This window comes from Micromonospora sp. NPDC047074, from assembly GCF_040643815.1.
GTDB lineage: Bacteria > Actinomycetota > Actinomycetes > Mycobacteriales > Micromonosporaceae > Micromonospora.
This window is the reverse complement of record NZ_JBEYVB010000013.1, coordinates 1-57,403: the sequence shown is the minus strand read 5'-3', so window position 1 is coordinate 57,403 and position 57,403 is coordinate 1. Positions and strand designations below refer to the sequence as shown.

Annotated in this window: 44 protein-coding genes, 2 pseudogenes and 2 riboswitches (1 of these 48 cut by a window edge); of the genes and pseudogenes, 31 read left to right on the top strand and 15 right to left on the bottom strand. The window is 73.8% G+C overall.

What is annotated here, in order from left to right; all coding sequences use genetic code 11:
- Positions 1–26, top strand: partial view of a DUF2470 domain-containing protein gene (locus tag ABZ809_RS18245; RefSeq protein ID WP_357563759.1) — the 3' end only. The gene continues 637 nt to the left of window position 1, outside the view; only the last 26 of its 663 coding nucleotides appear in the window; the start codon falls outside the window, past its left edge; it ends in the stop codon at positions 24–26.
- Between the two features lie 34 nt (positions 27–60).
- On the opposite strand, the gene ABZ809_RS18240 is transcribed toward ABZ809_RS18245, so the two are convergent.
- The 5 genes from ABZ809_RS18240 to ABZ809_RS18220 all read right to left on the bottom strand — a co-directional run bounded on the left by ABZ809_RS18240 (position 61) and on the right by ABZ809_RS18220 (position 7,212).
- The gene (locus ABZ809_RS18240; protein ID WP_357563679.1) at positions 61–1,206 is read right to left on the bottom strand and encodes an alanine racemase; all 1,146 of its coding nucleotides are present in this window, start codon (positions 1,204–1,206) and stop codon (positions 61–63) included.
- Positions 1,203–2,801 (bottom strand): IucA/IucC family protein, encoded by a 1,599-nt coding sequence (locus tag ABZ809_RS18235; protein ID WP_357563678.1) that lies wholly within the window; start codon positions 2,799–2,801, stop codon positions 1,203–1,205. Before ABZ809_RS18235 ends, ABZ809_RS18240 begins: the two co-directional genes overlap by 4 nt.
- The gene (locus tag ABZ809_RS18230) at positions 2,798–4,426 is read right to left on the bottom strand and encodes an IucA/IucC family protein (protein WP_357563677.1); all 1,629 of its coding nucleotides are present in this window, start codon (positions 4,424–4,426) and stop codon (positions 2,798–2,800) included. Before ABZ809_RS18230 ends, ABZ809_RS18235 begins: the two co-directional genes overlap by 4 nt.
- Positions 4,423–5,595, bottom strand: coding sequence for a siderophore biosynthesis protein (locus tag ABZ809_RS18225; RefSeq protein WP_357563676.1), 1,173 nt, complete (start codon positions 5,593–5,595; stop codon positions 4,423–4,425). Before ABZ809_RS18225 ends, ABZ809_RS18230 begins: the two co-directional genes overlap by 4 nt.
- A 222-nt stretch (positions 5,596–5,817) precedes the next feature.
- Positions 5,818–7,212: a prenyltransferase/squalene oxidase repeat-containing protein gene (locus tag ABZ809_RS18220; RefSeq protein ID WP_357563675.1), complete on the bottom strand. Its 1,395-nt coding sequence runs from the start codon at positions 7,210–7,212 to the stop codon at positions 5,818–5,820.
- A 140-nt stretch (positions 7,213–7,352) separates the two neighbouring features.
- Positions 7,353–7,419: riboswitch (cobalamin riboswitch) on the bottom strand.
- A 122-nt stretch (positions 7,420–7,541) separates the two neighbouring features.
- A riboswitch (cobalamin riboswitch) is annotated at positions 7,542–7,608 on the top strand.
- A 109-nt stretch (positions 7,609–7,717) separates the two neighbouring features.
- On the opposite strand from ABZ809_RS18220, the gene ABZ809_RS18215 reads away from it, so the two are divergent.
- From ABZ809_RS18215 to ABZ809_RS18195, 5 genes are read left to right on the top strand one after another with little or no spacing between them, the layout of a single operon-like run.
- Positions 7,718–10,411, top strand: a complete 2,694-nt coding sequence (locus ABZ809_RS18215; protein ID WP_357563674.1) for a prenyltransferase/squalene oxidase repeat-containing protein — start codon at positions 7,718–7,720, stop codon at positions 10,409–10,411.
- Positions 10,408–11,340 carry a hypothetical protein gene (locus tag ABZ809_RS18210; protein WP_357563673.1) on the top strand — a complete coding sequence of 311 codons (933 nt, stop codon included), beginning with the start codon at positions 10,408–10,410 and terminating at the stop codon, positions 11,338–11,340. Before ABZ809_RS18215 ends, ABZ809_RS18210 begins: the two co-directional genes overlap by 4 nt.
- Positions 11,337–12,503, top strand: a complete 1,167-nt coding sequence (locus ABZ809_RS18205; protein ID WP_357563672.1) for a CbiQ family ECF transporter T component — start codon at positions 11,337–11,339, stop codon at positions 12,501–12,503. The genes ABZ809_RS18210 and ABZ809_RS18205 overlap by 4 nt, the downstream gene beginning before the upstream one ends.
- Positions 12,500–14,179, top strand: coding sequence for an ATP-binding cassette domain-containing protein (locus ABZ809_RS18200; protein ID WP_357563671.1), 1,680 nt, complete (start codon positions 12,500–12,502; stop codon positions 14,177–14,179). The genes ABZ809_RS18205 and ABZ809_RS18200 overlap by 4 nt, the downstream gene beginning before the upstream one ends.
- A complete protein-coding gene (locus ABZ809_RS18195) occupies positions 14,176–14,997 on the top strand; it encodes an ECF transporter S component (protein ID WP_357563670.1) in 822 nt (273 codons plus the stop codon). The genes ABZ809_RS18200 and ABZ809_RS18195 overlap by 4 nt, the downstream gene beginning before the upstream one ends.
- A 17-nt stretch (positions 14,998–15,014) precedes the next feature.
- On the opposite strand, the gene ABZ809_RS18190 is transcribed toward ABZ809_RS18195, so the two are convergent.
- From ABZ809_RS18190 to ABZ809_RS18175, 4 genes and pseudogenes are all read right to left on the bottom strand, one after another.
- Positions 15,015–15,947 (bottom strand): CU044_5270 family protein, encoded by a 933-nt coding sequence (locus ABZ809_RS18190; protein ID WP_357563669.1) that lies wholly within the window; start codon positions 15,945–15,947, stop codon positions 15,015–15,017.
- Positions 15,944–16,528, bottom strand: coding sequence for an RNA polymerase sigma factor (locus tag ABZ809_RS18185; RefSeq protein WP_357563668.1), 585 nt, complete (start codon positions 16,526–16,528; stop codon positions 15,944–15,946). The genes ABZ809_RS18190 and ABZ809_RS18185 overlap by 4 nt, the downstream gene beginning before the upstream one ends.
- A 205-nt stretch (positions 16,529–16,733) precedes the next feature.
- A pseudogene (locus ABZ809_RS18180) lies at positions 16,734–17,966 on the bottom strand (MFS transporter); the annotation flags it as partial.
- A complete protein-coding gene (locus ABZ809_RS18175) occupies positions 17,963–18,553 on the bottom strand; it encodes a helix-turn-helix domain-containing protein (protein ID WP_357563667.1) in 591 nt (196 codons plus the stop codon). The gene ABZ809_RS18175 and the pseudogene ABZ809_RS18180, both read right to left, overlap by 4 nt.
- A 173-nt stretch (positions 18,554–18,726) precedes the next feature.
- Between ABZ809_RS18175 and ABZ809_RS18170 the strand changes: the two genes are divergently transcribed.
- From ABZ809_RS18170 to ABZ809_RS18160, 3 genes are all read left to right on the top strand, one after another.
- Entirely contained in the window at positions 18,727–19,275 is a 549-nt protein-coding gene (locus ABZ809_RS18170) for a hypothetical protein (RefSeq protein ID WP_357563666.1), read from the top strand.
- A gap of 101 nt (positions 19,276–19,376) precedes the next feature.
- The gene (locus tag ABZ809_RS18165) at positions 19,377–19,949 is read left to right on the top strand and encodes a hypothetical protein (RefSeq protein ID WP_357563665.1); all 573 of its coding nucleotides are present in this window, start codon (positions 19,377–19,379) and stop codon (positions 19,947–19,949) included.
- A 62-nt stretch (positions 19,950–20,011) separates the two neighbouring features.
- Entirely contained in the window at positions 20,012–22,888 is a 2,877-nt protein-coding gene (locus tag ABZ809_RS18160) for a M48 family metalloprotease (protein ID WP_357563664.1), read from the top strand.
- Between the two features lie 124 nt (positions 22,889–23,012).
- Here ABZ809_RS18160 and ABZ809_RS18155 read toward each other — a convergent pair whose 3' ends face one another.
- Positions 23,013–26,468 (bottom strand): discoidin domain-containing protein, encoded by a 3,456-nt coding sequence (locus ABZ809_RS18155; protein WP_357563663.1) that lies wholly within the window; start codon positions 26,466–26,468, stop codon positions 23,013–23,015.
- 276 nt (positions 26,469–26,744) lie between these two features.
- On the opposite strand from ABZ809_RS18155, the gene ABZ809_RS18150 reads away from it, so the two are divergent.
- Both ABZ809_RS18150 and ABZ809_RS18145 read left to right on the top strand, forming a co-directional pair.
- A complete protein-coding gene (locus tag ABZ809_RS18150; RefSeq protein WP_357563662.1) occupies positions 26,745–27,752 on the top strand; it encodes an alpha/beta hydrolase-fold protein in 1,008 nt (335 codons plus the stop codon).
- Between the two features lie 139 nt (positions 27,753–27,891).
- The gene (locus ABZ809_RS18145) at positions 27,892–28,929 is read left to right on the top strand and encodes a carboxypeptidase-like regulatory domain-containing protein (RefSeq protein WP_357563661.1); all 1,038 of its coding nucleotides are present in this window, start codon (positions 27,892–27,894) and stop codon (positions 28,927–28,929) included.
- Between the two features lie 42 nt (positions 28,930–28,971).
- On the opposite strand, the gene ABZ809_RS18140 is transcribed toward ABZ809_RS18145, so the two are convergent.
- Positions 28,972–30,234: a glycoside hydrolase domain-containing protein gene (locus tag ABZ809_RS18140; protein ID WP_357563660.1), complete on the bottom strand. Its 1,263-nt coding sequence runs from the start codon at positions 30,232–30,234 to the stop codon at positions 28,972–28,974.
- 222 nt (positions 30,235–30,456) lie between these two features.
- Between ABZ809_RS18140 and ABZ809_RS18135 the strand changes: the two genes are divergently transcribed.
- The gene (locus ABZ809_RS18135) at positions 30,457–31,263 is read left to right on the top strand and encodes a peptidoglycan-binding domain-containing protein (RefSeq protein WP_357563659.1); all 807 of its coding nucleotides are present in this window, start codon (positions 30,457–30,459) and stop codon (positions 31,261–31,263) included.
- A gap of 52 nt (positions 31,264–31,315) precedes the next feature.
- On the opposite strand, the gene ABZ809_RS18130 is transcribed toward ABZ809_RS18135, so the two are convergent.
- Positions 31,316–33,664 (bottom strand): AbfB domain-containing protein, encoded by a 2,349-nt coding sequence (locus ABZ809_RS18130; RefSeq protein ID WP_357563658.1) that lies wholly within the window; start codon positions 33,662–33,664, stop codon positions 31,316–31,318.
- Between the two features lie 260 nt (positions 33,665–33,924).
- Here ABZ809_RS18130 and ABZ809_RS18125 point away from each other — a divergent pair, with 260 nt between their 5' ends.
- Complete coding sequence (locus tag ABZ809_RS18125) at positions 33,925–34,953, top strand: LacI family DNA-binding transcriptional regulator (RefSeq protein WP_357563657.1); 1,029 nt, start codon at positions 33,925–33,927, stop codon at positions 34,951–34,953.
- On the opposite strand, the gene ABZ809_RS18120 is transcribed toward ABZ809_RS18125, so the two are convergent.
- A complete protein-coding gene (locus ABZ809_RS18120) occupies positions 34,904–36,388 on the bottom strand; it encodes a serine hydrolase domain-containing protein (protein WP_357563656.1) in 1,485 nt (494 codons plus the stop codon). The two genes, ABZ809_RS18125 and ABZ809_RS18120, sit on opposite strands and share 50 nt — an antisense overlap.
- Before the next feature lie 86 nt (positions 36,389–36,474).
- Here ABZ809_RS18120 and ABZ809_RS18115 point away from each other — a divergent pair, with 86 nt between their 5' ends.
- Positions 36,475–37,593, top strand: a complete 1,119-nt coding sequence (locus ABZ809_RS18115) for a sensor histidine kinase (RefSeq protein ID WP_357563655.1) — start codon at positions 36,475–36,477, stop codon at positions 37,591–37,593.
- The gene (locus ABZ809_RS18110; RefSeq protein ID WP_357563654.1) at positions 37,590–38,243 is read left to right on the top strand and encodes a response regulator transcription factor; all 654 of its coding nucleotides are present in this window, start codon (positions 37,590–37,592) and stop codon (positions 38,241–38,243) included. The genes ABZ809_RS18115 and ABZ809_RS18110 overlap by 4 nt, the downstream gene beginning before the upstream one ends.
- Before the next feature lie 30 nt (positions 38,244–38,273).
- On the opposite strand, the gene ABZ809_RS18105 is transcribed toward ABZ809_RS18110, so the two are convergent.
- On the bottom strand, positions 38,274–39,251 hold the full coding sequence (locus ABZ809_RS18105; RefSeq protein WP_357563653.1) for a MaoC/PaaZ C-terminal domain-containing protein: 978 nt from the start codon (positions 39,249–39,251) through the stop codon (positions 38,274–38,276).
- Positions 39,252–39,468: 217 nt separating this feature from the next.
- On the opposite strand from ABZ809_RS18105, the gene ABZ809_RS18100 reads away from it, so the two are divergent.
- Genes ABZ809_RS18100 through ABZ809_RS18065 form a run of 8 tightly spaced genes read left to right on the top strand, consistent with a single transcriptional unit; the run spans position 39,469 to position 49,511 of the window.
- A complete protein-coding gene (locus ABZ809_RS18100) occupies positions 39,469–40,389 on the top strand; it encodes an ABC transporter substrate-binding protein (protein ID WP_357563652.1) in 921 nt (306 codons plus the stop codon).
- The gene (locus ABZ809_RS18095) at positions 40,386–41,309 is read left to right on the top strand and encodes an ABC transporter ATP-binding protein (RefSeq protein ID WP_357563651.1); all 924 of its coding nucleotides are present in this window, start codon (positions 40,386–40,388) and stop codon (positions 41,307–41,309) included. The genes ABZ809_RS18100 and ABZ809_RS18095 overlap by 4 nt, the downstream gene beginning before the upstream one ends.
- Complete coding sequence (locus ABZ809_RS18090) at positions 41,306–42,133, top strand: ABC transporter permease (RefSeq protein ID WP_357563650.1); 828 nt, start codon at positions 41,306–41,308, stop codon at positions 42,131–42,133. The genes ABZ809_RS18095 and ABZ809_RS18090 overlap by 4 nt, the downstream gene beginning before the upstream one ends.
- Before the next feature lie 50 nt (positions 42,134–42,183).
- Positions 42,184–44,193: a hydantoinase/oxoprolinase family protein gene (locus ABZ809_RS18085; RefSeq protein WP_357563649.1), complete on the top strand. Its 2,010-nt coding sequence runs from the start codon at positions 42,184–42,186 to the stop codon at positions 44,191–44,193.
- 5 nt (positions 44,194–44,198) lie between these two features.
- Positions 44,199–45,776, top strand: coding sequence for a class I adenylate-forming enzyme family protein (locus tag ABZ809_RS18080; RefSeq protein ID WP_357563648.1), 1,578 nt, complete (start codon positions 44,199–44,201; stop codon positions 45,774–45,776).
- Complete coding sequence (gene purB / locus ABZ809_RS18075; protein WP_357563647.1) at positions 45,776–47,134, top strand: adenylosuccinate lyase; 1,359 nt, start codon at positions 45,776–45,778, stop codon at positions 47,132–47,134. The genes ABZ809_RS18080 and purB overlap by 1 nt, the downstream gene beginning before the upstream one ends.
- A complete protein-coding gene (locus ABZ809_RS18070; protein WP_357563646.1) occupies positions 47,131–47,892 on the top strand; it encodes an enoyl-CoA hydratase/isomerase family protein in 762 nt (253 codons plus the stop codon). The genes purB and ABZ809_RS18070 overlap by 4 nt, the downstream gene beginning before the upstream one ends.
- Positions 47,889–49,511, top strand: a complete 1,623-nt coding sequence (locus ABZ809_RS18065) for a thiamine pyrophosphate-binding protein (RefSeq protein ID WP_357563645.1) — start codon at positions 47,889–47,891, stop codon at positions 49,509–49,511. Before ABZ809_RS18070 ends, ABZ809_RS18065 begins: the two co-directional genes overlap by 4 nt.
- A 110-nt stretch (positions 49,512–49,621) precedes the next feature.
- Here the strand turns inward: ABZ809_RS18065 and ABZ809_RS18060 are convergent, their stop codons facing one another.
- On the bottom strand, positions 49,622–50,449 hold the full coding sequence (locus tag ABZ809_RS18060) for an IclR family transcriptional regulator (RefSeq protein WP_357563644.1): 828 nt from the start codon (positions 50,447–50,449) through the stop codon (positions 49,622–49,624).
- A gap of 166 nt (positions 50,450–50,615) precedes the next feature.
- Between ABZ809_RS18060 and ABZ809_RS18055 the strand changes: the two genes are divergently transcribed.
- The 8 genes and pseudogenes from ABZ809_RS18055 to ABZ809_RS18020 all read left to right on the top strand — a co-directional run.
- Positions 50,616–52,634: a hydantoinase B/oxoprolinase family protein gene (locus tag ABZ809_RS18055; protein WP_357563643.1), complete on the top strand. Its 2,019-nt coding sequence runs from the start codon at positions 50,616–50,618 to the stop codon at positions 52,632–52,634.
- A complete protein-coding gene (locus ABZ809_RS18050; protein ID WP_357563642.1) occupies positions 52,631–53,629 on the top strand; it encodes a tRNA U-34 5-methylaminomethyl-2-thiouridine biosynthesis protein in 999 nt (332 codons plus the stop codon). Before ABZ809_RS18055 ends, ABZ809_RS18050 begins: the two co-directional genes overlap by 4 nt.
- Positions 53,622–54,461, top strand: coding sequence for a 2-amino-5-chlorophenol 1,6-dioxygenase subunit alpha (locus ABZ809_RS18045; RefSeq protein ID WP_357563641.1), 840 nt, complete (start codon positions 53,622–53,624; stop codon positions 54,459–54,461). The genes ABZ809_RS18050 and ABZ809_RS18045 overlap by 8 nt, the downstream gene beginning before the upstream one ends.
- 35 nt (positions 54,462–54,496) lie before the next feature.
- Positions 54,497–54,787, top strand: a complete 291-nt coding sequence (locus ABZ809_RS18040) for a BMC domain-containing protein (RefSeq protein WP_357563640.1) — start codon at positions 54,497–54,499, stop codon at positions 54,785–54,787.
- Between the two features lie 22 nt (positions 54,788–54,809).
- Complete coding sequence (locus tag ABZ809_RS18035; RefSeq protein WP_357563639.1) at positions 54,810–55,148, top strand: BMC domain-containing protein; 339 nt, start codon at positions 54,810–54,812, stop codon at positions 55,146–55,148.
- On the top strand, positions 55,135–55,398 hold the full coding sequence (locus ABZ809_RS18030) for a EutN/CcmL family microcompartment protein (RefSeq protein ID WP_357563638.1): 264 nt from the start codon (positions 55,135–55,137) through the stop codon (positions 55,396–55,398). The genes ABZ809_RS18035 and ABZ809_RS18030 overlap by 14 nt, the downstream gene beginning before the upstream one ends.
- A gap of 21 nt (positions 55,399–55,419) precedes the next feature.
- Positions 55,420–56,931: a 2-hydroxymuconic semialdehyde dehydrogenase gene (locus ABZ809_RS18025; protein WP_357563637.1), complete on the top strand. Its 1,512-nt coding sequence runs from the start codon at positions 55,420–55,422 to the stop codon at positions 56,929–56,931.
- A pseudogene (locus tag ABZ809_RS18020) lies at positions 56,928–57,403 on the top strand (2-keto-4-pentenoate hydratase); the annotation flags it as partial. The gene ABZ809_RS18025 and the pseudogene ABZ809_RS18020, both read left to right, overlap by 4 nt.

The following is a 57,403-nucleotide window of genomic DNA, read 5'->3' as shown; positions in this document are numbered from 1 at the left end:
CACGGTGCCGCCGCCGCTGGCTCTGAGGTGAACCGGCGCGGCCGGCCCTGTCGCGCCCGCCTACGGTCGGACCGGCCGGGCCGCCCACCCGGCGGCCACCTCGCGCGGATCGCCGGTCCGGAACACCGGCGGGTCGTGCAGCAGGAAGTCGCGGTGGCTGATGTTCCAGGCGTACGCGCCGGACATGGCGAAGACCAGCACGTCCCCGACGCCGACCACCCCCGCCGTCGCCGACCGGGACAGCACGTCCTTCGGCGTGCAGAGCTGCCCCACCACGGTGACCGGCCCGCCGTCGGTACGCGGACCGTCGGCGCCGTGCCGCCGGTGCACCGTGAACGGCTGCGGATGCCCCTTCGCCGCGGGCGTACGCAGGTGGTGCGTGCCGCCCGCGACCACCGCGAACCACTCGCCGTGCGAGCGCTTCACGTCGATCACCTCGGTCACGTACGCCCCGCAGTAGACGGTGACCGAGCGCCCCGGCTCGATCCGCAGCCGCAGCCGCGGGTACGCGTCGAGCAGCTCGGCCAGCGTCCGGCCGTAGCCGGACCAGTCGAATCGCGCCGCCGGGTCCGAGTAGTCCACAGCCATGCCCCCGCCGACGTTGACCTCGGCCGCGCCGAGTTCGGCGACCGCCCAGCGGACCACGGCGGCCGCGACCGAGCCGGCGAGCGGGGCGGCCAGCCCGCTGGCCAGGTGCGCGTGCACGCCACGAACCTCGACGCCGGCCGGTGGGCGGCGGGCGCACTCCAGCGCCTCGGCCGGCGCCATGCCGAACGGGCTCGGCCCACCACCCATGACCAGGCTCGCGCCGGGCGCCGCCACCGGCAGGTTCACCCGCAGCAGCACCCGCGCCGGCGTGCCCGCCGCGACGGCCAGCGCGCCGAGCCGCCGCAACTCGGCCGGCGACTCCACGTGGATCCGGCGTACCCCGGCGGCGAGGGCGGCGGCGAGGTCCTCGTCGGTCTTGCCCGGCCCGACGTACGCGGCGGGCGGCCGGTCGGACAGCACCTCCGCCAGCCGTCGCAGCTCCCCGCGGCTGGCGGTCTCGAACCCGTCGACGACCGGCGCCAACGTCCGCAGCACTACCGGATCCGGGTTCGCCTTCACCGCGTAGAGCAACTCGACCCGCTCCGGCAGCGCGGCCCGGATCCGGCGCGCGTGGGCTGCCAGCCCGGCGAGGTCGTGGACGTAGACGGGGCGGATCATCGTGGACTCCCGAACGGGTTCGGCACCGGCACGAACTGCGCCGCCCGGTCGGCGTCGCGCCGCCACCGGACCAGCAGGTTCGCCTTCGCCACCAGCGGATCCCCGCGCAGCAGCGCGCGCAGCTCGGGCGGGTCGCCGAGCTCGGCGGCCAGCGCGGCGACGACGGCCCGCAGCTCCTGCCACAGGTGCGGCTCGATCGCCGGTCGCGCGTCGGCGAGCGCGCCGGACACCCCGGCCAGGTGGTTGACGAACAGGCAGTAGACGATCCGGCGGGCGGCGTCGCGCGGGCCGTAGCGGGCCTGCGGGGGCACCCCCTCCGGCCAGGTACGCCACCGGGCGGTGTCCAGCTTCAGCCCCTCCAGGTCCCGCAGCAGCATCCGCACCGGGCTGCCCTGGCGGTCGAGCACCACGACCACGTTCTGCAGGTGTGCCTCGTGCACGACGCCGTGGCTGAGCCAACTGCGCAGCACGGCCGGCACGAGCAGCCCCACGTACGCCCGCCACCAGCCCAGCGGGTCGGCGACCGCGAGCGGCGTCGCGGCCAGCGCCGCCGCCAGCAGCGGGGTCTCCCCGGGACGCAGGTGCGGGCGCAGCCCGGTACGCAGGATCGTCCCGTACGCCTCGTCCGCGCCCGGCGCGTCGACCGTCCGGTAGGCGGGCTCGGCGAGTAGTTCGACGCCGGGCGGAAGGGGCACGGTGGACAGCAGCCGCGTCAGGGCCACCGCGCCGGTCAGCTCGTACCGGGCGTTCTTGCGCAGGCAGTTGGTGATCCGCAGGTGCAGGCTGGTCTTGACGAACAGGTCGGCCTCGGGGGCGTAGAGGGTGCGTACGCTCGCCGTCGGCCGCACCGGGACGCCGGCCGCGCCGAGGGGCCGCAGCCGTGGATCCGCCGGCGGGGTCAGCGACAGCTGCCAGGGATGCACCGGCAGCACCCGGTGCCCGGCCGGCGGCCGGGGCGGGTCGAGGGCGTCGGCGAGCGGGTCGAACGGCCCGGCGTCCGCGACCAGGTCGTCCGGGACGGCGAGCCAGTGCAGCCGGAACGCCGGACGCAGCTCGGGGGCGTACGTCCGCCAGCGGTCCGGGTCGCCGCCGTGCCACTTGGGCGCCGGATGGTGCGGATGGCCGAAGACGAGGGACTGCTCGGACTCCAGGTACGCGTCGATGGCCGCCTCGCCGGTGGGGGCGGGATCATGTGCCGGCCGGTCGGTCAGCAGCCGGGCCACCGCGTCGCGGCTGGCCCGGACCTGACCGACGAACTCGTCGTTGGCCAGGCCGGTGAGCGCGGTGAGTTCCGCCGCGACCATGCCGGCCAGCCGCGCCGCGTCCAGGTCCTCCCAGTGGCCGCCGCCGGCCGCGCGCTGCACCGGGCCCTCGTAGCGGTGCGCGCCGACCGGGGACAGCCGCGTGACGGCGCAGCGCAGCGTCGTGCCGAGATGCGGCAGGCGCAGCCGCGCCGCCCCGTCGGCGACGGAGGCGTTCCCCTCGGGCAGGGCCACCTCGCGCAGCAGGCAGCCGAAGACGGCGTGGGCGGCGGCCAGGTCCGCGAGCCGGTCGGTGTGCAGGCCGGGCTGGCAGCGCAACCCGCTGCTCGTCATGATGTCTCCCGCAGGTAGTTCGGGCCGGTGTACCGGTAGTACTTGTTGACGTCGGCACAACCGAGTCGCTGCTTGGGTAACAGGGTGCCGGCGGTGAGCATCGCCTTGATCGGCAGCCGGGGCGCCCGCAGCACCCGCTCGGTGAAGTATCGCGCGGCGGGACCCGTACCCCAGCGGTCGCGGGCCGCGGCGAGCCGGGGTGCCAGCGCGGCAGCCGGTGTGGGCACCCGTACGCCCCGGGCCGCGAGCGCGAGCAGGGGTGCCGCCGCGGCCAGGTGCAGGTTGATGGTGACGAACACGTCGGCCAGCTCCCGCGGATCGTCCACCCACATCCGGTCGTCGCGCAGCTCCGGGCCGCCGGGGCCGCGGTGCCGCCGGTCCAGCCGGGCGCCGTCGTTGTCCTTGTAGAGCAGCCCGAGCGTCCCGTCCGGATGGACCAGCAGGTGGATGTTCTGCGGGTGCGCCTCCAGCGCCACCCCGTGCCGCAGCCAGAGACAGACGTGCCAGTCGAGCAGCAGGTCCAGGTAGGACTCCAGCAGGGCCACCGGCGCTTCCGGGCTGATCCGTTCGAGGACGGTGCCGGCGGCGGGGTCGGGTGCCGCGAGGGCCGCCACCGGCACCACCTGGGCCCCGGCCAGGTCGCGCGGGAACCGGCGCAGCAGGAAGCTCCGTTGCTCGTCGCCGTCGAGGTGCCCGAAGGTGCCCTCGTCGGCGTGCCGGATCCGGCCGGCGAAGGCGGGTTCCGCCGCGGCGATCCGGTCGAGCAGCCCGGCGACGGCCGCGCCGTCGACGAGCGTGTCGGGTCGCAGCGCCCGCCGGTTGCGGGCGCCGAGGGTCGCGGTCGGCAGCGGCAGCTTGAGATGGGTGTACGGGTCGACGTCGAGCGCCACCGTCCGCATGGACAGGGTCGGCCGGGCGGTGATCTCCGGCAGGTCAGTCACCGGCAGCGTGCCGCGGGCCGCGGTGAGCGGGTGCACCGGGATCAGCAACTGGCCGGTCCGGGGTGCCGGCGGCCACCACGGTGGAAGCTCGCCGGTGAGGCGTACCGCCCCGGCGGGTGCGGCGTGCCAGCGCAACGGGAAGCGCGGCGCGTGCTCGGGGGCGTACCGGAGCAGGTCGTCGTCGCCGAGCCCGTGCCGGCACCGGTCGGTGGGATAGACCGGGTGACCGGCGTGCGCGGCGAGCACGTCGTCGAGCGGCGCGGCCGGCATGCCGGCGGGGGAGGCCGCGCGTTCGGCGACGACCGAGGCGAGCACCCGTGGCCGGGTCCGGCTGGCGAGCCGGCGGGCCCGCAGGTCGCCGCGGCACTCCGCGGCGAAGACCCGCCAGCCGGCCTCGGCCTCGGGGTCGTCCCGCGGGGCGAGCGCCGCCAGCAGCCCGTCCAGGGTGTCCACCCGGCGGGCGGTCCCGTCCGCCGCGACGGCGTCGAGCAGGGGCGCGGCGCAGCGCAGGGCCTGCTGGAAACCGTCGGCCCGGACCGGGATCCGGATCAGCCCGCCGTCGAGCGGGGCCTCCCACCGGTCGGGACCGTCCGGGCGGCCCCGGCTGTGCAGGCCGAGGTGGTCCTCGCGGAGCAGGGCGTCCAGGACCCGGGCGAACAGCGCCCGCTCGCTGTCGTCGATCATGCTTCGATCGTCCAGCGGAGGTCGCGCCGGAAGGCGGCCAGCGCGTCGCGGACGGCCTCCTGGTCGGGACCGATGCCGTGCAGCGCCGCGAGGTAGTCGCGGTTGGTGCCGGTCAGGGCGGCGCTCCGGCCCACCTCGCGCAGCGGCCGGCAGCCCAGCCGGACCGCGCCGTGGACGGTGTCCAGCCGGCCCGGGGCCGCCGCGAGCCGGCCGGGCCGGTCCGCGCAGACGTACTCGACCCGGGCGTACCGGTGGCCGTCGGCCGGCGGCAGGTCGAGGGCGGCCAGCGGCTCGCCGAGGTGCAGCCGGATGACGTACGCGAACAGCGGCACGCCGAGCAGCTCGGCGAGGACGAGGTCCATCCGGTCGCCGATGAGGCGGTAGTTCACCTCGATCAACCGGGCCCGGCCGTCCTGGAGGACGTACTCGGTGTGGCAGGCGCCGAAACCGACGCCGAGCGCGTCGAGTTGCGCCCGTAGCTGGGCGGTCTCGGGTTCCGCCGGGGGCGCCCAGTCGAGGCTGACCTCGGTGAAGGTCGGCGGCGGGCCGAGACCCGTACGCCATCCGCCGAGGACGGCCACGGTGCTGCCGTCGCCGAGGGTGTCGTGGGTGCGCAGTTCGCCGGTGAGGTGTTCCTCGACCACCAGCGCGACTTCCGGCCGGCGGTCGCGGATCCCGGCGACCCGGGCGGCGAGTTCGCGCCGGTCGGTCACCAGGTAGGCGTCCTCGCTGGCCACGCCGTCACGCGGTTTGACGACGGCCGGGAACATCCCGCCCGGCACGTCGGGGGCGGCTCCGGGATCGACGGTGACCGTGCGGACCAGGTCGAGCCCGGCGGCGGCCACCGCCCGCCGGGCCGCCGCCTTGTCCTTGCACAGTCGGGCGGCCTCGGGATCCTTTCCGGGAAGACCGAGCTTCCGGGCGGCGACGGCGGTCGTCTCCTGCAGGTGGTCGCTGTTGGACAGCAGCGCCGCCGGTCGGCCGGCTGCCGTCGCCGCGACCACCGCTGCCGGGTCGCGGACCTGGCACCCGGTCACCGGGGCGTCGGACGGCCACTGCTCGGGCCGGTCGGTCAGCACCGTGATCGGCAGCCCGAGCGAGTCCGCCGCCGGCAGGAAACCCTCCAGGACGGCGTCGGTGGGGTTGAGCGCGGTCAGGTACAGCCGCATCTCGCCTCCGTCGATCGGGGTGATTGTCCGCGATTAGGCTAGCCTATCCTTATCGGTGGACCCCGGACCGACCCTCCAGTGTGGCGGGACTCCGTCGCCCGCCCCTGCGGTCGTCGCGCACGAGCGAAGGGCCTGTGACCTCCGCGAACGCGGTCACAGGCCCTTCTCGTCAGCTCGGCCGGCCCGTCCGGACGGGCGAGCGTGGCGTGGCTCGCCGAACCGTCACGTGCCGTACCGCAGATACACCACGTCGCCGACGGTGACCGTCGCCGCGTGGGAGGCCGCCGTGAGGCCGCCGCCGTCGCGGGACACCTTCCAGGTGCTGGTGCCGCTGTTGGCCAGGCCGTTGATCGCGGTGATCGTGCCCGAAGCCGGCGTCACGCCGGTGACGCAACCGGACGGGCTGGCGGCGCTCTGGGCGGCCGTCAGGACGGCGCCGAGGGTCGTGGTCGTGCCGGTCGGCGTGACGGTGACCGCGCAGGGCCGGACCGTGGTCCCGTTGTCGACGACGACGGTGAGCTTCGTCGGGGTGCCGCTGGTGAACCCGCTCGCGGCGACCCAGCGGGGCGCGCCGGCGGTGACCGGGGTGGGTGGCGCGGTGGTGAATCCGCCGCCGCTGAGAGCCCGAACGGCATCCACGGAGGCGTACCCGGAGGGGCTGGTGTCCGACGGCAGGTACTTGAATCCGCCGCCGGAGAGCTGCTGGGCGCGCAGGAAGTCGATGGGGGTCCTGGCCGCGGCGGTGGTGAAGTCGGCGCCCTGGCTGGGGATGCCGCAGGCGTTGAGCCCCGACACGGCCCAGCCGTTGGAGTTCGTGTTGGCGCCGAACATCGCGTTGAAGCCGCCCGTGGTGTTCGCGAGCTTGCTCTTGAGGAAGTTCTTGGCCTGCACCACGTCGGTGTCGGTGTGGGGTACGCCGGCGACGCAGAGGGCGGCCATCGCGGCGCCGGTCATGTCGATGTCGCTGGGGGCGGCGAGCGCGGTGGGATTGCCCTCGGCCTGGCTGAAGTTCCAGCCGCCGTCGTTGTGCTGGTTGTTGCGGATCGTCGTGACGGACAGGTCGAGCAGCCGTTGCGGGACGCGGGTGGCGCCGGCCTGGGTCCTTGCGCCCGCGAGCGCGAGGACGGCGAACACGGTCCCGTTGAAGTTCGCCGGTGGCCCGTAGTAGCCGACCGAGGCGGTCTGCCAGTAGCCGACCACGTCGGCGACGAGATTGCGGGCGGGGGAGACGCGGGCCGGATCGATGCCGGCGGCGTAGGCGTTGAGCAGCCCGCGTTCGTAGTCGGTGACGACCGGTGACCCGCCGGGCCAGGTGGCGGCGGACAACTGGTTGCGGTAGATCGTGCGGGCGTTCTTGCTGGTGTCGCCGCTCGGATAGACGTCGACCGGGTGGGTGCCGGCCCCGGCGAACGCGGTGAAGGCCCACTCCAGGGACAGCCCGCCGCCGGCGTAGCTGCCGTCGGCGGCCTGCAACGTCCTGAGATAGGCGACGCCGTTGTTCTTGGCGGTGGTGATCTGGGCCGGCGTCGACGTGGCTCCGGCCGGCGTGCCGGTCGCCACGACCAGCACGGCGGTGGCCAGTGCTGTCAGGACCGGTCGGGTTGATCTGCGGCGCATCAGGCTCTCCTCCAGTTCGGGGCGCGACTCGGCCTCGAACCGGAACGAGCCCGGGCACGGTGGCAACCGGGGGCGACGGCGCGGGACGGGCCGGCCCCAGGGCGCGTGGGGCGGATTCCGTGTGGTGCGTCGCCGCGCGAGTGTTCGGGCTCGGGCGGTTGGCCGCCCCCACCGTTGCGCGTCAGCCCCGGACTCCGACCGGGTTCCCTCGCGTGTCGACGGTCGGGATGTTATGGCATCGACCGGAACCTCGCTGTTAGCCAGCCGACACCCGGCGGCGATTGACGCTGCCACGGCCGCCGTGTTGCCATAGGCCGTTCCAGCACCAGGGGAAGCCGGTCAGATTCCGGCACTGGCCCGCAACCGTAGGTCCCGTCCGGGACGAGTCGGAGTACCTGGCTGGATGCGTCACAGTCAGCGTCGTCGAGGTCACGGCGCGGGCATCGCGCCGGGGTTGCCGGTTCGGGGTCCGCGTCTGCGCCGCTCACCCCTGGAAGAGCCCGCCATGCCGGTACCCGCCCACCGAAGTTCCCGTCTCCGGGCAGCCCTCCTCGCACTGGTCACGCTCGGCACCGTCGCGGCAGCGCCGCCCGCCGTCGCCGATCCGCTCGACTCCTGCACGCCGACCCGGGGTGCCATCGTCGCGGTCGACTTCCGCCCGTGGGACGGGCCGCTGCTGCGCGGCTGCGACGCCACTCCGACCACGGGCTTCGAGCTGCTGCGCGAGGCGGGGTTCACCACCACCGGCACCGTGCGCGACGGTCCCGGCTTCATCTGTCGCATCGGCAACGACGCCTTCGACGCCGGCACCCAGTACCCGAGGCCCGCGCAGGAACCCTGCGAGGTGACGCCGCCCGCGACCGCGTACTGGTCGTACTGGTTCGCGTCGCCCGGGCAGGACGGGTGGACCTACAGCCCGCTCGGCGCGACGGCGAAGGTGCCCGGCCCGGGGGAGGTGCAGGCCTGGGTCTACGGCGGGACCGACGTGGGCGGCACCACCGGCCGGCCGACCTTCACCCCGGACCAGGTCCGCGCCGCCGGGGGCACCCCCAGCGCGACGCCGACGCCGACCCCGGGCGGCCCCGGCGCGCAGCCGACCCCGGCCCAGGTCGCGGCGGCGGCCTCGTACCTGGTCGGGAAACTGACCGACGGCGACCACGTGTACGACGCCGACTGGGAGACCGTCGACCTCACCCGCACGATCGTGGTGGCCACCGCGCTCGCCGCGGCCGGCGGGCAGGACCCGGTGCTGGGCAGGATGCTCGACTACCTCGCCGCGCACGTCGACGCCGCGGTCTTTCCCGACGGCACGTCCGCGCCACCGCACCAGTACAACGCCGCGAGCCTGCTGCTGCTCGTGCGGATCACCGGTGGTGACCCGCGTACGTTCGGCGGGCGGGACCTGACGGCGGTGCTCACCGAGCGGGTCTGCGCGGCGGTCGACCCGCTGGCCGGCTGCGCGGCCGCCGGAGACTTCGCCGGGTCGTCCGCCCCGTCGACCCACGCGACCGCGCTGCTCGCGCTGCGGCGCGCCGGAATCGACCCGCCGGCCGCCACTGTGGACCGGCTGCTGCGGTGGCAGTGCGCCGGCGGGGGATTCGCCGACTCGATGATCGGCCCCGGCGAACTGTGCACACCGGACCCGGCGAACACGGGCCTGGCGTTGCTCGCCCTGACCGCGCTGGGCGGCCACGACCCGGTGGTCACCGCCGCGGCGACGTACCTCACCTCCGCGCAGCAGCCGCACGGTGGCTTCCTGCCCTACGTCGGTGCGCCGGCGGCGGAGACCCACGTCACCGCTCTCGCGGCGCAGGGGCTGCTCGCGACCGGCCGCACGGAGCAGGCCGAATCGGCGACCGCCTTCCTGGCCGCCCGCGTCACCGGCGACGGCGGGCTGGCCGCCGACCCGACGACAAGCGAATCCGGTCTCGTGCCGACCTCGGGCGCCCTCGCCACCCTGGCCGGGCGGAACCTCGCCACGCTGGACCACCCGCTCGGCGGTGGACCGCCGCCGGGCCCGACGCCGGACCTCGCCAGGGGCGTCGCCTGGCTCGTCGCGCCGCAGCAGCTCGTCGACGGCAGGTACTACGAGTCGTTCCCCGGCTATCCCGACTTCGGGCTGACCATCGACGGCGCGTTCGCCCTCGCCGCGACCGGCCACGACGACGGGAAACTGCGGGCGATCACCGAGTTCGTCCGCGGCGGCGGCAAGGTCGGCGACGACGGCTTCACCGTGGACGGTTGGCTGGGGATCGGCACGCCGTACGCCTCGGGCGGCGCGATCGGCAAGGTGGCCCTCCTCGCGCAGGTGACCGGCCACGATCCGCGCGCCTTCGGTGGTCACGACCTGGTCGCCGCGCTCAGGGACGTCACCTGCGACGGCGTCGACGCCGCCACGGGGTGCGCCGGCGCCGGAAACTACCGGTACGCCACCTCGGTGTTCTCGCAGGCGCTCGGGATCATGGCGCAGGTACGGGCCGGGCAACGGCAGGACGCCACCGCTCCGGTCACCTTCCTGACGGGTCTCCAGCGCGCCAACGGTGCCTTCCCCAGCCTGATCCCCGCCGAGGGCAGTGGCGACGAGGTCGACAGCACCGCGATCGCCGCGATGGCGCTGGCACTGCTGACCGACGACGCCGCCGCGTCCACGGCCGTCGACCGGGCCCTCACCTGGCTCGCCACCCAGCAGCGGGCCGACGGCGGGTTTCCCGGGGCGGCCGGAACCTCGACCAACTCCACCGCGCTGGCCATCCAGGGGCTCAGCCTGCGCGGGGACGCGCACGCCGCCCGGATCGGCAGGGCGTTGGCGTTCCTCGCCGGGCAGCAGAACCCGGACGGCGGCTTCACCGTCGCGGCCGGCGGCCAGCCCGGTTCCGACGTACGCGCCTCGACCCAGGCCGTGAGCGGCGCGACCGGCATCTCGTTCGGCTTGCTGCTCCGCGACGTGCACGACGGCGGCAGCCCGACACCGTCACCCTCCGGCTCCCCGTCGCCGTCGCCGTCGGTGTCGGTGTCCCCGTCAGGCGGCGGCGAGGAGCCCGGCGGCTCGGCACCACCAGGTGCCATGCCGGTGACCGGCCTGTCGATCGTCACCATGGCGATCGCCGCGGCCGCCCTGATCGGCGTCGGCGTGGCCCTGCTCCTGCTCGCCCGCCAGCGACGCCGGGACGACGCCACCGGCACCGGTGACCCGGCATGACCCGCCGGATCCTCGCGACGCTCGTCGCGGCCGTCACCGTCCCGGCCGCCGCCATCGTCCCGGTGCCCGCGCCCGCCTCCGCCGACCCGCTGCCGATCGGCCGGTGCACCACCAGTTCCGGGGTGGTCCTCGCCGTCGACTTCCGCAGCTGGGGCGGGCCGCTGCTGCGCTCCTGCGGCACCACCCCGACCACCGGCTACGAGCTGCTCAACCAGGGTGGCTGGAAGACCACCGGAACGCAGCACGACGGGCCCGGCTTCATCTGCCGGATCAGCCACGCCGGGTTCGACAACGGGACCCCCTATCCCACGCCGGCCGACGAGAAGTGCGTCCTCACCCCGCCGGCGAGCGCCTACTGGTCGTACTGGCACGCCGACCCGGGCGCCGACACCTGGCAGTACAGCCAGCTCGGCGCGATGAGCTACCAGCCGAAGCCCGGCAGCGTCGACCTGTGGATCTTCGGTGGGACCGACATCGGGGGCACCCGGGGCGGGCCGACGTTCAGCCCGGACAGCGTCCGCGCCCACAACGCCACCCCGGTCACCACCGCACCACCCACCGGCGGCGCCCCGGCCCCGACCCGCGCGCCCGCCCAGCCCCCCGTGCCCGGAGCACCGGGCACCCCGCCGGGAGGGGCCCAGCCCACCACCGGGCCGACCCGGTCGCCGGCCGTCGACATCGGAGCCACCGCCAGCACCAGGCCGCCGACCGGGCCGCCCGGCACCGCGCCCCCCACGAGCGGCGGCACCGCACCCCAGACCGGCCCAGCCGTCGTCGACGCCGTACCCACCTCGGCCTCGGCGCCGACCGAACGCGGATCAGCCCGCCCACTGCTGTTCACCCTCGGTGCGCTCGCGGTGTTCGCGATCGCGGGAACCGCCCTGGCCGCGCGGCGCCGGCGCCACACCGCCGACGCCTGGCCGGAGTGACACCGGCCGACGGCGGGGACCGGCTGGCCGCGTACGCGTCGAGGATGCGCGCCGCCCGGCTGCCGCGCGGCCTGCATCCGGTCGCCTGGTGGCTGTGGGCACTCGCCCTGGCGACGGCGGCCAGCCGCACCAGCAACCCGCTGCTGCTGGTGCTCGTTCTTGCCGTCCTGGGGTTCGTCGTCACCACCCGCCGCACCGCCGCGCCGTGGGCCAGAGCGTTCCACTACTACCTGGTCATGGCGCTCATCGTCATCGCGGTCCGGGTCGTGTTCCGGTCGGTGTTCGCCTCCGGCATCACAGCCGACGACCACATCCTGTTCCGGCTGCCACGGGTGCCGACCCCCGAGTGGTACGCGGGCATCCAGATCGGCGGCCCGGTCTCGCTGGAGGCGACCCTGTCCGCCGCCGTGGACGGCCTGCGCCTGGCCTGCCTGCTGTGCTGTGTCGGCGCCGCGAACAGCCTCGCCAACCCCAAGCGCGCGTTGAAGGCGCTGCCCGGCGCCCTCTACGAACTCGGCGTCGCCGTCACCGTGGCGATGAGCGTCGCACCGCAACTCGTCGAGAGCGTCCAGCGGGTCGCCCGCGCCCGCCGGCTCCGGGCCGGCCGATCGCGCGGGCTGCGGGCGGTGCGGGCCGTCGCGCTACCGGTGCTGCACGACGCGCTGGACCGGTCGCTGCGGCTGGCCGCCGCGATGGACTCGCGCGGGTACGGCCGCACCGGCACCGCGACCCGGGCCTCGCGGCAGCTCACCGGCGTGCTGCTGCTCACCGGCATGGCGGGCCTGTGCGTCGGCGTGTACGGCCTGCTGGACCCGGGCGTGCCCCGGCCGGTCGGCCTCGGCGGCCTCGGCGGCGGTGTCGTGCTCAGCGTCGCCGGTCTGGCCGTCGGCGGCCGGCGGGTGTCCCGCAGCCGTTACCGCCCCGACCGCTGGCAGTGGCCGGAACTCGTCGTCGCCGGCTGCGGAGCGGTCGCCGCCGTCGTGTTGACCGTCGGCACCGGCTACGACCCCGCCGAACTGAATCCGGACCTGTACCCGCTGCGCTGGCCGACCCTGCCGGTGCTGCCGACCGTCGCCATTCTCGTCGCGGCCCTCGCCGCCTTCGCCGCACCGCCGCCGCCACGGCCGCGACCCGCCCCCGTTCCCGCCGGAGCCCGCCCGTGATCCGCTTCGACCACGTGACCGTCACCTACCCCGGCGCCGACCGACCCGCCCTGCGCGACGTCGACCTCCGGGTCGACGAAGGCGAGCTGTGCCTCGTCGTCGGGCACACCGGCTCCGGAAAGTCGACGCTGCTCAACGCGGTAAACGGTCTCGTGCCGCACTTCACCGGCGGCAGCCTCGCGGGGCGGGTGACCGTCGCCGGGCGATCGACCGCCGACCAGCCACCACGCGAGTTCGCCGAACTCGTCGGCGTGGTGGGGCAGGATCCGGTGGCCGGGTTCGTCACCGACACCGTCGAGGAGGAACTCGCCTACGGGATGGAGCAGCTCGCCCTCGACCCGGCCGTCATGCGCGCCCGCGTCGAGGAGACCCTCGACCTGCTCGGCCTCGCCGACCTGCGCGACCGCGGCCTGCACGAACTCTCCGGCGGGCAACAGCAGCGGGTCGCGATCGGCGCGGCGCTCACCGCCCACCCCCGGGTCCTCGTGCTCGACGAGCCGACCTCCGCGCTCGACCCGACCAGCGCCGAGGACGTCCTCGCCACGGTCACCCGCCTCGTGCACGACCTGGGCATCACCGTCGTGCTCGCCGAACATCGCCTCGAACGCGTCATCCCGTACGCGGACCGGCTCGTCCTGCTCGCCGGCGACGGCACGGCCCGCCACGGCGACCCCGCCACGCTGCTCGCCGGCAGCGCCGTCGCACCGCCGATCGTGCACCTAGGCCGGCTGGCCGGCTGGGCGCCGCCGCCGCTCTCCGTCCGCGACGCCCGCCGCCGCGCACCGGAGCTACGCCGGCGGCTGCCCACGGTCCCACCCACGCCGCACCGCACCGCCCACCCGGCGACGCGCGATGACACGGGCGCCGCCGGTGTCGTCCTGGCCGCGGCCGGCGTCGTCGTCCGGCACGGTCCCGTCGTCGCCGTACGCGCGGCGACCCTCGATCTGCGCGCCGGGCAGGTGGTGGCGCTCATGGGGCGCAACGGTTCCGGCAAGTCGTCGCTGCTGTGGGCGTTGCAGGGGGCCGGGCGGCGGGCCGGCGGCACCGTGCGCACCGGCGGGCGTGACCCGGGGAAGATCGCCGCCGCCGAGTCGCGTCGGCTCGTCGGGCTCGTCCCGCAGACCGCCGCGGACCTGCTGTACCTCGACAGCGTGGGCGCCGAACTCGACCAGGCCGACCGGGACGGTGCCGTGCCGGGGTCAGCCCGGCGGTTGCTCGACGACATCGCCCCGGGCATCGCCGACGCCGACCATCCGCGCGACCTGTCCGCCGGGCAGCAGTTGGCGTTGGTGCTGGCCGTCCAGCTCGCCGTCACCCCCCGGGTGGTGCTGTTGGACGAGCCGACGCGCGGCCTCGACTACGGCGCCAAGGCCGCCCTCGTGCGCACCCTCGACGGGCTGGCCGGGCAGGGCCACGCGGTCGTGGTGGCCACCCACGACGTCGAGTTCGCCACCGCGGCGGCCGACCGGGTCGTCGTCATGGCCGGCGGCGACATCGTCACCGACGGACCGGCGACGTCCGTGCTCACCGCCTCGCCGACGTTCGCGCCGCAGATCGCGAAGGTGCTCGCCCCGCTGCCGTACCTCACCGTCGCACAGGTCGCCGCCGCGCTCCCGGCCGCACCCGGCGGACCGGTCGGGGCCGCGCCCGCCGACGCACCGGCCGGGCGACCGTGACCGCCGTCCGCGTCCCCGTCCGCGCGACCGCGGCGATCGTCATGGCCTCGTTCCTCGGCCTCGTCGCCTTCCTGTGGCCGTTCGTCGTGGCGCCGGGCGCGTTCGGGTCGGCCGAGACGCCGCCACTGATGTTCGGCGCGCTGCTCGTGCTCGTCCTCGCCGTCGTCTTCGCCGAGATCGCCGACGGCCGGATCGACGCCAAGGCCCTGGCGATGCTCGGTGTCCTGTCGGCGATCAACGCGGCGCTGCGGCCACTCGGCGCGGGCACCGCCGGCATCGAGACCGTCTTCTTCGTCCTCGTCCTCGCCGGCCGCGTCTACGGCCCCGGCTTCGGCTTCGCCCTCGGCTGCACCTCCCTCTTCGCCTCCGCCCTGCTCACCGGCGGCGTCGGCCCGTGGATGCCGTACCAGATGTTCGGCTGCGCCTGGGTCGGGATGTTCGCCGGCCTGCTCCCGGCGGCCCGGGGCAGGGCCGAGGTAGCGCTCCTGGCCGGCTACGCGGCCGCCGCCGGATACGCCTTCGGGTTCCTGCTCAACCTCTCGTTCTGGCCGTTCTCCCTCGACCCCGGCAGCTCCATCGCCTACCAGCCCGGTCTGCCCGTGCTCGAACAGTTCCAGCGCTACCTCGTCTTCTTCGGCGTCACCTCGCTCGGCTGGGACACCGGCCGTGCCGTCACCACGGCCCTGCTCGTCGTGCTGACCGGCCCGGCCGTGCTCGCCGCCTTCCGCCGGGCGGCCCGCCGCGCGAACTTCGACGCGACCACGACGTTCGACGCCACCGCGGCCGTCGACCCGCCCGAGTGCCCGTCGGGACGATGACCCGCCTCCGGCGCCGGCTAGCTCTCCGGGCGCTGTCCGAGCTTCGCCACGACAGCCCGTTGCAGCACCGCGGTCGTGCCCAGCACCGTCCCGGCCGGCCCGTCGACGGTGTCGGCGACGAGATAGCTGCGCTCGCCGAGGTATTCGTACGTCCGTTCATCGAAGATCCACTCGTCGCGCCGGTCCCGCTCGGTACGCGCGACGGCCAGCCCTCGCCGGCCGGCCGCGTCGGTGACGCCGCGGACCACCTCGACCCCCGGAATCTTCGCCGCGGCCCGGTAGAGCGCGGCGCTCGTCCGGGGCGGCACCAGCGACTCGCGCAGGATGTCGCCGATCGCGGTGAACGCCGCGCCGTCGCGGCTGTCGCCCCGGCCCCGCTCCTCCCGCTCCCGGTAGAGCCGCGCCAGCAGCTCGTCCGGGTCGCTGGGTAGATCGACGACCTCCGCGTTCGGTGCCACGTCCGTGAGCGTCGTCCGTTCCGGGATCACACCGATGACCGGCAGGTCGACGAACGGCTCCCGGAGCAGGCCGTCACCTCGCTCGTAGCGCGGGATCCAGATCTCCCGCTCGTGCACCGGTCGCAGCCGGGCCGGGCCGTCACCCAGGGCGGCGAACGCACCCCGGCTCCTGATGTAGACGTACTCGCCCTCGTCTGACGAGGGGCCCGGCTTGTCGGCGACCGCCGCGGCCAGCTGGTGCAGAAACGCCGTCGCGCCGCTGCGTTCGCCCTGTTCGACCGTCACGATCAGCGGCGCGCTGTCCGGCGCCCACGGCGGAGCGACCACCCCCGCCGTGACCGCGACCGCCAGCACGCCCGCCGCCGGCACGAGCACCAACATCCGCCGTGGCCGCCGGGTCGGCCGCCCGATCTCGGTCGTCAGGTGGTGCCGCAGTGCCTGCCGGCGCACCGCCGCCATGGCCGGCACGTGGGGGGCGGTGGGCTCGCTCATCGGTACTCTCCCTGCTCGACGGGGATCATTCGGGTACGTGCTGTCTCCTGCTGGGCCAGCGCGCGTAGTCGGGTCCGAGCCCGCGACAGCCGCGAGCGCACGGTCCCGACGGGTACGCCGAGCGCCTCGGCTGCCGCCGCGTAGTCCAGTTGCGACCACACACAGAGCAGGAACACCTCCCGATCCGCCCGGCGGAGTGCCCGCAGTGCCGCCATCGCCGCGGCCACCTGTTCGGCATCGTGCAACCGGGTCACCACCTCGTCGGCGAAGTCCGGGACGGTGTCGCGTACCGGCAGTCGTCGCAACGCCTCCCGGTGCCGGCGCGCCGCCCGCCGCCGGTTGCGCAGCACGTTGGTGGCGATGCCGAGCAGCCACGGCCGCAGGCTGTCGCCGTCCGGGCGCAGGGATTCGCGGATCCGCCATGCCTCAAGGAAGGTCAGCGACACCACATCCTCGGCATGCGCCGGATCGCCCTCACTCCACACCGCATGCCGATAGACCGCGTCGGCGTGCTCGTCGAAGAGAGTGCCGAAGGCATCGGTGTCTCCGGCCCGGATCCGGACCCGCATCTCAGCTGTCACATCTCTACCTGTCCGCGGCCGCCCCCGGGTTCCCGCCATCCGCGGACACATTTCCGGCGCTGACCGGGGTCGCGGTCGCCGAGGGTCCGTTCCGTTGACCGACATCGTCGACGGCCGGTGCCGACCGGGCCTCTTCCACCCGCGGTGGGGGGACGACGAGCGGCCTTCCGCTCGACGCACGTGTCGATGCCAGCTCGTCCGGCGTCCGCGCGGCGGACAGTTCGGCGCGGCGCAGCGCCCGGCTCGACAGGGCGGCGACTCCCGCGGCGGCCGCGAGCGCGGTGCCGCCCAGGAACGCCGCCGCCGGTCCCCACAGCCCGGCGACCAACCCGGTGAGCGCGTAGCTGACCGGGATGCCACCGAAGCCGGCCAGGCTGCTCAGGCTCATCATCCGGCCCAGGTACGCCGGCGGCGTGTGCGCCTGCAACAGGGCCGTGCCGAGCGCGCCGGTCAGACCTGCGCCGACGCCGAGCAGCACCGACGCGGCGACCGCCCACGGCCTGGACGGGGCGGACCCGATCCCGGCGAGCGCGCCGCCCATCAGCACGGCGAGCAGGCCGACGAGCAGGCCGGCGCGTGGGACCCGGCCGCGCACCACCACGGCCGTGGCCGCAAGTGCGGCCCCGACGCCGAAGCCGCCGACGATCAGACCCACGCCCGCGGCGCCCCAGCCGCGTTCCCGCGCCAGCAGCGTGATGCCCACGTTGAACGGGCCGGTGAAGCCCAACTCGGCGACGGCCGAGACGACCAGGACGGTACGCAGCAGTGGCGACCGTGCGGCGACAACCAGTCCGGCCCGGACCTCGGCGCCCACCCCCCGTGCCCGGCCGGGCACGCCGGGCGCCTCGGCGCGGACCCGGACCGTGGCGAGCGCGAGCACCGAGACGGCGAAGGTGAACGCGTTGACCGCGAACGCCGCCGCCATCCCGTACGCGGCGACGACCGCCCCGCCGAGCGGGGCGCCGGCCACGATGGCGCCCCGCGCCAGCGCGATCCGCATGCCCTGGAGCCGGGCGAGGTGCTCCGGCGCCACCAGGTACGGCGGCAGCGCCCCGACGGCGGGCAGGAACACGGCGTCGACCGCGCCGAACACCAGCGCCACCGCGATGAGCACCGCGAGGGTCGGGTCGGCGGCGGCGGTGGCGACCGCCGCGGCGACCATGACCGCGCAGCGCAGCGCGTCGCTGCCGAGCATCAGCCGCCGGGCGCCCCACCTGTCGACGACCACGCCACCCACCAGGAGCAGCAACAGTCGGGACACGGACGCGGTGGCCAGGACCAGCCCGGCCCCACCGGCGCCGGCGACCTTGGCGGCGGTCCAGGCCAGCGCCACGTAGTAGACCTGGTCGCCCACCAGCGACATGCCGAAACCGGCGAGCCAGCGCAGGACGTTGCCGTCCCGGTGCGGCTGCCGGACCGCGACCGCCCGCTGGGTCATGGCCGGAACGGGAAGCCGTGGACGAACACCATGACGTGCTCCCGGCCGGCCTCGCCGGGCTGGTCCTCGGCGCCGGCCCGCCCGCGCTCGGCCCACTTCTGTATCACCGCGGTCAGCTCGTCGCTCAGCTCGGCCAGCTCCGGCGCGGTGAGCCGGAGCAACGAGTCGCTGGAGACCGAGGCGTCGGTCCACGCGTCGCCCCAGGCGTGGTCCTCGTCGATCCACCGTTCGAGCCGGCTGATCTGGTGGGCCAGCATCTGACGCTTGGCGGCGACCGCGATGCCGCGGGCCTGCGGATCGCCCGTGAACTCCGACGACGCCCAGCTGAACCCCTCGTGGGTCTTGCGCCACCAGCGCTCCCGCCGGTCACCAGCCCTGCCCGGCACCTCCTCGATGAAGCCGTGCGCGGCCAGCTCCCGCAGGTGGTAGCTGACCAGCGAGAGCGACTCGTCGACCAGCTCGGCGAGCCGGGACGCGGTCGCCTCCCGCTCGGCGGTCAGCGCGTAGAACAACCGCAGCCGCAACGGGTGGGCGAACATCCGTAGCTCGGCGGCGTTCTTGAGTCGTCGGTTCGATCCGGGTGGCATGAATCCACCGTATTAACTCAAAGACTTTTGTGCAAACTCTTTGTCTAACGGGTCTCGCGGCTGCCCGGCGGTGCCGACCGGGACGGCGGGGTCCCCGGTGGACGGCGCACGAGCGGGTCGCGGGCCGGTGTTACGGTGCCACCCGCGGCATCCGACCGGCCCGGGGGAGCAGCATGACCGCCCAGTACGTCCGTGACGCGGCGGCGACCGCAGTCGTCTTCGGGTTCTTCGCCCTCAGCTGGTACGGCTGGGCGCAGGAGGCGCCGCCGAGGAGTTGGCGCGTCCCGCTCGGCATCGCCTCGGGCATCGCCCTGCTGACCGCGGTCGTCGGCGGGCTCCTCGCCTGGCGGCACTGGTCCGCCGGCACGGCGTTCGACGACGGGACCAGTCGGTCCTTCGGCCTGGTCGTCGGCGTGGAGTTCGCCGCCGCCGCGCTCGGCGCCGGGCTGCTCGCCGTACGCCGCCGCACGGAGTTCATCTCCACGTGGGTCGCCCTCGTCGTGGGGGTGCACCTGTTCCCGGTCGCGGCGCTCATCGGTTACCCGCTGATCCACGTGGTCGCCGCGCTGGTCACGCTGGTCGCGGTGGCCGCCATTCCGGTGGCGCGGGCGCGTTCCCTGCCGGTGAGTGCCGTCACCGGGCTCGGTACGGGCACCGTGCTGCTCGTCGCCGCGCTGTCCTCCACGGTCCTGGCCCTCACGGGGTACGGATCGGCGGTGTAGCCGGCTTTCGCGCGATGCGTCCCGTCGTCCGTTGGGGACCATGACAGTCCGCTTACTGTCTGATCTCTTCCCGGGTGGCGGGATACCGGCACGATGAGGCGGTGACCGATCGACAGCAGCAGGTCGCCCTCCTCGTCGCGGATGCCGCGCGTCGTGCGGTGGCCCGGTACGTCCCCGAGGAACTCGAAGTGTTCGACGGGGTCGCCGCCGCCTGGCGGGAGGGCGCGGCGAACGCCGCCCGGCAGTCGTCGCCCCCGGGCGGTGGCGTCGGCTTCGGCATCGACACCGTGCTCGTCAGCGAGCTGTTCCTCCAGGCGGCCGCCGCCGCCGTCGGCGAGGTGCTCGTCCTGGGTACGGCGGGGGTCGGCGCCGGGATCCGCGCCCGCTGGCGACGACGACGCGGTACGGGCCGGGGTCCGGTCGACCCGGCGGGTGTCCCGGGGCCGGCGGAGGCCGCCCTGGAAGCCGCCCCGGCGGCCGACGCGCGGGTGCCGGTGACCGGTGCCGGCGCGGGGGAGCCGTTGGCCGGCCCGATTGCCCTGACCGGGCCACAGGTGGCGCAGCTCCGTGAGGCGTGTCGGCGGCACGCCCTCGCGCTGGGCCTGCCGCCGGACGCGGCCGACCTGCTGGCCGACGCGACGGTCGGGGCGATGGTGGCGCCGGGCAACCCGTGACCGGTCACGATGGGGGCGCCGGGCGACCCGTGACGGATCACGACGAAGGCCCAGGGCGACCCGTGACCGGTCCGGTCGGCGTGCCGGGGGCCGGGCCCGTCCGGTCGCCGGACCGGCTGGCCTGGTGCTATCTCCTCGTGCTCGCGGCGCTGGTCGCCGTCGGGATCGGCGCGGGGGACCTGTTCTTTCTGGCCGACCGGTCGCTGCACCTGCCGTGGGCGCTGGCCCTCGACGCCTGCGACCGGGCGTTCGGGGCCGGTGTCGCGGAGCCGGCGCCGCCCGGGTTCACCGACTGCATGGCCGGGCCGGCACGGCAGCGCGGGCTGGTCATGCTCGGCGCGGTGGGTGTCGTGTTGGCGTGCGCCGCCGCGCTGCTGGTCCTGGTGCCGTCGGTCGACCTGTGGCGCCTGCGCCGGCACCGGGGCCGGTTCACCGTCGCGCCCGCTGCCGCCCGGTTCGCCGCTCTCTGCGACGACAACGGACTGTCCGGGCGGGACCGGCCGCGCCTGCTCATCGCCGGCCCGCCCGTGCGGCAGGCGTTCACCGTCGGTGTCGTCGGCCGGCGGCCCGTCGTCGTGCTCCCGGCCGGCGTGGCCGTGGCGTACCGCGATCCGCTGCGGTTCGACCCGGTGGTCCAGCACGAACTCGCCCACGTGCGGGCCCGCGACGTGGTGTGGGTGTCCGCCGCACGCGGCCTGGTCTGGCTCCCCGTGCCCGCGGTCGCCGTCGGCGGGCTGCTGGAGATCGGCACCTTCAGCCCGAACGCGATCGTCGGTGCCACCTTCCTGCGGGCACTGCTCCTGTCGGTGCTCGTCGCGGTGCTCGCGGCCGCGCTGCTGCGGGCGCGTGAGCGCGAGGCGGACCTGCACGTGGTGCGGGCCGGCCAGGCGCAGGGGCTGACCGCGCTGCTGCACGACGCGAGCACCCGGGAGAGGCCGGCGGGAAACGGGGCGGCGGCCCGGCTGCGCCGGCTGCTCGCCCGCCACCCGTCACCGCGGGACCGGGCCGCCTCGCTGCGGGACCGGGAGCGCCGGCCGACCGGTGACCTGGCGCGGGGCGTCGCGGCCGGCGCGGTCGCGCTGGTGACGATGGGGGCCGTCCACGACCTCAGCCAGGAACTGCACTACGCGGCGCAGGGCTGGCTTCCCCCGCTGGTCGACGTCTGGGTCGGTGCCGTGCTGCTCGTCGGCGTACTGATGCCGTCGCTGCTGCGCCGGGCGGCCTCGGCCCGGCGGGACGGGGTGGCTGCCACCTGGTTACGTCCCGTCACCGGCACGGCGATCGGTTTCTTCGTGGCCGCGTTCGGCACGGCGTGGCGGCCGTTTCCCGGCGGAGGGGCACTGTTCCAGGACCAGGACGCGGCCGGTGCCCTGGTGTGCGCCGTCGTGGCGGCGGCGCTGGGCGCGGGCGCGGTGGGCCTCTGCGTGGTCGTCGCTACGGCCCTGGTCGACGCGCGGACGTCGGCGGGGGACGCCGCGACCGGCCCGGTAGGTGGCCGGTGGTGGAGGTACGCGGGCCATGCCGCCGCGATCGGCGTCACGGCCGCCGTGCTGTGGCCGTTGCCGGTGCTGCCGCCGGTGTGGGCGGATCCGGCCGTGGTCCGCGCCTGGCTGGTCTACCTGTTGCCCGCCACCGGCTGGCTGCTGCCCGCGCTCGCGTTGCCGTTGCTCCTCGCGGCCCGGTCGTGGCCGGCCGGGTCGGATCTCCCACGCCGGGCGGTCCGGTCGATGCGGGTCAGGGCGGTCGTGCTCGCGGTACTCGTCTGCGGTGTCGGCGCGGTGCTGCGGGCCCGGCTGGATCCGCCCGCCACCCTGGACGAGGCGCTGCGCGCCGCCCAGGCCCGATGGCTGCTCTGTGCCCTCGTCGGGTGGGGCGTCCTGCTGGTGACCGCGAGCGGAGCGGGCCGGTGGCCGCTGGCCCGGTCGGTGCTTGCCGCCGGGGTGGCGACCGCGTCGTGCGGGATCGTCCAGTTCGTGGACACGGCGGCGGCCGGGCGGGGCGCCGACGCGCTCGCGTTCCGGCTGGCTGTCGGGGCACCACTGGTCTGGCTGCTGTACCTGACCACGCTCACCACGCCGCTCCTGCTGCTCGCTCCGAAGCGGACGGTGTCAGCCGACACCGCCGTGCGGGTGCGCCCGGGTGGGGGCGTGCTGGTCGGGACGGCGCTGGCGGCGGTGCTGCTGACCGCGGTGGTGCTCGGGCCGGGGGTGCCCGGCAGCTATGCGCCACTGCCGGTCGCCGCCGGAGCCGCCACGGTGCCGCGGCCGCAAGCGCAGCCGTCGACGCCGGCATCGGGGCCGACGCCGACGTCGACTCCGGCGGGGCCGGGTACCGAACCGTCGGCGGGAGATCTTCCGGTCGCCGGTCGCCGGCTGACCGCCGCCGAGGCGCGCGCGGCCGTGCGGGCGGTCCGGCCGGCGTTGCCCCGGACCTGGCGCGCACAGGAGCCGGCCGCTGCCGGCCAGCAGCGGATCGAGCCGGCAGCCTGCGTACCCCTGGCGCGGGACGCCTTCCTGAAGGTGATCGAGCCGGGCGTGCGCGCCAGGGCCGAAGCCAAACACGGCACGTCCCGCGGCCGGGTGGTGTCCGCGTCCACTACGGTGACGGTGACCGTCACCTCGTACGCCGACGTGGTGTCCGGCGCGGTGTTCGCCGCCGCGGACGCGGCGCGCGCCGCCTGCCCCCGGTTCACCGCTGAGGGGGTACGGTTCGGTGTCCGCGCCAAGCGGCCACCGGCGCTCGGTGAACAGTCCTGGCGCGTCGACTACGCGCTCTCGGTGGGGAGCGGACGGCAGCGGCTCACTGGTACGACGGCGGTCGTGCTGGTCCGGGTGGGCCACAACCTCGTCACCGTCTCGATGACCGCAGTTCTGGGGCCGCTGGACGAGCGGATCCTCGGCAACGCGGCGACCGCCGTCGTCCGCGCCCTCGGGCGTTGACCGGCCGGCACGCGTACGCCCCGCCGCCGTCGGCTGCGACCGGACCCGGCGTCGCCGGGCGTGCGGCCCGGGGCAGCCCGACGGGGAGGACGGCCGGCGGGCCGTCCTCCCCATCGGGAACTGGTCAGCTCAACGGCTCGACCCAGATGTTGCGGTAACGGACGTTGGCGCCCGGGTCGCCGTGGTCCTGCAACCGGATCGGCCCCACGGCGGGTCCCTCCGGGGCGCCGTTGCCCGTGGGCCCGTCGATCACCGCGTTGTTGTGCACGGTGACGCCGTTCCACACGACCGTGACGCGGGCGTTCTCCGTCTTGACCCCGGAGGCGTTGAAGCGGGCCGCGCGGAAGGTGACGTCGTAGGTCTGCCACGTCTCCGGGGCGCTGGCCGCGATGACGGACGGCGCGATCTTCCCGTAGATCGAGCCGCACTCGTTGTTGGCGGGGGTGGTGTCGCCGAACGAGTCCAGGACCTGGAGTTCGTAGCGGTCCTGGAGATAGATGCCGCTGTTGGCGCGGGCCTGGCCGGTGACGTCCGGCGGAAGGTTGGGCAGCCAGAACTCGACGTGCAGCCGGAAGTCGCCGAAGGCCTGCTTGCTGCGGATGTCACCGCCGAGCACCTCCATGGAGCCGTTGGCGACCGGCCACGTCGCGGGGGTGCCGCTGGTGCTCTCGAAGTTCGCCAGGTTGGCCCCGTCGAAGAGCGTCACGCGGCCGGGGTTGACCACGGGGCCGTGCGCCTCGAACTCGTAGATCCGGGCGGCGCCGTCCGTGGTGCTGGTGGGGGCGGTGATGGCGAGTCGGACGTATCTGGCCTGGGTGGTCGGGATGTCGTGGGTGGTGGTGTTGGCCGTGTTGCCGGTGACTGTCGTGACGGTGGTCCAGGTGGTGCCGTTGGTGCTGGTCTGGATGGTGAAGTCGCGGGTGTTCCAGGCGGTGTTCTCGCCGCCGGCGCCCGCGTGGCGTACGACGAAGCGGTTCAGGCTCTGGCTGGCGCCGAGGTCGACCTGCAGCCACTTGCTGGCGCCCGACGAGCACCACTTGTCGCTGTTCCCGCCGCTCACGCTGCCGTTCACCGCCTTGGCCGGGCCCTCGGTGGCCGAGCACGAGCTGTCGGCGGTCGCCGCCTTGCCCAGCGCGAGGTTCGTGGTCGACACCTGACCACCGTAGGCCTCGAACTCGTAGATCCGGGCGGCGTTGTCCGTGGTGCTGGTGGCGGCGGTGATGGCGAGTCGGACGTATCTGGCCTGGGTGGTCGGGATGTCGTGGGTGGTGGTGTTGGCCGTGTTGCCGGTGACGTTCGTGACGGTGGTCCAGGTGGTGCCGTTGGTGCTGGTCTGGATGGTGAAGTCGCGGGTGTTCCAGGCGGTGTTCTCGCCGCCGGCGCCGGCGTGGCGTACGACGAAGCGGTTCAGGCTCTGGCTGCTGCCGAGGTCGACCTGCAGCCACTTGTTGGTGCCCAGCGAGCACCACTTGTCGAGGTTGCCGCTGGTGGTCGTCCCGTTGACGGCCTTGGCCGGGCCCTCGGTGGGCGAGCACGAGCTGTCGGCGGTCGCCGCCCTGCCGAGCGCGAGGTTGACGGGTGGCTGCTGACCGGGGATGGCGTTGAGCGTGTACCAGACCTCGGTGCTCCACAGGGACTGGCCGTTGGTGGCCGAGAACGGCCGGGGCGAGCGGACGTGCACGACGCGGCCGGGCTTGAGGCCGTTGATCGCCAACGTGACGGTCTTTCCGTCGGCCGACAGGGTGGCCGAGGTGACCGACAGGGTCTCCTCGTCGACCTTCGGCCCGCCGTACGCGGCCGTCGGCACGTAGCGCCACTGCTTCACCCGGTACTTGGTGGCCAGCGCGGTGGCGGTCGCCGCCGAGAGGGGGTGGGTGTACTCGATCTGGAAGCCGTTGGGGGTGGCCCGCATCGCCAGCATGTCGAAGTTGTTGCTGCCGTTGGGGCTGATCTTCTGCAGGCCGTAGCTGAGCTTGCCCTCCTGCCCCCAGTTGCCGCCGCCGTGCAGGCCGCCGGTGTAGATGGCGCCGTCGGGGCCGACGGAAACCTCGGACACCCCCGCCTCCAGGCCCTGGGTCATCCGGAACAGCGCGCCCTGGTACTCGCCGTTGACCTTCTCCAGGTACGCGCGCTGGAGCCCGCCGTAGGTGACGTCGCCGATGACCATCTGCCCGGCGAACGGGCCCTGGTTGAGCATGACCGGGGTGCTCGGCGAGTTGCCGATCTCGTTCTGCGGCAGCCAGAGGACCGGCTGGGTGACCGGGTGGTTGTCGAACGGGCCGGCCGGGTTCATGTAGTGGTTGAAGAAGCGGCCCTGCTTGACGTGCACGAGCTTCGACGACGGCAGCCAGCCACCCTGGTTGTCGGTGACGAAGATGCCGCCCTCGGGGCCCCAGCCGATGCCGTGCGGGGTGCGCAGCCCGCCGGCCACGTAGTCGATCGCGCCGGTGCTCCGGTTCACCCTGATGGTGGTGCCCCGGTTCGGGGCCGGCTGCGGATCGGTCGTGGCGCCGCCGTAGTTGATGGAGACCGACAGGTTCAGGTAGAAGTAGCCGTCCTGGTAGAGCAGGCCGAACCCGAACTCGTGGAAGTTGCTGCCGAACGGCCAGGTGGCGACCGTACGGTACTGGTCGGTCACCCCGTCACCGTTGGTGTCGTTCAGTTCGGTGAGCTTCGCCTTCTCCGAGACGTAGATCTTCCCGTCGACGATCTTGAGCCCCATCGGCTCCTGGAGCCCGGTCGCGACCCGCTGCCGGGTCACCTGGCCGGGGCTGGTGTTGCCGGTGACGTTGCCGAGGATCCACACCTCGCCCACGGTGGTCAGGGAGCCGCCCCAGGTGGCCACGGCCAGCCGGCCGTCGGGGAACCAGTCGAACCCGGTGACCTGCGGCTGGAAGCCACTCGGGCGCAGGTCCGTCAGGGTGTAGTTCGGGTGCACCGAGGTCAGCGGCAGCCCGTCGCCGGGCGAGTCGCCGCTGGCCTCGCACTCCTTGCGGCCCGGGGCGGTCACCCGGACGACGCCGGCGTCGGTGCTCAGGGCCGAGGTCGGGACGTTCACGAACGAGGTGGAGCCGGGCGTCTGCCACTGCAACGTGAGCTGCTGGCCGCCCGTACGCTCGAAGTGCTCGATGCGCAGCGAGTGGTACCCGGCGGTCAGGCTGACGGTGCCGTCCTTGGGCGCCGGGCCGTGCACGCCGTCGTGGTCGATGAGCAGGGCGTCGTCGATCAGCAGACGTGACCCGTCGTCGCTGATCAGCCGGAAGGTGTAGCTACCGGCCTGGGTGATGCTGACGTTGCCGAGGACGTGGACCAGGAAGTTGTCCTCGATGCCGAAGTCGGCGGCGCTGCTCCAGTTGACCGTCGGCATGAGCTTGTCGACGTTCGGGGTCTGGCCGGCCTTGAGCGTGCAGAGCTTGTCCAGCGGCACCTGCAGGTCGAAGGTCCGCAGGGTGACACCGGGTTCCTGGGGCGGCGGCGCGGCCGCCGCATCCGTTGGCGACAGCCACAGGCTGGCCGCGGCGACCACGGCGGCGAAGAAGCCCGCGATGGGTGCGCGCGCTCGTCGGGACGGTACGAGCATCGTTTCCTCCAGGGGAGCGGGACAACGACGTACGTCGTCGACGTGCCGGCTCCGGCACAGCGGCGCGCCCGGTCAACGAACGGACATCGGTTGCCATGTCCTGACGGTTGGCCCGGCACGCCGCTGCCTGGCGAGGCAACAATAAGATTCTTTCATCTAAATGTCTAGATGTTTGGTCGGAGTCACCCGCGCTTTCGATCGATCGGCGGAAAGTCGGGCTCGCCGCACCGGGTTAATGCGTTGGCCCGGCCGTCGGTCCGTGCGAGGGTGGGAGCCATGAGCAGCCGTCTCACGCGCGGCGTCTTCAGAGATCCGCTGGTGGAAGGGGACGTGCCGTACGCGGTGCTCACGCCGGCCGGCCGGACGAGCGACGCGACACTGCCCCTGATCCTGCTCCTGCACGGCGCGAACTCGACGAGCGACGTCCTGGCCATGGTGCAGCCGATCGTCGACGACATGTGGGCCGACGGATCGCTGCCCCGATCCGTGATCGCCAGCGCCTCGACCCCCACGGCCGGCGGTTTCTACATCGACCACCCCGGCAACGGCTGGGAGAGTCTGGTCGCCGCGGCCTTCCCCCGCCTGCTGGAGAAGGAGTACGGCGCCGATCCGGCCCGGACGTCCTTGCTGGGTGCGTCGATGGGCGGCTACGGCGCGCTGAAGATCGCCTTCGCGGAGCCGGCACGGTGGCTCGCGGTGGCGGCAGTCGCTCCTGCCCTGTTACCCGTCCTGGCGCCCGAGGAGTTGCGACCACGCAACGCCCTCGACGTACTGGCCCTGCTAAGCGGCGAGATGGCCGGAGCGGGCGGTGGCTTCGCCGCCAACAGCGTCCTGCACCGCCTGCGGGGCAACGCCGACGCTGTTCGCGCCAGCGGCTTGCCGATCTTCCTCCGGTGCGGCGACGTCGACGTGTTCGCGATGCACGACGGCACCGAGCAGCTCCATCGGGCGCTCTGGGATCTTGACATCGGTCACGAGTACCACCTGGTCCACGGTGCCGATCACCTCGGGCCCGAGGCGCTCTCCGCGCAACGTGCCGCGCTGGCGTTCATCGGCGCGGCCCAGCGCAGGGCGGCGGGCGAGGACCGCACGGCGGAGGATCGGGAGTTGGCGGCGGCGTGGCGGGCCTGGGCTGCCGGCGGCCGGCAGGGTGCTCCGCCCAGGCTCGACGCCTTCGGCGTCAGCGCCTCCGTCGCCCTGCGCGCGATGCTCGAACCGGAGCTGTCCGAGGCGGCCCGCCGAGACCCGACGACCACCCGTCGGTACGGGATCCTGCCGGCGTGAGCCGTGGTGGGCCTGACCGGCGGGCGCCCGGCTGCAAGCCATGGAGCGTGCCGGCCGGTCCCTGATCCGACAGCCCGGACGGTACGCGGTGGCTACGGTGGGCGACAGCCGTGCCCGCCCACCCCGTCGGGAGTCGTCGATGCCTGATCCACTGGTCCGGTCGCGGGTCCGGGTGGCGGCCGGCCTGGCCGCCGCGCTCCTCCTGCCGCCGGGTGTCCTCGGTCCGGCGGTGCCCGGTCGCGCCGCGTCGGCGGCCACCGGCAGCGTGACGACGGCGGTCCGGGACGCCCGCACCGGCGAGCCGGCCCGCGCCTGTGTGAGTCTCGTGCCCCTGGATCCCGACCGGCTCACCGCGGTGTACGTGGGCGAGAGCCAACTCGGCAGGTCCGCCGGCTGCACCGACGACCGGGGCCGGATCGCGGTGTCCGGGGTGGAGCCGGGGCGCTACCGACTCTTCGCCCAGCCCTACGAGACCGGGCGGTACGGGCGGCAGTGGGTCGGCGGGCGCGGCGGCACCGGGCAGCGGCACCAGGCATGGGTGGTCTCGGTCGCCGCCGGCACCACGACCGTCGCTCCCCGGGTGCGGCTCGACCCGCCCGGCCAGATCTCGGGCGTGGTCAGCGACGCGGCGACCGGATCACCGGTCGCGGGCGTGCAGGTCGCCGTGGTGCCGTTCGTGCCGCACCCGAAGTACAGCCCGGACGTCCCGATCACCGACGACACCGGCCGGTACACGGTGACGGGGCTGGGGCCGTACGACTGGGCGTTGCGGTTCTCCGGCGCGCGGATCGCGACCCAGTGGTCCGGGGGTGTCGGAAACCCGCTGCTGGCCCGGGCGGTCCGGGTGCGCCCCGGCGGCACCGCCACGCTGCACCAGGCCCTGCGGAGGCCGACCGCCGTACGCGGGTCGATCCGCGCCGACGAGCTGGCGACCTACAGCACGGTCGTCGCGTTCGACGCCGTCACCGGGGACGTCGCCGGTGCGGTGGACGTCGGCCCGTCGTACGACCTTCCGGTGCTCCCCGGGCAGCGGGTCAGGCTCCGCTGCGACTGCGCCACCGGCCCGGGGCGCTGGCATCCCGGCGGTAGCGGGTTCACCGACGCGGCCCCGGTCCGGGTGGGACGGGCGCCCGTCACGGTCGACTTCGACCTGACCGCCGACGCCGACGGCTGGTGACCGCCCCCGACCGGGGGCCGGGAGCGGTCACCGAGGCGGCCGTCAGGTGCGGGTGATCCGCACCGCGTCCGCGACCACGTAGCCGGTGCCGGCGGTCCAGCGGCTCACCCCGACCTTGTTGCCGTCGCCGGCGCTGAGGGTGAACACTCCGATCGACACCCATCGCCCCCCGTTGAGGCGCTGGTTGACGGTGACGGACTGGTTGCCGGAGGCCGTGGCCACGATGTACGGCGTCTGGTTGTTGTATCCGGCGTCGGCCGGGTACCAGACCGAGATCTCGTAGGTGCCGGTCTCGGGGATGTTCGCCTTGTACCAGGCGACGTCACTGGCCGACGTCGGGTCGGCGAAGCGGTAGTCCGTGCCGAACCGCGCGCTGGAGTACGACGACGTGCCCCAGGCGGTGCTCGCCGTGAACCGGCCGGACGTGGTGTTGTCCACGGTGGTGGTCCACTGCTGGGGCGGCGGCTGCTGGGTCGTGCTCACGTCCAGGTAGTTGCGGTCGATCTTGATCGTCACGCCGCCCCAGGTCTCCGTCACGTCTCCGGCGTACTGGTGCAGCCGCTGGTGGTTGGCGTAGTAGGCGTCGGAGCAGTAGTCCCCGGCGTCGGTGTCGGCCACGCCGTTCCACCAGGCGATCCAGATCTGGTCGAGCCGGGTGTAGCTGGTGTTGTTGTACTCGAGGCAGACGTCCCTGATCCCGGAGGAGCCGCTGGAGTACACGCCGGCCAGGTAGCCCCGGACGTGCAGCCGGTCGACCCAGCCGGACAGGAACGACAGCACGGCGGCGCGGCACGCCGCGGTCGTCGGGTAGTGCTCGATGTCGTTGTAGATGGTGCTGCCGGCGCCGATGCCCAAGGCCTGTGCGGCGTTGGCGGCGCTGTCGGCGGCGGTCCTGCCCTGCGACCGCGCGGTGGTCGGGTCGGCGGACATCTTCGGCGCGCGGCTGCCGCACGGCGCCTGGTAGCCGAGCTCGATCGGGATCAGCCGCCAGCCGTTGGCGATCTGCCTGCTGACCCAGGTCGGGGTCAGGTTGGGCTGCGCGCACGTCCGGCTGGCCCCGCTGATGTAGATGCCCACCGCACCGTACGGCGAGCTTCTGCGCCACGCGTCCATCGCCGCCTGCGACGGGGCGGTGCAGGTGTCGAACCCCTTACCGACGTAGGTGCCGGGCTGCGGAGCGGCCGCCGCCGCCATGGACTGCGGCTGCGCGATCGCCGCCGGCTCCGCCGCAACCGCCGATCCGTGCGCGATGGTGAGCCCGACTGCGGTGGTGAGGCTCAACAGCCATGCGGTGGGCCTTCTCATCCAGGATCTCCTTTGAAGGATTTCTACGTATGGTCGTTGTCAGTGAAGGAATCTAACCACACATCGAGCGATGGCAATAGCAGGGTGCGGGAGGGCGGGGGCGCCTCGTCGCGCCGGAGGCCCGCTTCCGCGCGGTGAAGTTTCCTGCCACCATGCATCGAGGCATGGAAGACCTTCTTCAAGAGTGGCCATCCGGGAGGACAAGTGCTCACCAGGAGAACTTTGCTGGCAACCACCGCGGCTGCCGCGGTCGGGTCAGCGGTCACGGGGCGGGCCGCCCACGCCGCCCTTCCCGTGGTCGACATGGAGGCGCTCATCAAGGCCGCCCAGATCGACCCGCGTCGTGCCGACTCGGCGATCACCGCGGGTAGCAAGGACAGCGTCCTGGCGGTGGAGCGAGCGCTGCAGGCCAAGGGCTTCCTCTCGGCCACCTACGTCGACGGCCACTTCGGCACCAGCACCGTCGCGGCCTACGCCGCCTACCAACGCTCTCTCGGCTACTCGGGACTCGACGCCACCGGTCTGCCCGGGCAGACGTCGCTGCGCGCACTGGGGGAGCAGCGGTTCACGGTGACCCGGGTGCTGTCGCCGGGCAGCGTCGTCTCCTTTCGCGGCGCGCAGGTCAACACGCGTACCAGGGCGATGTTGCTCGAGGCCGAGCGGCTGCTCGGCGGGCAGTTGACGATCACCCAGGGCTCGTACAGCCTCAGCGACCCGACCTCCGCCGGCACCCACGACGGTGGCGGCGCCCTGGACCTCTCCGTCAGCGGCATGTCCACCACCTACCGGACCACGGTCGTCAGCCGGTTGCGCCGGGTGGGTTTCGCGGCGTGGCTGCGCACCCCCGCGCAGGGGGACTGGCCGTACCACATCCACGCCATCGCCCTGGCCGACACCGACCAGTCCCTCGCCGCCCAGCACCAGGCCGGCGACTACTACCTCGGCCGCAACGGGCTGGCCAACCGGGGCGCCGACGACGGCCCGGCGGTGACCCCGAAGCAGACCTGGGAGGAGTACCAGCGAGTGTAAGGAAGGGCCCCTTCCTATCGCCTAGGCGATAGGAAGGGGCCCTTCCTTACACTCAGGGGGCCCAGGGGCCGGCGAAGTTCCAGGTGCTGTCCGCGGCCCAGAGCGCGGGTGTGTTGTACGCCGCGCCACCGGCGCCGTTGCTCAGCCAGACCTCCGAGTTGTGGTGGCGCAGGAACGAGCCCCGGAAGTTGTACGACTCCAGCGACACGCCACCGCCGGTGAGCCCGGTGCGGGCGCACCAGGTGGCGTCGGCGCGCATCAGCGCCGAACCGTCGTTGGGTGAGTTGCGGACCCGGGATTCGGCGTGGCGGAGGTACTGCCCGGGATAGTTCACCGACTCGAAGGAGTAGCAGCGCGCGTCGGCCAACCCGGCCCGGATCGTGTAGGTGGCGTCGTTCTTCAGCAGCGTGCTGCTGCCGGCGTCGACCACCTCGGTGTACGCGAGGCTGTCCTGGTGCCGGAGGTACCTGTTCGTGTGCCCTGGTGTGGTCACCTGCAACGATCGGCGGGTGTTGACCGGTAGCGCGACCGGCTGATTGGCGCCGAGGGACCTGGACGCGTTGATCAGTGCCTGGTTCGCCGCGCGGACCCGGGCCTCGTCCATCTTGACGATCCGGCGGTCGTAGGTGAGGAAGCCGTTCAGCTCGCCCTCGAGGTCGGTGATCTCGGTGTAGACCGAGGCGCTGAGGCCCGTGCCGAGCATCAGGTTCTGGGTGCCCTGCACCAGGCCGACGTAGCGGTCGGTGAGGGCGGTGGAGTTCGGCTGCCACTCGTAGGCGAAGAAGCTGCCGGTCGGGCTGTACTCGTGGCCCGGCGTCCGCAGCCCCAGGCCGCCGAACTCGCCGAGCACCGCGACCCGGGTCGCCGACGGGCTCGGCGAGGCCGGGCCGAGGTACATGTGCCAGTCGTCGATGTCCCCGTTGCCGGGGTTGCCGAGGGACTGGCAGCAGTTGTGACCGCTGTGCACGTTCACCAGCCGGGTCGGGTCCTGGTTCTTCACGTTCTGGCCGACCCGCTGGGTGTCGGCGAGGGCGCGCTCACCCCACCCCTCGTTGTAGACGGTGTAGGCGACCACCGAGGGGGAACTGCGGTGCTCGTCGACGATCTCCCGCGCCTCGGCCTCGAACTGCGCCTGCTGGGCGTTGTCGGCGTTGATGTCCTGGGCGGTCATCGACGGGACGTCCTGCCACACCAGCAGGCCGAGACGGTCGGCGTGGTAGAACCACCGCTGCGGCTCGACCTTGATGTGCTTGCGCACCATGTTGAACCCGAGATCCTTGTGTTTCTGCAGGTCGAAGGCGAGCGCCGCGTCGGTGGGCGCGGTGTAGAGCCCGTCCGGCCAGTAACCCTGGTCGAGGGTGCCGGCCTGGAACACGAACTGGCCGTTGAGCTTCGGGCGCAGCACGCCGCCGACCACGCCGGTGGTGATCTCCCGCATGCCGAAGTAGTGCGTCGTCCGGTCCACCTGGGCGCCGCCGGGGCCGCGCAGCGTCACCCGCAGGTGGTAGAGGAACGGATCGTCCGGGGACCACCGGCGGGCGTTCGGCACCGGCACGCTGAAGTCGGTGAAGCCGCCGGTGGCCGAGCCGACGACCGTGGCCCCGTTCAACGCCTCGGCGAGGACACTGTGCCCGGTCACGTCGCCGCGGGCGAACACCCGCACCCGCAGGGTGTTGTCGGCGAGGTTGGGGTAGACGTCCACGCTGCTGATCGACGCGGTCGGTACGGGTTCCAGCCAGACGGTCTGCCAGATGCCGGAGTTGGGCGTGTAGAAGATGCCGCCCGGGGTCTTGGTCTGCTTGCCGATCGGGGGCAGGCTGCCGTTCTGGCGGCTGTCGGTGGGGTCCCACGCCTTGACGACGATCTCGTTCGTGCCGCCGTTGAGGTGCGGCGTGACGTCGAAGGTGAAGGCGTCGTAGCCGCCGGTGTGCCCGCCGACCTGCGCGCCGTTGACCCAGACCGTGCTCTGCCAGTCGACCGCGCCGAAGTGCAGCAGGGTACGGCGGCCGGACCAGCCGGCCGGCACGGTGAAGGTGCGCCGGTAGAACAGGTAGTGGCGGTTGTCGTTCGCGGCCCGCTGGACGCCGGAGAGGGCGCTCTCCACCGGGAACGGCACGTTCACCCGCTCGGGCAGGGTGGTGTTGAACTGCGGGGCGTCGTTGGTGGCCGACTGACGCAGCTGCCACTCGCCGTTGAGGTTGAGCCAGTCGGGCCGGGTCATCTGCGGTCGTGGGTATTCCGGCAGGGGTGTGCCGTTGAGCGCCTGGCTGGTCCACGGCGTGGTCAGCGGGGGTGTCTTCGCCGGTGCCGCCTGTGCGGCGGGAACCGCCGCGAGCAGGCCGGCCAGCAGGGTCAGGGTGGCCATCGATGCCAGGGGGCGGATGCGGACGCGACGTGTCATGCCGTCTCCGAGGTGGACGGGTCGGCGCGGGCGCGGTGTGGGGCCCGCGCGACGGGGTGGGGGTGGGGCTCGGGCGGACTGGCCGATCAGGATCAGGCTTGCCGTGGGTGCGCGGGTGTCGGCGGGACTCCGTCCTGGCGCTGGCGCGATCTTGTTGACAACTTGGAGCGCCTCTATAACGTTATAGGTGCCCGCCGGACGGCGCGTCAATAGCTGCGCGTCGATGCATGTCGGCGCGGCTCGCCTGAGGGGGCCGGTACGTGGGCGTCAGCCTGAAGGACATCGCCGAGCGGGCCGGGGTCTCCCTGGCGACGGTCTCCAACGTGGTCAACGGATACCGCCCGGTCGGCGAACGCACCCGGCAGCGGGTGCAGGCGGCCATCGACGAGCTCGGCTACACACCCAACCTGAGCGCACGGCACCTGCGCCGCGGCCGGACCGGACTGATCGCGCTGGCCATCCCGGAGCTGACCAATCCCTACTTCGCGGAGTTGGCCGAGGTGGCCATCCACGAGGCCGGCAGGCTCGGCTACACGCTCGTGATGGAGAACACCGCCGCCGACCACGAGGCGGAGTCGAAGCTGCTGAACGGCTCGCAACGGCACGTCATCGACGGCCTCATCCTCAGCCCGGTGCGGGTGGGCCGCGAGGAGGTGCTGGCCCGCGCAGCCGACACCCCACTGGTGTTGATCGGCGAGGGGGTCCACGACGTGCCGCACGACCACATCGCCATCGACAACGTCGCCGCCAGTCGCCTGGCGATCCGGCACCTGGTCGAGTCGGGACGGCGGCGGATCGCCTTCGTCGGGGCCGGGCGGGGCGACGACCGGCACTCCGCCCACCTGCGGGTACGCGGCTACCGGGAGGCGCTGGCCGAGGCGGGGCTGGCCTACCGGGCGGAACTGGTCGCGGTCACCGCCCGGTTCGGCCGGCGGGACGGCGTGCACGCCATGCGGCAGCTCCTCGCTCTGGACGAACCGCCCGACGCGGTGCTCGGCTACAACGACCTGATCGCCATCGGTGCCCTCCGGGCCGCCGTGGACGCCGGTCGTGGCGTGCCGGAGGACGTCGCGGTCGTCGGCATCGACGACATCGAGGAGGGGCGCTTCAGCACTCCCACCCTGACCACCATCGCCCCGGCGAAGGAGGAGATCGCCCGCCTGGCGGTACGCCGGCTCGTCGCGCGTATCGAGGGCGCCGAGGTGACCGGCCCGCTGACCGTGCAGACGCCGTTCCGGCTCATCGCCCGCGAGAGCACGACCGGGGCGCCGGGCCGGGCGGGCACCTGACCCGCCAGGCCGACACACACCGGACCAGGCGCGCGACGACGACCACGACACCCGCCAGCGACCCGGCGGCGAGCAGCAGGGTGAAGGTGGGGTAGAGGTAGGCGCTCTGCGACCAGGAGACGTCGCGGCCGCGGTAGAGGAAGCCCACCACCCGGTGCAGCGTCACCAGCAGGGGCAGCGGCAGCAGGTACGGCACCAGCCGGGCCACCGCGACCGGGCCGGGCCGGTGCGCCTCGGCCCACCGGCGCGAGCGCCGGACCCCACGGACGGCCAGGACCCCGACACCGACGGTGCACAGCAGGAGCACGGCGTCGATCGCGACGAGCGGCGTGGGCGACGCCGGGCTCGGCACCGGCCGGCCCTCGATCAGGTCGACGAGCTGGGCGCCGAGGTCCACGGCGTCGCCGTACTGGCTGCCGCTGTTCGCCAGGACGGCGACGCCGTGCCCGGTCGCGGGCAGCACCGCCTGGTACGCGGTGAAGGTGATCAGGTCGCCGGTGTGGTCGACCAGCGGCGCACCGGAGGGCGTCTCGCCGACGTTCCAGCCGAGCGCGTACGAGCTCAGCGCGGACGGGCGGCGCAGCTCGGCGACGGCGGCCGGCGAGACGAGCGGGGTGCCGGCGCCCCGGCTCTGGTCGTGCTGGGCGATCAGCCAGGCGGCCAGGTCGCGCGCGGTGCTCAGCACGCCGCCGGACCCGTTGCCGAAGGCCGCCGGCTCGGGCAGCGCGACGGCCGCGCCGGCGATCATCCGGTGGCCGCGGCTGGGGGAGGGCAGGTCGTCGGCGGTGTCGACGGTCCGGCTGTCGGTCATGCCGAGCGGGGAGAACACGTGCCGGCGCAGGTGGACGTCGAACGGCTCGCCGCCGACCACCTCGACGAGCCGGGCGGCGACCTGGTAGTTCGGGTTGTGGTACTCGAACCGGGTGCCGGGGTCCGCCGCCAGGCGGGCGGTGCGCATCGACGCGACCGCCTCCGCCAGGGTGCGCAGGCGGGGCCCGCTGAACGACCGGTACGTCGTGTCCGACATGCCGGAGGTGTGGTCGAGCAACTGCCGCACGGTGAGCGTCGCGGCCCGGCTGTCGGCCATGGTGAACTCCGGCAGGTGGTCGCGTACCGGCGCGTCCAACCGGACCCGGCCGGCGTCCACCAGCCGCAGCACCGCGAGCGCGGTGATCGACTTGCTCAACGAGGCGATGGGCATGACCGTACGGTCGGTGACGGCCGTACCGTCGGCGGTGCGCCCGTAGCCGGCGGCGTGCACCACGTCGCGACCGCGGGTGACGGCCACCGCGACCCCGGGTGTGCGGGTGACCTCCCGGTACGCGCGGACGACGGCGTCGATCGAGGCGGCGTCGACGGCGGGACCGGTGGCGGGCGTCGGGGCGGGTACCGCCGGTACGGCGAGGGCGAGCGCGACGAGGGCGTGGACCAGCATCCTCCGAGCCTCGGGCGTCGCCCTGCCGGCGCGCATCGGACCACGGTCCGAGGCGTGCGCCCCGCACCCGCCGCTACGGTGGGGCCGTGAGGTTCTGGCGGTGGGCGCTGATCGCGTTCGACCTTCCCGCCGCGGCGGCGGTCATGGCCGCGGTCGTGCTGCTGAGGCCGGTGTCCGGCTGGTGGGTGTGGTGCCTGGCCGCGCTGCTGGGGCTGCCCCTGGCGGTACGCCGGCGCTGGCCGGTCCCGGTGCTGGTGGTGGTGGTGCTGGCCGCCGCCGCGGCCCTGGTCGTGGGCATCGGCGGCGAGGTCGCGGTCTACGCGGTGGCGTTCGCGCTCTATCCGGTCGCGCTGTCCTCGGCCCGGGCCGCGGCCGTGGGCCTCGCCGGCGCGCTGGCAGGGATCCTGGTGCCCGGCGTGCTGGACGCCGTCACCGCCCGGCTCCCGGTCGTCGCGCCGCGGGCCGGGGCGGAGTCGTTCAGCACCGCGCCGGTGACCGTGACCGCCTACAGCGCCGCGGTCGTCGCCGGAACCTGGGCGCTGGCCTGGGCGCTGCGCACCCGGCGTCAGCACGCCGCCCAGCTCGCGGCGCTGCACACCGCGCGGGCGGTCGCCGAGGAACGGCTCCGGATCGCCCGCGACGTGCACGACGCCGTCGGGCACAGCCTGAGCCTGATCACCATGCGGGCGGCCGTGGCCAATCACCTGGGCGCCGAGCGGGAGGCCGCGCTGCGCATGATCGAGCAGGTCGGCCGGGAGGCGCTGGACGACGTCCGGACGGTCCTGGGCGGCCTGCGCGAGCGGGGGAGCCCGGGCGACGGCGACGCGCTGTCCGGCACCGACCTGGACGGGCTCGTCGAGCGGACGCGGGCGGCGGGCGTCGACGTCACGATCGAACGCGGCGACCTGTCGTCCGTGCCGGCCGGTGTGCGGGCCTCGGCGTACCGGATCCTCCAGGAGGCGTTGACGAACGTGCGTCGGCACGCCCGCCGAGCCACCCGGTGCCAGGTCGTCGTCGCGGTGGCACCCGACGCGCTCACGCTGACCGTCACCGACGACGGCGCGGTGTCCGGTGACGCCGGCCGGCCCGGGCACGGGCTGCTGGGCATGCGCGAACGGATCGCCGGGCACGGCGGCAGCCTGTCCGCCGGCCCCGGACCGGCGGGCGGGTTCGCCGTCCGCGCGACCCTGCCGTTCCCGACATGACCGGCGAACCGGTCCGGGTCCTGCTCGCCGACGACGACCCCCGGTTCCGCGAGACGGTCGCCGGGCTCGTCACCGCGACCCCGGGCCTGGTGGTCGCCGGAGAGGCCGGCACGGGCCGCGCGGCGGTCGCCCTCGCCGCCGCCAACCGGCCCGACGTCGTCCTCATGGACGTCCGGATGCCCGACCTCGACGGCATCGCCGCCACCGCGCGGATCACCGCCACGACGGCCGCCCGCGTCCTGGTGCTCACCACCTTCGACCTGGACGACCACGTCTACCGGGCGTTGCGTGCCGGCGCGAGCGGCTTCGTCCTCAAGGACATCAGCCCGCCCCGGCTGATCGACGCGATCCACACGGTCGCCGCCGGGGAGGCGCTGCTCGCCCCGAGCGTCACCCGGCGGCTCATCGCCGCGACCCTGCACCGGACCGGGCCCCGCCGCGCGCTCGACGGCGTGACCCCGCGCGAGCGCGACGTCCTCGGCCTGATCACCCGCGGGCTGTCCAACGCCGAGATCGAGGCGCGGCTGCACATCAGCCGCGGCACCCTCAAGACCCACATCGGGAGCCTGCTCACCAAGCTGGAGGCCCGCGACCGGGCGCAGTTGGTGATCGCCGGGTACGAGGCCGGCCTGGCCGCCCACCCGGGGTGAGCGGCCGGCCACTGCCTCGTGCGGCCGGCGTCAGCGCCCCGGGACGTCGGGCGGCGTCCAGCGGGTGCTTGCGACCGCCAGTACGCCCCGGTCGAGCACCGTCCGCCCGGCCTCGTCGTCGGCCCGGAAGACCACGCCGTACGGGCGTCGCCAGGCGTGCACGGTCAGCCTGCCGCCCGGGTACAGCGGCGCGGTGAAGCGGGCCCGGACGTGCCGGACGCGGGTCGGATCGTCGCCGACGACGGGCAGCAGGAGCCGGCTGGCGAAGCCGAAGGTGCACAGGCCGTGCAGGATCGGCCGGGGCAGTCCGGCCCGGCCGGCGACCGCCGGATCGGAGTGCAGCGGGTTGCGGTCGCCGCTGAGCCGGTAGAGCAGCGCCTGGTCCGCCCGGACGGTGGTGACGAACCGGTGGTCGGGCGGGCCGGTCGGCCCGTGCCAGGGGGTGCCGTGGGCGCGGCGTCCGCCGAACCCGCCGGCACCGATCACGAACATCGCCCGGCGTACGGTGGCCAGCGCCGTACCCGCCGGGTCGCGCAACTGGGACACCTGCTGGACCAGGGCGCCGCTGCCCTGGTCGTGCAGCGCGGTCACGGCGGCGGTGGTGTGCACCTGCCCGGCCGGTGGCAGCGGGCGGAAGAGGGTCACCGCCTCCTCGGCGTGCCGGACCGTGGCGGGGTCGCCAAGGGGCGGCGGGTCGGCGGCGAGCAGGCTGGCGAAGGTCGGCAGCACCCGTTGGTGGTGGCCGGTGGAGTTCTCGGTGGTGAGGTGGAGGTCGGCCGCCGGGTCGTGCTGCCCGGCCCCGACCCCGAGGGCGTAGAGGATCGCCTCGGTGGGGGTCCACAACCGGTGCAGTGCGGTGCGCAGCCCGACGAGCGCCGGCGGAGAGGGCCCGTCCGGGCGACCGCCTCCGCCGGAAATTCGATTACCCAAAGTAGTCGCCGTGCTCGGTTGTCCGACCTGCGGCCGGTCCGGCTGGTCGCCATCGGCCTGTTTGTCCAGCGTGTTCATCGGACTCCCGGTTTGCGCTCGATGGTTCGGCCGGTCGGCTGGCAATGACTGACGGCTACTGTCTGTTGCAGGAAGGCGGGGCCGTACCCCTTGACTGCGCCCGCCGACCAGCAGTAGCGTCCCATATTAAGCAACGGTAACCATAATATGAGCCGCTAAGCACCCTGGGGTAGCCATGAGAATGCGAGCATTGCGCGCTGCGGTAGCAGCCCTGCTGGTGACCGCCGCCGTTGCGGCATGTGCGGAGAACCAGGCCCCGAGCGAGTCCGGTGGCGACGGGGCGACACCCTCCGTCGCGGTCAACTTCGGCGTCGGGGTCGACCCGGCGTACTCCCCGATCTACCTGGCCGACCAGGAGAAGCTGTTCCAGGCCAACGGCCTCGACGTCACCGTCACCCAGTTCCAGGAGGGCACCGGCGGCCTCGACGCGATCCTGGCCAAGCAGGGCCAGATCACCGCCAGCACCGAGTCGAGCCTGCTGAACCGGGCCACCCGGGGCGACATCAAGGGCCTCGCGGTCTTCTCGCAGTCGCCCAGCTTCATCAAGCTCGTGGCCCGCTCCGGCATCGCCGACGTGGCGGGCATCAAGAAGTACGGCGTCGTCCCGGGCACCGTCAACGAGTACGCCACCAACAAGGTCCTCGACTCGAAGGGCATCAGCCGGGACTCCGTCGAGTTCGTCAACGCCTCGCCGGCCGAGATGCCCGCCCTGCTCCAACGCGGCGACGTCGACGGCTACATCATGTGGGAGCCGTGGCCGTCGCGGGGCGTCGCCAACGGCGGCAAGGTGCTGCTGACCAGCGGCGACATCGGCTACGTCTACAACCTGGTGATCGGGGTCGACGGCGCCTGGTACGAGGCCAACAAGGAGACCGCCAAGAAGGTCGTCCAGACCATCGGCCAGGCGTGCGAGCAGCTCACCAAGGATCCGGCCAAGGCCGGGACGGTGACCGAGAAGGCGATCAAGGTCCCGGCGGCGGAGGCGCAGACCCTGCTGGAGGGCGTCCAGTGCCAGGTCCGCGACTTCACCGACGACGACCTCAAGCGGTACGCCGAGATCGCCCAGTTCCAGCAGGACAGCAAGATCGTCACCCAGAAGGCGGACCCGTCCGCCGTCATGGTCAAGGGGAACGTGTGACAGTCAACGGCGCAGCCCCCGCCACCACGTCCACCGGCGGAACCGGCGCCCGCGCCGGTTCCCCGGTCCAGATCCGGGACGTCGACATCCGCTTCGGCGAGTTCGTCGCCGTCCGCGGCGCGAACCTCGACATCGCCGCCGGTGAGCTCGTCTGCCTGCTCGGGCCGAGCGGCTGCGGCAAGTCGACGCTGCTCAACGCGGTCGCCGGCTTCGTCCGCCCGGCGGCCGGCGAGGTGACCTGCGCGGGCAGCCCGGTGACCGGGCCGGACGTGTCGCGTGGCGTGGTCTTCCAGAGCGCCGAGGCGCTGTTTCCCTGGCTGACCGTGCGGCAGAACGTCGCCTTCGGGCCGCAGATGCGCGGCGTACCCAAGGCGCAGCGGGAGGCCGTCGTCGACCGGTACCTGGCGATGGTGGGCCTCGCGCACAGCGCCGAGCGGTTCCCCGAGCAGCTTTCCGGGGGCATGCGGCAGCGGGCCCAACTCGCCCGGGTGCTGGCCAACGACCCGTCCGTCGTGCTGATGGACGAGCCGTTCGGCGCGTTGGACGCCCAGACCCGGCTGGTGATGCAGGTCGAACTCGACCGGATCTGGCGGGAGACCGGCGCGACGATCGTCTTCGTCACCCACGACATCGGGGAGGCGATCCTGCTCGGCGACCGGATCGTCACGATGACCGCCGGACCGTCGGCGGCGATCAAGAACGTCTACCGCTGCGACCTGCCCCGGCCCCGCGACCTCACCGACCCGACCTGCGCGGCCCTCTTCCGCGAGCTGCGGGAGGACATCGGCGCCGAGGTGGCCCGGACGCTGCGGGCCCAGGGACTCGACGAGGGGCACGACGGCCGGCCCGGCGGTGCCCACCCGGACGCTGCCGCGCAGGACGGCCGGCCGGGCCGCGACGACCGGACGGAGGGGCGATGACCGTCGAAGCGCCGACCGTGCCCGACCGCACCAGGAGGGCCGCCGCACCGGGCCCCCGGCGCAACCGCTGGCCCCGGCTGACCCGGATCGGGCTGTCGGTCCTGTCGGTGGCGCTCGGGGTGCTGATCTGGGACCTCGTCAGCCGCAACTACACCGCCTTCTTCCTGCCCTCGCCGCGGCTCACCCTGGACGGCGCGGTCGAGCTCGTCCGCGACGGCACCCTGTGGGACTCGGTGAGCGCGTCCTCGACCCGCATCCTCACCGGATGGCTGCTCGGCGTGCTCGTCGGCGTGCCGATGGGCCTGCTGATGGGGTGCGTCCCCTGGCTGCGGCTGATGCTCGACCCGTACATCCAGTTCTTCCGCTTCGTGCCGCCGATCGCCTTCGTCACCCTGGCCATCATCTGGCTCGGCCCGGGGGAGGCGTCGAAGGTGGCGCTGATCTTCTACACCACGGTCTTCATCGTCGCACTCAACACCCTGGCCGGGGTCCTGTCGGTCAACGAGATCCGGATGCGGGCGGCCCGCGCGCTCGGCGCCGGCCCCGTCCGGAGCCTGGTCTCGGTCGTGTTGCCGTCGACGGTGCCGCACGTGGTCACCGGTGCCCGGCTGGCGATGGGCAACTCGTTCCTGACGATCGTCAGCGCCGAGATCGTCGCCGCCCAGAGCGGCCTGGGATCGCTGATCTGGACGGCCCGCAACTACGCCAAGACGGAGTGGGTCTTCGTGGGCATCATCGCCCTGGGCCTGCTCGGCTACCTCTTCGACTGGATCCTGCGTCTGGTCACGGGACGGACCCTGCGCCGCTACGGCGTCACCTTCTGACGACCCGTCCCGTCCCCGCGCGCCATCCACACCTACCCGAAAGGCTCGCCATGCTCTGCATCGGCGTCGACATCGGTGGCACCTTCACCGACGTCATCGTCTACGAGCCGGCCACCGCCCGGCTCGCCGAGGCCAAGACCCTCTCCACCCCGCACGACCCGGCGGCGGCCATCTTCGAGGGCCTGGCCAAGCTCGGGGTCAGCCTGGACACCGTCGACCGGTTCGTGCACGGCACCACCCGGGTGACCAACGCGCTGCTCGAAGGCTCCGGCGAGCCGGTGGCCGTGCTGGCCACCGAGGGTTTCCGGGACGTGCTGGAGATGGGGCTCGGGCACCGGCCCCGCCTGTACAGCGTCAAGGAGAGCGGCCGGCCGCCGCTGGTCGCCCGCCGGCACCGGCACGTGCTGCGCGAACGCATCGGCGCCGACGGCAGCGTCGTCCGGCCGCTGGACCCCGACGAGCTGGACGAGGCGCTCGACCGGGTGGCCGCCGCCGGTCCCCGGGCGGTGGCGGTCTGCCTGCTGCACTCGTACCGCAACCCCGCGCACGAGCGGGCCGCCGCCCGGCGGCTGGCGGAGCGTTATCCCCACCTGGTCTGCACCGTCTCCTCCGACGTCGTGCCGGAGCAGGGTGAGTACGAGCGGTTCGCCACCACGGTGCTCAACGCCAGCGTGCGGTCGACCGTCGCCGACTACCTGCGCGGGCTCGGCACCGCCCTCGCCGACGGCGGCTACGCCCACCCCCTGTCGATCATGACGAGCAGCGGCGGTGTCGTCTCCACCGAGGAGGCCGGGCGGCTGCCGATCAACCTCGCGCTCTCGGGGCCCGCCGGCGGGATCGCGGCCACCGTGCACCTGGCCACGCTGGCCGGCTACCCGAACGTGATCACTTGCGACATCGGCGGCACCAGCACGGACGTCTGCCTGATCAAGAACGGCGCGCCGTTGATGACCAACGACGGGAAGATCGCCGGCTACCCGAACCGGACCTTCCAGGTCGAGATCAACACCATCGGCGCCGGCGGCGGCTCGATCGCCTGGCGCGACCGGGGCGGGGAACTGCGGGTCGGCCCGCGCAGCGCCGGATCGACCCCCGGCCCGGCCGCGTACGGGCGGGGCGGCACCGAGCCGACCACCACGGACGCGCACCTGCTGGTCGGGCACCTCGACCCGCAGGAGAGCCTGGGCGGGGAGGTGCCGCTCGACCCGGCCGCCGCCGGGGCCGCCCTGGCCGGGCTGGCCGGCGACTTCGGCCTCGACGAGCTGGAGCTGGCGCACGGCATCCTGACCCTCGCCACGGTCAAGATGACCAGCGCGATCAAGGAGATCTCGGTGGCCTGCGGGCACGACCCGCGCGACTTCGTGCTGATGCCGTTCGGCGGCGCCGGCCCGATGCACGCCACCGCCCTCGCCGACGAACTCGGCATCCGTCAGGTCCTCGTCCCGCCGGTGCCGGGCAACTTCTCGGCGCTCGGCTTCGTCACCGCCCAGGCCCGGCACGACTACGTCCGTACCGTGCTGGTGCCGGCCGACGACGACGGCCTGGCGGCCGTCCGGGCGGCCATGGCCGACCTGCGGGAGACCGCCCTGGCCCAGCTCAAGGCCGAGGACGGCGTGGAGCCGGACCAGGTCAGCTTCGGCCTGTCGGTCGGCATGCGGTTCCGGGGGCAGAGCTTCGACCTCGCCGTGCCGCTGACCGAGCTGCCGGGTAGCGCCGAGGACCTGGTGTCGGCCTTCCACGCGGCCTACGCCGAGCGGTACGCCTACACCCGCTCCGAGCACCCCGCCGAGATCGTCAACTGCCGGCTCACCGCGTTCGGGCCACGCCCGGCCGTACGCTTCGCGGCCCCCACCGGTGGCCCCGTCGAGCCCGGCCGGACCCGTCTCTACCGCACGGGCGGCTGGGTCGAGGCGACCGTGTGGCGGCGCGGCGACCTCGGGCCCGGCTGCGCCGTCGTCGGCCCCGCCGTCGTCCGGGAGAACGGCAGCACCACCGTGGTCGGCGTCGGGTGGACCGCCACCGTCGACGACCACGGAAACCTGCTGCTGACCAAGGAGTGAACCCGGTGATCCCGCCAGCCCTCGACATCACCGTGCTGGAGCGCGCCGCGCGGCAACCGGACCGTCCCCTGTTCGTCTTCGACGACGGGGACCGCCCGGTGACCGTGGGGGAGTTCGCCGACCTCGCCGGCCGAGGGGCCGCCGTCCTGGCCGCCCAGGGCGTCGGCCGCGGCGACCGGATCGCGGTCTGGGCCGAGAACGGGCTGGCCTGGCTGGTGCTGCTGGCCGCCGCGGCCTGGCGGGGCGCCGCACTGACCACCCTGCATCCCGGCCTCACCGGGCCCGAGCTGACCTCGGCGCTGGCCCGCAGCCGGCCCCGCCGGCTCTTCGCCGCCGAGCGGGTACGCGACCGGCCCGGCCCGCCCACCGTCGAGCGGGCGCTGGCGGCACTGCCGACCGGCGAACGACCGGACGGCTGGCACGTCCTCGGCGCGGACCTCGGGCCGGCCGCCCTGGCCCACCTGCCGGGCTGGGACGACCCCGTCCCGCCACCCGTCGGTGATCCCGACGCCGCCTGCAACATCCAGTTCACCTCCGGCTCCACCGGCCCGGCCAAGATGGTGTCGCTGAGCGCCGGCAGCCTGCTGCGCAACGCCGCCTGGACGGCCGAGGCGGCGGGGCTGGGCGGCACCGACCGGATCGCCTCGCCGTTGCCCCTGGCCCACGCGGCGGGGCTGGGCAGCGGAGCGCTGCTGGCGTTGACGACGGGCGCGCTGTGGGTGTCGACCCGGCGGTTCCGTACGGAGCCGGTGCTCGACCAGATGGCACGGTGGGAGTGCACGGTCGTGCAGGCCGTGCCCACCATGGCGTCGATGCTCGCCGACCGCGTCGAGCAGGACCCCGGCCGCTGGGACCTGTCGTCGTTGCGGGTCGGCTTCCTCGGGGGCGCCGCGTGCGCTCCGGCGCTGCTCACCCGGGCCCGGCGGGTGCTCGGTCTGGACCGGATCGCGGTCGTCTACGGCCAGACCGAGGCGGGGCCGACGATCAGCATCGACCCCGGCGACGGCAGCTGCGGGGCGCCCGGCGACACCGTCGGTCGCGTCCTGCCCGCCCTGGCGGCCGCCGTGGTCGACCCCGCCACCCGCGCCCCGCTGCCCGCCGGGCAGGCCGGGGAGCTGCTGGTCCGGGGCGACTCGGTGACCCGCGGCTACGTCGACGACCCGTTCACCACCGCCGCGACCATCACCAGCGACGGCTGGCTGCGCACCGGCGACCTGGGCGTGCTGACCGACGAGCGGGTCCTCACCCTGGCCGGCCGGATCAAGGAGCTGATCATCCGGGGCGGGGAGAACATCCATCCCGCCGAGGTCGAGGCCGCGCTCCTCGCCGAACCGGCCGTGGCCCGGGCGTGCGTGCTCGGGGTGCCGTCGCCACGGTGGGGGGAGGAGGTCGCGGCCCTGGTCGTGGCGGCCCCCGGTCAGCACTGCGACCCCGACCGGCTGGTCCGCGCCGCCGCCGAGCGGCTGGCCCGGCACAAGGTGCCGACCGTGATCCGCACCGTCGCCGACCTGCCGCTGCTCCCGTCCGGCAAGGTCGACCGGCTGGCCGCGCGGGAACTGCTGCTCGGAGAGGGGAAAGGCTGATGCAGCTCGGCTCGTGCTTCCTGGACTCGCTGACCGTCACCAGCTTCTTCGGCAACGCCGAGATGCGCGGGGTGTTCAACGACCGCCAGCTCATGCAGTCCTGGCTGGACGTCGAGGCGGCGCTCGCCCGGGGACAGGCCGGCCTCGGCATCATCCCGACCGCCGCCGCCGAGGCGATCACCGAGGCCGCCCGCCTCGACCGGCTCGACACCGCGGTGCTGGCCGCCGACGCCGTCGACACCGTGCATCCCCTGGTGCCGCTGGTGCGCGCGCTCACCGCCGCCTGTCCCGGCGACGCCGGCCGCTACGTCCACCTCGGCGCCACCACGCAGGACGTGATGGACACCGGGTTCGTCCTGCGGGCCCGTGACGGCCTCGACATCGTGCAACGCCAGGTCGACGAGCTGGTCCGCGCGCTGCGCCGGCTGGCGTTGCGCCACCGCACCACCCCGATGGCCGCCCGCACCCACGGGCAGCAGGCGCTGCCGACCACCTTCGGGCTGCGCTGCGCGGTGTGGCAGAGCGAGCTGCAGCGGCACCGTGCCCGGCTGCGGCAGCTGCGGGAGCGGCTGCTGGTGACCAGCATGGGCGGCGCGGCCGGCACGATGGCCGGCTACGGCGCCCAGGCGTTCGCCCTGGAACGGGCGGTCGCCGCCGACCTGGGCCTCGGCGTCGCCGACACCCCCTGGCACGCCACCCAGGACCGGTTCGCCGAGTGCCTGATGGTGTTCGGCCTCGTCGCGGCCAGCGCCGAGAAGCTGGCCCGCGAGGTCTACTTCCTCGGCCGCACCGAGATCGGTGAGGCGTTCGAGCCGCAGCGGGCCACCCAGGTCGGCAGCAGCACCATGCCGCACAAGCGCAACCCCATCCGCTGCGAGGCGGTGATCGCCGCGGCCGGCACCCTGCGGGCCCAGGTGCCGCTGGCGTTGCAGACCATGGTCGCGCAGGACGACCGGGACATGGGCGTCGGGATGACGCTGTGGAAGCTGCTGCCGGAGTGCTTCATCCTGCTCGGCGGCGCGTTGCAGCGACTGGTCGAGGTCTTCGGCGACCTCGGGGTCAACCCGGACCGGATGCGCGCCAACCTCGACGCCACCGGTGGGCTCGTGCTCTCCGAGGCGGTGATGCTGCGGCTGGCCGGCCCGCTCGGTCGGGAGCAGGCGCACCATTTGGTCATGCGGATCGTCCGCGACAGCCTCGATGCGGGCCGCCCCTTCGACGCGGCGCTGCGCGCCGACCCGCAGGTGGCCGCCGCCCTGCCGGAGGCCGAACTCGCCGGCCTGCTCGACCCGCTGTCCTACGTCGGCCACGCCGCCGCGCTGGTCGACCGCGCCCTACTGAACTCGGAGTCGCCATGACCACCGGACACCGCGCCGAGGATTCCGTGCTGCTGCACCGCGACGGCCGACTGGCCCGGGTGACGCTGAACCGGCCCGCCCGGCGCAACAGCTTCGACCTGGCGATGCTCGCCCGCTTCGAGGACGTGCTGCACGAACTCTCCCGGGACGAGCAGACCGAGGTGGTCCTGCTGACCGCCGCCGGCACCGCCTTCTGCGCGGGGACCGACCTGCGCGAGCTGGCCACCCTGGACGCCGGGACCACGATGGGCGTCCAGCGCCGCACCGCCGAGCTGGTGGAACGCTGGTACCGGCTGGAACAGACCACGGTCACGGCGTTCAACGGCCCGGCCATCGGCTCCGGGGCGGTGCTCGGCCTCGCCAGCGACCTGCGGGTCGCCGCCGACACCTGCTTCGCGACCTTCCCGGAGGTGGGCTTCGGCATCCCGCTGACCTGGAGCGGCATGGCGATCCTGGCCGACCTGGTCGGCGCCGACCTGGCCAAGCGCTGGCTGCTGCTCGGCGACCGGATCACCGCCACCGAACTGCTCGACCTGCGCCTGGTGACCGACGTGGTGGACCCGGGGCAACTCGCCGACGCCGCCGCGGGGCTCGCCGGGCGGCTGCTGGCCACCTCACCGGTCGGCCGGTCGATGACCAAGCGCGCCGCCCGCCTCGCCGGTCCCCGGTTCGAGGCCGCCGCCAACGACTCCTACCTCGGCGCGTTGAGCGTGGCGCTGCGCCCCGCCGGCGACTACCTCGCCCGGAAGCCCGAGTGAGGGCCGGCGAGGCGATCGCCGACGCCATCGTGGCGCACGGCGTCGACACGATCTTCGGGCTGCTCGGCGACGCCAACATGTTCCTGGTCGCGGACCTGGTGCAGCGGCACGGCGTACGGTTCGTGGCGGCCCGCAACGAGAACGCCGCGGTGATGATGGCCGACGGCTGGGCCCGCTCCACCGGCCGGTGCGGGGTCGTCACCGTGACCCAGGGCCCCGGCCTGGCGGTCGCCGGCGCCGCGCTGACCATCGCCCGGCAGGCCGGCACGCCGCTGGTCCTGATCGCCGGGGACACGCCGCCCGGCGACCCGCTGCACGTGCAGAACTTCGCCCAGCAGCCGTTCGCGCTGGCCACCGCCGGGGCGTTCGTGCCGGTGGTGGCGCCGGGCACCGCGGCCCGGGACGTCGCTCTGGCGTTCCGGACCGCCGTCGAGCGGCCCGGCCCGGTGGTCCTCGACGTCCCCATGGACCTTCAGGACGAGCCGGTGCCGGCCGACGCCCCGCCCGCACCGGCCGTCGTCGCGCCGCACCCGGCCGCGCCGCTGCCGCCCACCGACGAGGCGGTCGCCGACCTGGCCCGCCGGCTGGCCGCGGCCCGCCGCCCGGTGCTGCTGGCCGGGCGGGGCGCCGAAGGGGCCGCCGCCGACGTACGCCGGCTCGCCGACCGGTGCGGCGCGGTGCTCGCCACCACCGTGCTGGCCGCCGGGCTCTTCGCCGGTCACCCGTACCACCTGGGGGTGGCCGGCGGCCTGGCCCGCCCGCTGACCCGGCGGGTGCTGGCCGACGCGGACCTGGTGGTCGCCTTCGGCGCCGGGCTGAACCGGTGGACGGCCGACCACGGCGCGCTCTTTCCCGGGGCGGAGGTGGTCGCGGTCGACGTCGACGCGCGGGCGGTGGGCGCGCGGTGGCCGGTCGACGCGGGTGTCGTCGGGGACGCGGGCGCCACGGCCCGGGCCGTGGCGGCCCTGATCGAGCCGGCTGCGCGCCCCGACTGGCGCAGCCCGGGGCTGGCCGAGGAGATCGCCGCGGCCGATCCGTTCGACGGCATGGTGTTCGCCGAGGGGGCGGCGGGCGTCGACCCCCGGGCGTTCATCCGGATCTGCGCCCGCCGGCTACCGGCCCGGCGCACCACCGTGGTCGGGGTGGGACAGTTCGGCGGCTGGCCCAACCTGCTGCTCGACTCGCCGGCCGTGGACCGCGCGTTCATCGCCCCCTGGGAGTTCGGCAGCATCGGGGTCGGCCTGCCGTTCGCCGTCGGGGCCGGCGTGGGCCGTCCGGACCGCCCGGTGGTCGCGTTCGAGGGCGACGGCAGCCTGCTCACCGGTCTCGGGGAGCTGGACACCCTGGCCCGGGTCGGCGCGCCCGTGCTGCTGGTGGTGCTCGACGACGCCGGCTACGGCGCGGAGGTGCGCAAGTTCGGCCCGCGCGGCGTCGACCCGGCGTTGGCGCGGTTTCCGGCCAGGGACCTGGCTGCGGTAGCCCGGTCCCTGGGCGTGCCGGCCTGGACGGTCACGGACGAGGCGGGCGCCGAGGCGGCGTTCGACGAGGCGCTGCCGGTGACCGGGCCGGCGGTGCTGCACGTGCGGGTCCTGCCCGAGGTCACCCAGGAGCGGTTCTGACGGCCCGCGCCGGTCCGTCGCGCTCCGTGCGGCGGGGTGGTCGCCGAGGACCACCCCGCTGCCGTCGTCGCGCTGGCGGACCGCCGGGGGCCACCCCACCGGCGGTACGGTCAGTCGCCCCAGCGGTCGCCGAAGCCATGGCCGAGCTGCCGGGACAGCTCGTGGGCGGTGCGGCGGGCGGCGTCGGCGAGCTCGTTCGTGCGCGGGTCGTCCAACCGGAAGATCGGCCCGGAGATGCTGATGGCGGCGGTGATCCGGCCGTACCGGTCGCGTACGGGGGCGGCCACCACCCGCAGCCCGTGCTCGCTCTCCTGGGCGTTCAGCGCCCAGCCCTGCTTCCGGACGGTGGCCATGTGCGCCACGAAGGTGTCCAGGTCGGTGATGGTCTCGCTGGTCAGTGCCGTGAACGGCGCGGGGGCGAGCAGGGCACGCAGGGCGTCGTCGTCGTGATCGATCAGCAACGCCTTGCCGGCCGCGCTGCACCAAAGCGGGATGCGCCGGCCGAGCCGGGAGACGAGCTGCACGTTGCGGGTGCCCTGCACCACGTAGAGCGAGATGGCGTCGAGGCCTTCCCGGATGGCGAGGTTGACGCTCTCGCCCTCCTGCTCGGCGAGCTGGTGCAGCAGTGGCCGGGCCAGCGCGTGCAGGTCGATGCCGGCGAGGAAGCGGGCGCCCAGCTCGAAGACCGCGACCCCGAGGCGGTAGTTGCCGTTCTCCTCGTTGCGTTGCAGGAAGCCGGCGTCGGCCAGCGCGCGGAACAGCCGGCTGGCCGTGGACTTGTGCAGGCCCAGTTCGCGGCTCACGTCGCTGACCTTGCGTTCGATGGCGTCGCCACGGAAGGCCAGCAGCACGCTCAGCGCGCGGTCGAGGGCCTGCGTGCCCGACTCGCGGGGGGCGGTCGCCCCCTCGTCGGGCGTCGGGTCAGTGGCGTACGACATCTTGCTTCCCTGCCTTTCCGGCTGCTAGGTTTCATAATATAACTCTAGGACCACATGATGGTCCACTGCACGGCGTTCCAACCCACGGTGGTCCACGCGCCCTGACCAGTCCAGGTCCAGTCGGCGGCCGAAACGGACCGACACCGGAAATCAGTGAGGCATCCGCATGACTGTGAATCCGATCGACCTGGAAGTCGTCACCGAGAGTCTCATCTCGATCGTCCGCGAGATGCGACAGACGATCTTCCGCACCGCGCACTCGCCGGTGATCGCGGACGCCCAGGACTTCTCCTGCGCACTCTTCGACCCCTCCGGCCAGATGGTCGCCCAGGGGCGGGACATGCCGGGGCACGTCATCGCCATGCCCGCCTCGGTGGCCGAGATCTTCGCCGACTTCGCCGCCGAGATGCGCCCGGGTGACCTGTACATCGTCAACGACCCGTACCGGGGCGGCAGCCACCTCAACGACGTCACCCTGATCAGCCCGGTCTTCGTCGACGGGGAGCTGTTCCTCTTCCCCTGCGTCCGGATGCACTGGGCCGACATCGGCGGCATGACGCCGGGCAGCGTCTCCGGGCAGGCCACCGAGATCCTCCAGGAAGGGCTGCGGATCCCCCCGATCCGGCTGATCGAGGAGGGCCGCCCGAACCGGGCCGCCTTCGACATCCTCTTCGCCAACGTCCGGATGGCCGAGGAACGCCGGGGCGACCTCGAATCCAGCATCGCCGCCTGCCACACCGCGCAGCGGCGGCTGCGGGAACTCGTCGACCGGTGGGGCACCGGGCTGATCCTCGACTGCGTCGCGGCCAACATGGACCGCACCGAGCAGCGGCTGCGGGACATGATCCGGTCGCTGCCCGACGGCACCTACCGGTACGAGGACTACCTCGACCTCTACACCGACGGCGACTACGACGCCGCCATCGTGCGCTGCCGGCTGACCGTGGACGGCGACGAGATCGAAGCCGACTTCCGGGGCTCGTCCACCCAGGTGGCCGCGGTGGTGAACTCCTCGCGGGCGATGACCGTCGCCGGGGTGTTCATCGCGGTCAAGTCCGCCCTCGATCCCGGCGGCCTGGTCAACCACGGGGCGTTCCGGCCGCTGCGGGTCCTCACCGAGCCCGGCACGGTCGTGCACGTCAGCTACCCGGCTCCGGCCAACGCCCACAGCGAGGTCCGCAAGCGGGTCATCTCCGCGGTGATGGCCGCCCTCAGCCAGGTGGCACCGGACCTCGTCGCCGCCGACCAGTTCGGCACCACCTTCCAGAACCTCATCGGCGGCGTGGACGAGCACACTGGGCAGCCCTACCTGTACTACGACTACCCGGCCGGCGGCAACGGCGGCTTCCTCGAATCCGACGGCCCCAGCGCGATGAACCCGGTCGACCTCGGCGACATCTCCACCATCCAGTCCGTCGAACGACTGGAGACCGAGATCCCCATCCTGGTCGAGGCGTGCGAGCTGCGTGCCGGGTCCAGCGGCGACGGTACCCACCGGGGCGGCCTGGGCAGCCGGCGGGAGACCCGGCTGCTGGCCAGCGGCGGGTCGTACTCGGTGCAGACCGACCGCACCACCGTCCCCCCGTACGGGCTGCGGCACGGCGGCCCCGGCGCGCCGACGGTCACCCACGTGCGGCGGGCCGACGGGCAACGGGTCGACTTCGACACCCCCGGCAAGGTCGCCGGCTTCCCCATGCGGGCCGGAGACGTGCTGGTGATGGAGTCCGCCGGCGGCGGCGGCTGGGGCGACCCGCTGGACCGCGCCCCGGAGAGCGTCGCCGACGACGTCCGCCAGGACTACCTGACCGACGAGCAGGCCCGCCTGCGCTACGGCGTGGTCCTCGACGACGACGGCGAGGTCGACCGCCACGGCACCGCCGACCTGCGCCGGCAGATCCGGGACGACAGGTGCTGGCTGCGCCTCACCACCACGGGCCGCCCCGCCTACACCGGGCGACGCGGCCAGCGCCGACTGGCCTACGTCGCACCCGGCAGCGGCCTGGCCGAGGACAGCCTCGTGGAGCTGCACGGGGTGCACCCGGCGCCGCTGCGGGCCTGGCTGCGGCACGACGCCACGCTGGGCGCCGACGAGATCGCCCTCGACGACGACGGACTCCAGATCCTCGGCGCCGCCGTGGAGCAGCGCTCCCACGTGCGGGTGCTCGCCGGAAAGGGACAGTCATGAGCAGAGTCTTCCGGGTACCCGTGGCCACCACCCACGCCCGGACCGGCGGCGGCACCGGTGCCGCCGGCAGCACCGGTGGCCGGGCACCGCAACCCGCACCGGCCCGGGCCGGCATCGTCGCCGGCTGCCTGAGCCCGCACCCGCCGCACCTGATCTACGCGGAGAACCCACCGCAGAACGAGCCGCGCTCCACCGGCGGCTGGGAGACGCTGCGCTGGGCCTACGAACGGCTGCGCAAGCGCATCCAGGAGGTCCACCGGCCCGACGTGCTGATCGTGCACGCCCCGCACTGGATCACGATGGTCGGTCACCACGTCAACTGCGCACCGAACCCGCGCGGCATCTCGGTGGAGCCGATCTTCCCGCACCTGTTCCGCTACCGGTACGACTTCCGCACCGACGTCGAGCTGGGCGAGGCCATCGCCGACGAGGCCAGCGGGCTCGGCCTGGTCACCCGGAAGATGCGCGACCCCCGGGTACGCGTCGACTACGCCACCATCGGCGCGCTGCACCTGGTCAACCCCGCCTGGGACATCCCGGTGGTGTCCCTGTCGGCGAACAACAATCCGTACTTCTACTCCGAGGCGGCGCTGGAGGAGATGGAGGTCCTCGGCGAGGCCACCCGCCGCGCCGTCGAGGCCACCGGCCGCCGCGCCGTGCTGCTCGCCTCGAACTCCCTGTCCCATTTGCACTGGCACGAGGAGCCGGAGCTGCCGGAGGACATGGAACGCGAGCACCCGTACAACAACCACCAGTACCGGTGGGACATGAAGCTGCTCGAAGCGATCCGCCGCGGGCCGACCGCGCCGCTGCGGGAACTCATCACCGAACACATCGAGGCGACCGCCTCGGAGACCAAGGCCGGCAGCCTCACCTGGATGCTCGCGGCGATGGGCTGGCCCCGGGTCGCCGGTGACGTGCTCGGCTACGGCACGATCATCGGCACCGGAAACGCCGTCGTCGAGTGGCTGCCCGAGGGGAGCCCCAATGGCTGACCGGACCGGAATCGTCGGCGGAGCGCTGCTGCCCGGCATGCCCCAACTGCTGGCCGGGGAACCCGCACCCAGTTGGGCGGCGCTGGCCTCGGCCGCGCGCGACGTGGGCGCCCGCCTGCGCCGGCTGGAGCCGGACGTCGTCCTGCTGCTGTCCACCCAGTGGTTCACCGTGCTCGGCCACCAGTTCCAGTGCGACCCGAACCCGCGCGGCGAGCACGTCGACGAGAACTGGTACGCCTACGACTACGGTCTGCTCAACTACGACCTGCGCTTCGACGTCGCGTTCACCGAGCGGTGGGCCGACCGGGTGCAGGCCGACGGTAAGCAGGCCCGCCGCACCCGGTACGAGGGTTTCCCGATCGACACCGGCACCATCGTCACCTCGGCACTGCTCGACCCGGAGCGGAAGCTGCGTTGGGCGCAGGTCTCCTGCAACCTCTACGCCGACGCCGACACCCTCGCCGACGTCGGTCGGGCCGGTGCCGCGGCCGCCCGGGAGGCCGGCGTCCGCGCCGCCGTCGTCGTGGTGACCGGGCTGTCCTCCGGCCTGATCCAGCAGTGGATCGAGCCCGGCCAGGACCGCATCGGTACGCCGGCACACGACCAGTGGAACAGCCGGGTCCTCGACCTGCTCACCGCCGGCAAGGTCGACGAGGCGCTCGCCATCCGCGAGGACTACGCCCGGCAGGCGCAGGCCGACAGCCAGTTCCGGGCCCTCGCCTTCGCCGCCGGCACCGGCGCCGCGAGCGGCCCCGCGCACCTGCACTCGTACGGCCCGATCTGGGGCACCGGCGGCGCCGTCCTGTCCTGGAACCTGCCCGACCAGCAATAGCCGAAGCCGACCCGCAACCAGTGCGAGGAGTGAACATGCGAAACGTGGCCGTGGGCTTCGTGGAAGCCGAAGGTTACACCCCCATCTTCGACGCCGTCGACGCGATGGTGAAGGCCACCGAGGTCGAGGTGACCCGTGTCGTACGCCTCGGCGGCGGCATCGTCGCGGTCGCCGTCCGAGGTGACCTCGCCACCGTCGAGGAGGCGGTGGACATCGGCGAGGAGACCGCCCGTGCGCGCAGCCGTTCCGTGCGCTCGATCGTCTTCGCCAGCCCCTGCGACGCGGTGAGCGCGCTGGCGGCCGATCCCACAATCGTCGGCAACTGACAGCCGGTAAGGAGAAGCAGACATGTCCTCCGACATCGCGATCGGAATCGTCGAGACCCGCGGCCTGGTGGCCCTCTCGGCGGGTATCGAAGCCATGATCAAGACCGCCGACGTCCGGTGCGTGGCCGTCGAGCGCGTCACCAGCGGCTACCTCGCGGTCGCCGTCCGGGGCACCCTCGCCGCCGTTCGCCAGGCCGTCTCCGCCGGTGAGGCCGCCATCCGTGCCCACGGCGAACTGCGCAGCTCGCAGGTCTACCCGAAGCCCCACCCGACCACCGCGGCCCTGCTGGACGAGCCCGAGCCGGCCCGTATCCGCGAGGTCATCGCCGGCCTGCGTGGAGAACCCGATGGTGCTCGGTGACGTCGTCGGCAAGGTGTGGGCCGACCGCATCCTGCCGGCGTTGCAGGGCAGACGACTCGTCCTGGTCCGGCCCCGCGGCGACGGGCCCGACCTGGTCGCCGTCGACCCCCTGAACGTCGGCATCGGCACCACGGTCCTGGTCGTCACCGACGAGGCCGCGGCCGCGGTGACCGGCCAACCCACCGTGGACGCCGCCGTGGTCGCGCTCGTCGCCGATCCCGGCGCCGAGCCGACCGACTCCAGCATCTGAACCGGAAGGGACACCCAGACGATGACCCAGTCATCCTGGCCGGTGAGCCTGCGTAACGGCCAGCCGGCAGTCGACCCACCGCTGCTGCGCAACTTCGTCGGTGGTGAGTTCGTTGACGCCGGGCGGCGGTTCACGAAGCGCAGCCCGGTGACGGGTGAGCCGGTGTTCGAGGTGGTGGAGGCCGATCAGGGGTGTGTGGACGATGCGGTCGCCGCCGCGCGGGCGGCGTTGGGTGGGCCGTGGGGTCGGATGGGGGAGCGGGAGCGCGCGGAGGTGTTGCGTCGGGTCGCCGACGAGTTGGAGCGGCGTTTCGACGATCTGGTGACTGCTGAGGTCGCGGACACCGGTAAGTCGATTTCGCAGGCGCGCACGTTGGACATTCCGCGTGGTGCGGCGAATTTCCGGGCGTTCGCGGAGATCGTGGCGACGGCGCCGACGGAGTCGTTCACGACGGTTACCCCGACCGGCGGCCGGGCGTTGAACTACGCGGTGCGTAAGCCGGTGGGTGTGGTGGCGGTGATCGTGCCGTGGAACCTGCCGCTGCTGCTGCTCACCTGGAAGGTGGCTCCCGCGCTGGCCTGCGGCAACACCGTGATCGTCAAGCCCAGTGAGGAGACGCCCGCCTCGGCGACCCTGCTCGCCGAAGTGATGGCCGCCGCGGGGGTGCCCGACGGCGTGTTCAACCTGGTGCACGGCTTCGGTCCGGATTCGGCGGGGGAGTTTTTGACCCGCCACCCGGGGGTGGACGCGATCACCTTCACCGGCGAGTCGGCCACCGGGAGCACCATCATGAGGGCGGCGGCCGAAGGTGTTAAGGCGGTCTCCTTCGAGCTGGGCGGCAAGAACGCCGGCCTGGTCTTCGCCGACGCCGACCTGGACGCGGCGGTGGCCGGCTCGGTGCGGTCCAGCTTCACCAACGGCGGTCAGGTGTGCCTCTGCACGGAGCGGATCTACGTGCAGCGCCCGGTGTTCGAGGAGTTCACCGCCCGGTTGGCTGAGCGGGCCGCCGCGCTGTCGTTCGGGTGGCCTGCGGACGAGGCGACGGTGAACATGCCGTTGATCTCGCATCAGCATCGCGACAAGGTCCTCGGCCACTACGACCTGGCCCGTACCGAGGGCGCCGAGGTGCTCACCGGAGGCGGCGCGCCGCGCTTCGGCGACGCCCGCGACGGCGGTGCGTACGTGCTGCCGACGGTGCTGACCGGGCTGGGCCCGCAGGCCCGCACCAACACCGAGGAGATCTTCGGCCCGGTGGTGCATGTGGCCCCGTTCGACGACGAGGACGAGGCGTTCGCGCTGGCCAACGGCACCCCGTACGGCTTGGCGGCGGCGGTGTGGACCCGGGATGTGGGTCGGGCGCATCGGGCTGGGGCGCGGCTCGACGCCGGGATCGTGTGGGTGAACACGTGGTTCCTGCGTGATCTGCGGACGCCGTTCGGTGGGGTGAAGGCGTCGGGGATCGGGCGTGAGGGCGGCGTGCACTCCCTCGACTTCTATTCGGAACTGACAAACGTCTGCGTGGACCTGACATGAGCATCGATTACGAGGCGGCGGCGCAGGCATTGGTCGACGCCCGGGACAATTCCACGCCCTGTCCGCCGCTGCGCGGGCGGCTGCTGCCGGAGGGGGACGTGACGTCGGCGTATGTGGTGCAGCAGTTGCAGGTGCGGCAGTGGTTGCAGCGTGGGCATCGGCGGGTGGGCGCGAAGATCGGGCTGACCTCGCGGGCGGTGCAGGAGAACTTCGGTGTGTTCCAGCCGGATTTCGGGGTGTTGCTGGATGACATGGCGGTGCCCGACGGGGCTGAGGTGGTGATGGATCGGCTGCTTCAGCCTCGGGTGGAGGCGGAGGTCGCGTTCGTTCTCGGCGCGGATTTGCCGGATGAGCGGATCACGAGCGCGGATGTGATTCGGGCGGTGGACCATTTGTTGCCGGCGATCGAGATCGTGGATTCGCGGGTGGCGGGGTGGGACATCTCGATCGTGGACACGGTCGCGGACAACGC

Excerpts from the sequence above, each read along its gene's own strand:
- ABZ809_RS18240 (WP_357563679.1), bottom strand. The coding sequence starts at position 1,206 with ATGATCCGCCCCGTCTACGTCCACGACCTCGCCGGGCTGGCAGCCCAC.
- ABZ809_RS18235 (WP_357563678.1), bottom strand. The coding sequence starts at position 2,801 with ATGACGAGCAGCGGGTTGCGCTGCCAGCCCGGCCTGCACACCGACCGG.
- ABZ809_RS18230 (WP_357563677.1), bottom strand. The coding sequence starts at position 4,426 with ATGATCGACGACAGCGAGCGGGCGCTGTTCGCCCGGGTCCTGGACGCC.
- ABZ809_RS18225 (WP_357563676.1), bottom strand. The coding sequence starts at position 5,595 with ATGCGGCTGTACCTGACCGCGCTCAACCCCACCGACGCCGTCCTGGAG.
- ABZ809_RS18220 (WP_357563675.1), bottom strand. The coding sequence starts at position 7,212 with ATGCGCCGCAGATCAACCCGACCGGTCCTGACAGCACTGGCCACCGCC.
- ABZ809_RS18215 (WP_357563674.1), top strand. The coding sequence starts at position 7,718 with ATGCCGGTACCCGCCCACCGAAGTTCCCGTCTCCGGGCAGCCCTCCTC.
- ABZ809_RS18210 (WP_357563673.1), top strand. The coding sequence starts at position 10,408 with ATGACCCGCCGGATCCTCGCGACGCTCGTCGCGGCCGTCACCGTCCCG.
- ABZ809_RS18190 (WP_357563669.1), bottom strand. The coding sequence starts at position 15,947 with ATGAGCGAGCCCACCGCCCCCCACGTGCCGGCCATGGCGGCGGTGCGC.
- ABZ809_RS18175 (WP_357563667.1), bottom strand. The coding sequence starts at position 18,553 with ATGCCACCCGGATCGAACCGACGACTCAAGAACGCCGCCGAGCTACGG.
- ABZ809_RS18170 (WP_357563666.1), top strand. The coding sequence starts at position 18,727 with ATGACCGCCCAGTACGTCCGTGACGCGGCGGCGACCGCAGTCGTCTTC.
- ABZ809_RS18155 (WP_357563663.1), bottom strand. The coding sequence starts at position 26,468 with ATGCTCGTACCGTCCCGACGAGCGCGCGCACCCATCGCGGGCTTCTTC.
- ABZ809_RS18150 (WP_357563662.1), top strand. The coding sequence starts at position 26,745 with ATGAGCAGCCGTCTCACGCGCGGCGTCTTCAGAGATCCGCTGGTGGAA.
- ABZ809_RS18145 (WP_357563661.1), top strand. The coding sequence starts at position 27,892 with ATGCCTGATCCACTGGTCCGGTCGCGGGTCCGGGTGGCGGCCGGCCTG.
- ABZ809_RS18140 (WP_357563660.1), bottom strand. The coding sequence starts at position 30,234 with ATGAGAAGGCCCACCGCATGGCTGTTGAGCCTCACCACCGCAGTCGGG.
- ABZ809_RS18130 (WP_357563658.1), bottom strand. The coding sequence starts at position 33,664 with ATGACACGTCGCGTCCGCATCCGCCCCCTGGCATCGATGGCCACCCTG.
- ABZ809_RS18120 (WP_357563656.1), bottom strand. The coding sequence starts at position 36,388 with ATGCTGGTCCACGCCCTCGTCGCGCTCGCCCTCGCCGTACCGGCGGTA.
- ABZ809_RS18110 (WP_357563654.1), top strand. The coding sequence starts at position 37,590 with ATGACCGGCGAACCGGTCCGGGTCCTGCTCGCCGACGACGACCCCCGG.
- ABZ809_RS18105 (WP_357563653.1), bottom strand. The coding sequence starts at position 39,251 with ATGAACACGCTGGACAAACAGGCCGATGGCGACCAGCCGGACCGGCCG.
- ABZ809_RS18090 (WP_357563650.1), top strand. The coding sequence starts at position 41,306 with ATGACCGTCGAAGCGCCGACCGTGCCCGACCGCACCAGGAGGGCCGCC.
- ABZ809_RS18085 (WP_357563649.1), top strand. The coding sequence starts at position 42,184 with ATGCTCTGCATCGGCGTCGACATCGGTGGCACCTTCACCGACGTCATC.
- purB (WP_357563647.1), top strand. The coding sequence starts at position 45,776 with ATGCAGCTCGGCTCGTGCTTCCTGGACTCGCTGACCGTCACCAGCTTC.
- ABZ809_RS18070 (WP_357563646.1), top strand. The coding sequence starts at position 47,131 with ATGACCACCGGACACCGCGCCGAGGATTCCGTGCTGCTGCACCGCGAC.
- ABZ809_RS18060 (WP_357563644.1), bottom strand. The coding sequence starts at position 50,449 with ATGTCGTACGCCACTGACCCGACGCCCGACGAGGGGGCGACCGCCCCC.
- ABZ809_RS18055 (WP_357563643.1), top strand. The coding sequence starts at position 50,616 with ATGACTGTGAATCCGATCGACCTGGAAGTCGTCACCGAGAGTCTCATC.
- ABZ809_RS18050 (WP_357563642.1), top strand. The coding sequence starts at position 52,631 with ATGAGCAGAGTCTTCCGGGTACCCGTGGCCACCACCCACGCCCGGACC.
- ABZ809_RS18045 (WP_357563641.1), top strand. The coding sequence starts at position 53,622 with ATGGCTGACCGGACCGGAATCGTCGGCGGAGCGCTGCTGCCCGGCATG.
- ABZ809_RS18040 (WP_357563640.1), top strand. The coding sequence starts at position 54,497 with ATGCGAAACGTGGCCGTGGGCTTCGTGGAAGCCGAAGGTTACACCCCC.
- ABZ809_RS18035 (WP_357563639.1), top strand. The coding sequence starts at position 54,810 with ATGTCCTCCGACATCGCGATCGGAATCGTCGAGACCCGCGGCCTGGTG.
- ABZ809_RS18030 (WP_357563638.1), top strand. The coding sequence starts at position 55,135 with ATGGTGCTCGGTGACGTCGTCGGCAAGGTGTGGGCCGACCGCATCCTG.
- ABZ809_RS18025 (WP_357563637.1), top strand. The coding sequence starts at position 55,420 with ATGACCCAGTCATCCTGGCCGGTGAGCCTGCGTAACGGCCAGCCGGCA.